Consider the following 57,671-nt stretch of genomic DNA (forward strand, 5'->3'; position numbering starts at 1 on the left):
CACCTGATCGCTTTCGGGCCGCTTTGCTGGCTTTACTTTCGGGCGGTGACGAATACTGATTTTCAGTGGCAACGCAGCTACTGGCTACATTTTCTTCCGTGGCTGTTATTGGTGCTGCCTCATCTGAGTATTACCTTTTACGACTGGGTGGTCGTGCGGCTGCTCAATGGGGAAGCATTTACTTTTTTCGGTGATACCCGCGGCCCGGCGATGGATTGGGTACACGTCCACGGCGGCTACCCGGGAGAACTTGTTTTTGCCTTCATCCGGCTGGCCCTCATCGTTTATCTGCTGTTTACGGTACGGGATTACCGCCGGTACCGTCGTTACCTTGAGGAGGAGTTTTCCAATACGGACCAGCTCACGCTTTCCGGGCACGGCTACCTGCTCGGCCTGTTACTTCTGGGGGTTTCACTTACCATATTTATTGAAGCCATTAACCTTTTTTCCACACAAGCTGACTACACCGATGCCTGGTTCAGTTATTTTACCATGTCGGTGCTGCTACTTTTTGCCGGGGTACAATTTTATGCCGTTGATACACGGCTTACGCGATCTTTACGGTTTCAGGGCGCGGCCGCAGGTGCAATGAGGGAACAAAAGGAGCAAGGAAGGGTACCTAAAGCAATGGCCGCCGCGCCTGCCTCCGCTCAAGTTTCCAGTCCGCCAGACACCTCCGCAGAGGACATCGCCTGGTCGGAAAAGCTAAATCACTACCTGGAAGAATACCCCGCCCACCTCAATCCGGAGCTTAAACTGGGTGATCTGGCGAAGGAACTTGGCACTAACGCCTCCGTACTCAGCCGGGTGATCAATACCAGCTACCAACAAAACTTCAACGACTTCATCAACGCGCGCCGCTGCGCGGCGTTCCTCGAAAGGGTCAGGGCCGGAGAGCACCATCGCCATACCCTACTTTCTTTGGCCCTGGACTCGGGCTTCAACTCCAAATCAACCTTTAACCGGGCATTCCGGAAGCATTACGGCAAGAGCCCTAAGGCTGCGGTGGAGGAGAGTGAGCGTTAAGCAGCCGTAGCGAAAGTAGGATGCTGGCAATGGAGATAGACATTGCGGTCAGCCGTAGATTCAGGTTTGACGGACTATTAGGCGCAGCAAGACGTCCCAGATCACAATTCGGGACGTCCCAAATACTGATTTGAAGCGCACAGCGCAGCGTTTTCCCGCTCCTTTGTGGCTCACCAAATCAATAACGATATGCGTTTCATTATTTCTTTCCTACTTCTTCCTTTCTTCGCCCTTACGGCATGTGCCCAGGGCACATCGGGCGTAAACATCCCCGCCGGACAAACCTTCGTGCTCGGCGAGTACCGTACTGACGGCTACCGCGCAACCCTGCGTAATGAAGGTAGCCAGGCGGTAACTGCGATGATCGTGGATCAACAAAGTGGTAAGGCCGTCTCCACAGTTGATCTCCCCGTCGGAGACCGCAAGTCCTTAACCATTGCCGATGGCCAGGAGGTACACCTCAAAAACGAAGGCGACCAAAAGGCATTGGTGAAGGTTAAGTCTCCCGTAAAGGGGAGCCAGGGAATGCGTTACATTGATCCCGCTTCAAACGGCAAGTCCAACCGTGTTTTCATCCCTCGCCCTGCACCTGCGACCGCGCCCACATCTGCCACCACTACGGAAGCGGATGATGCCACCGGAGAAACATCCGCCAGCGTTACCCTGCTGCCCGGACAGGCCCTCATCATCGGGGAGAACAGCAGCATGAACTACAGCGTAACCATTCGAAATGCTGGCGCGCAGATCGACGTTGCGGGCCGCGATAAGAAGACCGGAAAGCAAATGCAGGGCTTTGGCCTGGGGAAAATGGGCCGCGAGACGGTCAACGTCCGTCCCAACGAGGACCTCTATCTCATCAACACCTCTGAAAAACCGACAAAGGTGAAAGTTAAGATGGACAAGCCGGTGCGTGGCGTACGTGTGGGAAAGTAAGTTCGTGAGTGAGTGATTTACTAAGTAGCTGCCGCAAGTACTACTCACTTTGCTGTGCTCATTCGCCTAAGGTGAGTAAGCGCAGCACTGCGAATGGGAACAGCGGTAGCTACTCAGTGACCCTCCAACTCACTTAGGTGAGTAAGTAAAGCGCAGCGAAGGGAACCTGTGGCAGCCCATTCTTTCCTTCCCCATTCACTCCCCCAGCGCCCGAAGGCTCTTAGCAGCGTAATCGTCCAGGTACACCTCCAAACTCTTCCGTTTGTACTGCATCACGAACCTGGGATGGGAGAGGGGAATGACTTCCCCGAACCATCCCTGTTCCTCGTTGAGGGCTTTTAGGAATTTGTAGTTCTTGCCTTCCCCCAGGCAGAGTAAGAAATCTCTGCGACTGCCGAAGGCCAGCTGTGTCTCAAAGTTTTCGATGATGCGGGGACGAATGGCCTTCTCGAGTTTTTTGTCGTCGTAATAGTTGTAGTTCTTTCCGTTCTTGGTAAAGCCCAGCGGACAGGCGGAGGTAATGTAAAAGTCCTGGTAAAAAGCTTCGGGACCACCCATGACGTTGATCCACCGGTAGATGAAATCTGCGCTCAATTCCGGACGGGAGGTGAACGGGTGCTCAATACCGCAGACCTCCCGCAGCATCTTAGGTCCGGTAAACGGCACGCCGGTGACGCCGGCACCGAAACGACCGGGGTTGATACCCGCCACAAAGATGCGTTCGCGGTTATCGTCAAAGTATTTTTCGTAGAAGGCCGTCATGCAGGCCTGGGTATCCTCTCCATCGAAGGGGTAGATCAGGTCTACACCTTTGGGAAGCTTCCAATTGGGGCTAAGGGTTTGGAAGTGGTAGTTTAGGACGTTTTGGGCGAAGGTCATGCTCATCAGGGGAGATATTCTTCAAAGAAAAGGGGGGGCGATTTTTATGTGGTATATCCGAACTACGGTTATCGTTCCAATGATTTAAATGATGCCATAAATTAGAGTGTAATTCTTCGCTATGATGCGACGGTACTCTCTTCCTGATTTGCTAATAAATTTGCCATCCAGGGGATATGCTGTGGGCATCTTTGCCGCTTTTTTCAGCGCATCCAAAAATACATTTTGAATAGCAATGGCTAAATCTAAAGAATGCTTTTCAAGGTAATAATCTAAAATCTCGTCAATCTGAGCTTGGGCGTCAGGGGTGTAGCTTGTTTGGTACGTTGCCGCCATGCTTCAAATTTTGCTTCCATTTTTTCCTTATCTTCTTCAAGAGTAATGGCTTTTACATCACCATTGAGTATCCCTTCTATCGCACGATCCGCTTTTTCGGCCTCTCCACCTCCGTATCGTGGAGTGCCATCAAAATCATAACCAGGAAAATCACCCTTTAATTCAAAACCAGCAATGTCTTCAGCTGTATGATGATCAAGTGGATTATTTAGGAATTCCAACTGATTGCTCCGTCAGCTCCTGTGCTTGCAGATAAGCATCAAGAATGGCTTCGCCTTTAATAAGGCGAACTCTTTTTAAGATGCCAGCGGTTTTTTCAGCGATCATAAGCAGAAGCTTTTGTCTTGTCTAAAGATAACGCTTGCAATATAAATTCAGTTGCTGCTACTTTTTTCTAAAGAAAATTGAGATCGGCACCCCCGTAAAGTCAAAATGCTGGCGAATCTGGTTCTCCAGGTAGTGCTTGTACGGATCCTTGATATGCTGCGGGTGGTTGCAGTAAAAGGCGAAAGCGGGGTAGGCAATGGGTAGTTGGGTAACGTACTTGATGCTGATCTCCCGGCCCCGGTAGCTGGGCGGCGCGTAGCGCTGCATCGACTTTTGCATCACGTCATTGAGCTGGCTCGTTGGGATGCGGCGGTTTCTGTTTTCGTAGACCTGCATGGTGGCGTCAACAACCTTCATGATACGTTGCTTCTCAAGCACACTCATGAAGATGACGGGGAGATCGTTGAACGGCGCAAATTTCTCCCGAACCGTCTGTTCGAAATCGCGTGCCGTATTCGTCTCTTTATTTTCGATCAGGTCCCACTTATTGACGGCGATCACGATGCCTTTATTACGCTTCTGGGCGATGCGGAAGATGGCGAGATCCTGGCTTTCTACGCCGTCGGTAGCGTCGATCATCAGCACAACTACGTCCGATTTTTCGATGGCCTTGATGGCCCGCATTACGGAGTAAAACTCGAGATTTTCGTAGACCTTAGCTTTCTTACGGATACCGGCGGTATCGATCAGGTTGAATTCCCTGTCGAATTTATTGTAGTAGCTGTTGATGCTGTCGCGGGTGGTGCCAGCCACATCGGTAACGATGTTCCGTTCCTCGCCGAGTAGTGCATTGATGAAGCTGGACTTGCCAGCGTTCGGTTGACCTACGATGGTGATCTGCGGAATGGTCGTCACTTCCTCTTCCCGGTTTTCGACGAACTCCACCAGGGCATCCAGCAGCTCGCCGGTACCGGAGCCGGTGACCGAACTGAGGAAGTAGGTGTGCTCAAAGCCGAGGCTCCAGAACTCGTTGGCTTCCAGCAGGCGGCTGTGATTGTCGACTTTGTTGACTACCAGGAAAACGGTCTTTTTGGTCTTGCGCAGCATTCTGGCCACCTGTTCGTCGAGGTCGGTAAGTCCGGTGGCCACGTCAACCATGAAAATGATTACGTGGGCTTCGTCAATGGCAATCTCCACCTGGTCGCGGATCGCGGCCTCGAAGACGTCATCGCTGTTGCGGACAAACCCGCCGGTGTCAACCACCGCGAATTCTTTTCCGTTCCAGTTGCTGGTGCCGTACTGCCGGTCGCGCGTTACGCCACTCTGGTCATCGACAATGCTCTGCTTTTCGCCAATGAGGCGATTAAACAGGGTTGATTTTCCGACGTTCGGCCGGCCGACGATGGCAACAATATCCATGATGGTAACTAGTTAAGGGGCGCAAAGATACGGCGCAAATCTAGGAACTGGGAGCTAGTAACTAATGGGTTGGTTTTTAGTTGCTGGTCCCCAGAGTAGGGCGCGATCGCAGGTGCAAGAACAGGTTTTAATGGCAAGGCGGAGGCGCTTGGCTACAATCGGCGCAGCCAACATATAAATGCAATTATAAACTATTTGTTTGTTTTTAATTTAAACACTATCTTTAGGATCTTAGTGCATGGTAAACCTTTATTCAAACAATTGAATGCGTACGCATTCAACCACCAATCAAACAACACCATGAAAAACTTCAGCTTAGAAATCAAATGGGGCCTCATCTTCACCGGCATGATGCTGCTCTGGATGATTGGTGAGCGTTTGGCCGGCCTTCACGGAGCGCGCATTGCCCAACACGCCATATGGACGAACGCCGTGATGGTGCCCGCCCTGACCATCTACTGGCTGGCCCTTAGGGATAAAAGAGAAAACTTCTTCGGCGGTAAGATGACCTGGGCCGAGGGCTTCAAGGCTGGTGCGATCATCACCGCCGTTGTCGCTTTACTTACGCCTTTGACCCAGTGGTTGATCTCAGCCGTTATTTCACCCGATTACTTCGCGAACGCCATTGAATACGGCGTTAGTTCCGGCCAAACTACCCAGGCGGATGCTGAGGCTTTCTTTAACATGAAGAGCTTCATTATCATGAGTTTCTTCGGCTCCATCGTGATGGGGCTGATTTCAGCGGCCATCATCGCCTTGTTCGTGCGGAAGAAGTAGGGGCTTCGGGGTAGCGTATTAAGATTCTGATGTTTCACCCGTTTGACATCCTACCGTCGAAGGTGTCGGCCACAGCGATTGCAAATTCTGACACGCTAAGCTCAAAGGTTTTGTTATCTTACCAACTCCATAGGGGAGCAATTTATTCATCTCCCTCCACGACAACATAACCCCTCCCACCTTGTCTACTTTTACTTTTCTCCTGGAAGGTCTACGTAACCTCCGAACCACTGGTACGCTGACCCGGAGCAGTACCGCCCTTTGCCTCGCAGCCCTTGACCGGATTGATTTTTCTACCGCCAGAACCATCGTTGAACTAGGGGCCGGTGATGGGGTCATCACCGAACACATCCTTAAGCGGTTACACCCTGATGGTAAAGTGATCGCCTTCGAGGTGAGCCCTGAACTATGTGACGACATGCGGGCCATTGGTGACCCACGCCTGGTGGTCGCGCAAGACAGTGCAGAGAATATCCGGGAATGGTTGGATAGAATAGGTGCTGACAAGGCGGACCACATCGTCTCGGCCATCCCCTTCGCAGCCCTGCCCAAAGACCTGGGGAGAGCTATTGTCAAAGCAGCAAAAGACAATCTCCGTTCCGGTGGCTGTTACAATCAGGTACATTATAGTTTGAAGACTAAAGGGTACTACGAGGAAGCCTTCGGAAAGGTCGAGACCACCAGGGTATGGAAAAACTTGCCGCCGGCCTGGGTTTTGTACTGTAATAAGTAGCTTTAGCATTAGCCGTCAGGCAAACTTTGGTCCGGCTTCAACTGCGCATGTTTAAAGGACGGCCGAACCGCTTGTCCGACGGAAAAGCAACAATGGAAAAGTCCGTTTTTCGAGTCCAGGGGCTTTACCAATAACTTGCTGGAGGTACTCACAAATACCCACCGCGCATAAATTTACTTTTGGGGCAAAACATTGAATAATATTATCCCGACTATTCGGTTCAATAAAACACATAGAAAAACACAACCCACCCATGGCATTTACCCGAAAAGACAGGATCAACGGCATTGACTTACACTACGCCCGTACCCTGGCCCACCCATACGGCACCAGAGGAAAAAAAACGAAGTTCTCCTTTGAAAAAAACTTCTGTAAGTCACTTGAAAAGTGCTTCAAAGAAATGTTCAGCCATTGTCCACTCGGCAAACCCGAAGTGATCACCACCGCTGGCGTTTTTGTTAACCGGGCAGGTAGCCAGCACCGTCACGGAACGGCCTTTGATTTCGACGGTGCCTTCTGGGGTGATTATACGATGATGACGTCGAATTTTATGATCGATTTCGAATTGTACCTCGGGATGGAATCCTTCCTTCGGCGGCATTTCGGTATTGTCCTCAATTACGTTTACAATGACCAGCATAAGGACCACTGGCATATAGATAACAGCGTCGGTGTGGCCTTTTCGAAGAACTCCCGTTCCAAAATGTTGTACCTGCAAGCAACCCTGTCTTACCTCTATCAGGAAGAAGTCGTAGTGGATGGTCTCTATGGCCCCCAGACCCAGGGCGCCTTCAATCGGGTAGCCAATAAACTTGGCCTGAGAACCGGCAACCCGGCAAATAGCTGGATGGATTATCTTGAACTTACCGGCAAGATCGCCTTTCGCCTCTTCGAAACAAATAAAGCCCCGGTACGGCTGCTCAACAACGTCTACGAACTGATCGGCGACCTTCCGATGGAAAGACGCGTGGCCTTAGCTGAAGCCTTAAATTCATTTCGTTATCATCCGGTAACGGACAGCTGGCTGGCCAGCCTTGAAGATAATGAGGATCGGCTGAAGGCAGCGATTGCGGCGGTGGTTTAGCGCTAAGTATTCAGGACTCAGGTTATTTCAATATTAGCTCTGTTCTTTGACCGGAGGGAAAGGCTGCGTATTACCGGGCCTCAATCGTAGGTGAAGGCACTTATGCTGTGGTGCACCGCTGACTACTGATCTCTGAAGCCTATGTTCCGAAAACTGCACACTGATAGCTAAAACCTGAATGCTGACCCCTGATTCCTGAATACAAACTCCTGAATACTAACTCCTATCTTTCGGGCTAAAGCCAAGCTTCCCGTATGTCCGTCACCCCCCTGCTTCTCAAAACCTGCTACTGCACCCGCGGCCTCGCCCTGATTATTCTGCTCTTCTTGCTGCTCTCTCCCGGGCTTAACGCACAGATAGGTCTGCATCCCCCCTCCGTCGATTATCAGCAGTTAGTCACGCCCAACGTCCGAATCATATTCCCTAAAGGCTATGAAAGCCGGGCCAACCGGGTTGCTTCAATGGTCGACGAGCTACGCGCGGACCACACCCGCAGCATCGGAGAAAAGCATTTCATGTTTGACCTTGTCCTGCAGACACCAAATACGGAGGTAAACGGCTATGTTGGTCTTGGCCCCTTCGTCTCCGAGTTCTATGTGACCCCTCCCCAGCAAATGAACCTGTTGAGTGGAAACGATTGGGTGGACCTGCTGACGATTCACGAATTCCGGCACGTACAGCAAAACAGCAATGAACGGCGGGGGATCACCAAGCTGGCCTCTTACCTACAGGGACAATACGGCTGGGCGGTCATGTCAGGTATTTCCACACCCAACTGGTTCAGTGAGGGCGATGCGGTGATCTACGAAACGGCGCTGACGCGCCTGGGCCGTGGTCGCACGCCAGCCTTCAGCAATACCCTGCGCAGCCTGTTGAACGAAGGCATCAATTACCCCTACGCCAAAGCCCGCAACGGCAGTTTCCGCAGCCTCGTGCCCGATCACTATCGCTACGGCTATGGTATGCTTACCTACGCACGGGAACGTTTCGGCAACGACGTCTGGCGCTCGGTGCTGCACGACGGGGCCAGCTACAAAGGCCTGATCTACCCCTTCAGCCGGGCGTTGAAAAAGAAGACCGGTTACTCGACCAAAGAATTATATGAGGCAACGATGGCGGACCTCGCCGCCCTGCAAGACAGTGCCCTCGCCGCCCGACCTGCCCTGGTTGAAGGCACCCCTTTTGGCTACGCCGATACAAGGATCACCAACTACCGCTTTCCCTTCCCCGGCGGCGACGGCAGGCCATTAGCCCTTCGTTCGGGCTACGACGTAACCCCGGCCCTGGTGTCCGTTTCACCCTCCGGAGCAAGAGACCGGGTACTCACCGCCGTTGGAATCCAGCGGGAGCCCTACCTTTTTGTCCGCGACGACCTGGCCGTCTGGATGGAAAACCGACAGCATTCCCGCTATACCAACCTGCGTTATTCCGACATCATCCTTTATGAACTGAGGAATGGCCGTAAGCGGCAGTTGACGGATAAGGGGAAATATTTTTCTCCCGCACTCAGTTTTGACCGCCGCCAGATTGTTGCCGTTGAGCAGGATCCTCTGGCCGGCTCACCTGCGATTGTTTTGTTGGAATCCAGTACCGGCAGCGTACTGAGCCGTTACCCCCAGAGTACCCAGGCCATCTCCTTTCCACGGTTCTCGCCAGACGGGAAAACGGTCTATTTCTACGATCGGAGCTACGGAGGTATTGCGATTAATGCTTTAGAGCTCGCCTCAAAAAAGATTACCACCATCCGGGAGCGTGCGGCCGAATCACTGGATTATTTACAAGTTACGGCTGAGGGGAAATTGGTTTTTACCAGTGGACGTGATGGCATCAACAACGTCTACCAGTTGGATCCGGAAACGGGCGTTACCCGCCAGCTGACCAACGTTGGTATTGGTGCGCAGCTGCCGTACTTGTCGGACTCCGGAGACTTATTCTACACGGAAGCCACCCCGCTGGGGCAGCGCCTGCGGCGGATGAGTTTGCCAGCTGAAAAGATGGACGCAGGTCTTTTCGCAGGTCTGCCGGGCGGTATGCTGCCGGCCGGGCCGTCCATTTTTGAACGACCGGCGGCCTTTGCCGCCGAAGCCTACGATTTGCCGGGTAAGGTGAAGACCAGGTCGTATCCAACGGTCAATTTTAATGACAAATTAGGCGGGATTCATCTGCACAGCTGGTCGTTTAACGGCAGTTACCTGGCCCCTGGCGTAACGGTGCAGGCACGCAATGCGCTCAATACCGTCCAGATCGAAGCAAATACGGAGTATAACATTAATGAAGAACGAACTACCAGCGGCGTGAGCATCGATTATGGTGGGTTTTACCCGGTTTTGGGGCTTAATCTCAATACCCGTGGCAGGTCCTATGCCGCTTTGCAGCCGCGTACGGACACCGTTTTGTTTAACATTTTTCGGTTTAACCAGCTTCGTGCGAGCATCGGAGGCTCCATTCCCTGGCAATGGGTCAATGGAGATTACCAATCGGAATTGGTGCCGGGAATTTCCTACACCTGGAATAAACTTACCAATAAAGAGGAAGACCTGCTGCCGGATACTTTTGGTGAGGTGGGCTTCCGGCTTCGGGGGGCTGTCTTGCGCCGCCTGGCTTTCCGGCAGGTGCAGTCTCGTTTAGGGTTGTCCTTTTCGCTGGCCTACGATCAGGGGTTGGGAGAAGACATCGGTAACCGGTTTTTATGGCGAAGCTCTTTCTATTTACCGGGCCTGTTGTCCACGCACGGCCTGCGGTTGGATGCTGATTTCCAGGCGGAGAACACGGGCAATAATTACCAGTATCCCGATCAGTTCTTCTATGCCCGGGGCTATGGTGCGGTGCTCAGCGACCAGATCACCCGACTGGGGGTGAACTACCAGCTACCGGTGGCTTATCCTGATTTCGGCATTGCGGGAATCACTTATTTCAAGCGCGTCCGGCTGAATGCCTTTTATGACTATAGCCGCCGGACGGTGGATCAGTTTAACTTCACACAGTCGTTGAGTTCTGTCGGCGGACAGGTCTTCTTCGATAACCGATGGCTGAATGCGCAGGACATCACCATCGGGGTGGAAGCAGCCTATTTGCTGGATGCCGGGAAGGTGGGCATTGAGCAAGAAGTGGAATTTCGGGTGTTGGTTTCGGGCGGGTTTTAGGGCGGGGACGCGGGTGCCGGGGAAGGGGTTAAGGGAGCAAAGGGGAAGGGGGCGGTCGCTGCACTGCTGCCCGGTCCGCTCATCGGATGCATCTTCCAGCCTGGCGTAGCCGGATGGAAGTTCATCCGATGTGTCTGATCGAATTACCAACTTAATCTCGTGAAGTAACTATGAAAAATTCGTGTCTCATCCTGGTTTTAATGCTCTGCAGCCTACCTGTTTTGAGCCAGCGATACAACTATGATTCTTTAAGTCTGGAAGTCTTGGAAAAGCAGAGTACCGATTTTCTTATGCTTCCGGTGTATGATAGAATTGACGCGGACTTTCACTACGAGGAATTTGATTTGACAGGCTACAAGGTGAAGAATCGGGAAGGAACTTTCAACATAGAAGTTACCATATGTAGCCAGAAAGTAATATTCCCAAAGTATCATGACCTTGGTGGGACGAGGCAGCACAACAGTTCTCTAATGTTGGAAAATGGAAATATTCTGGTGGTTACTGGTTGGATTCGCACCCTAGTTGTCGGACATGAGAGATATAATAACATCATAACAACCTACGATAGAGGCATCAAAGTAAGTAGCGTACTTCTACAGAATGATGTAATTGTAGAGGCAGAACGTTCTGAGTTCGATCTGTCTAAGTGTAGATGAGGATTTTACTCCCCCTTAACCCAGGCACCAACCACCTCCCGCTGCATCTTGCCCACCGGCAACGCTTGGCCGTTCTTCATGACCAGCTGGTTCCCTTCCAGGTAGTCTACGTTGGATTTTTGGACGACGAAGCTCTTGTGAATCTTTATGAAATCCTCAGCGGGTAACTCCTGGATCAGGCTGTGGAGGGTGCGGGTGGTGAGCAGGAATTCCGGTCCGGTCCAGACTTTGACGTAATTGCCGTAGCTCTCGAGGTAAAGGATGTCGGCCAGTTCTACGCGACGATACTGGCGATCAACTTTAATGAAGAGGTAATTTTCGTCACCAGTGCTCTTATCTGTTCCTTGCTGCGTTGTCCCGGATGTTGCACCTGCGTCCGCGCCTAATTCTCCCCGCACTTTGTTGACCGCTCTTAAAAATCGTGCGAACCGGAAGGGCTTTAATAAGTAGTCGCTCACCTGAAGTTCGAAGCTTTCGATGGCGTATTCCTCGAAGGCGGAGGTGATAATGACCCGGGGTTGGTGGGTAAGGGTCCGCAGGAAATCCAGGCCCATAAGTTCGGGCATGTTGATGTCGAGAAAAATCAGGTCGACACGTTGTTTTTCCAGTAGTGCGTACGCTTCCGTTGCCCGGTGGCAACTCCCGACAATGTCCAGAAAGTCAAGGTTCCTGGCATAAGTCTGGATGATCTGATGCGCCAAAGGCTCATCATCGATGATCAGTGCGGAAATATTAGTAGCGGAAACGGCCAAGAGAAGCTTTATTAAAGGATATGTTCGTTGAATTCAGGGACGAGCTCTTCCAGGGCCAGAGCAGGTTTGGACATTGGAGCAGCCTCCCACAAATTAAGCATTACCCGATAATCTTCGGCCCTTGCGTCAACGACGATTTCAAAACGGTCGGGATAAAGCAGCTCCAACCTTCTTTGCAGGTTCTGCAAGCCGACCCCTCCGGGGCGTACTTTTTTCTTCATGGCGGGGTCCAGTGAGTTGTGGCAAACAAAGCTTATGTGGCCATTCTTTTCCGTGAGTTCCATCTGTAAAAAACACTCCCCTACGGATGGCTCGATGCCGTGTTTGAACGCGTTTTCCACGAGAATAATAAACAGTAAAGGAGGAACGGCCAATTCAGGATTGCTGAGGTTGACGGTAAGGTCGATGTCCGCATCCTGATAAAGCCGGATGCGCTGCAGGTCGAGGTAGTCCTGCAAGTACTTTACTTCTTCCTGCAGCTGAACCCTTTCATCTTTGGCTTTATAAATCACGTATCGCATCAACTCGGAGAGTTGAAGGACGGTCTCTGGTGTTTCCGGTGCCTGTCGCAGGCTTAACGCGTAGAGGTTGTTGAGGGTATTGAAGAAAAAGTGTGGGTTGACCTGCTGCTTGAGGAGATCAAGTTCGGTGGCGGTCTTTTCTTTTTCGAGCAGGGTGATCGTTCGGGTTTTACGAAACCATTCCAGGAGAAGAATAACCGGTAGCGACATGATCATGAAACCTGCTGCTAGTGCGTGGTTTTCGGGACCCATAACCCCGCCGACGAACCCGGCGGTGTGCATTCCCCATTCTGCTGTAATCGGAAAGATCAGCGCGTAGGCTGCGTGGATTGGTGCGTAGACGAGGATCGTTGCGCCTACGCCCAACAGGTAGTAGCCGATGCCACGGGTAGCCAGCAGCTTCCGGTACAGAAAATGATGGTGGAAATAGAACAGCGCCAGATAAGGCAGGTAGATCATTAGGGTCTGCCAAACTGAACTTAAGAAAACGAACACAGTTTTGAGGTCGTCGGTGTTACTAACGGCATCGTCAAAACCACGCTGGTTACCAACGGCAATGAAAGCCGCGAAAAGGGCAAACAAGCCGATGATCTTAGGTGCACTGGCCGGCCCGAAGTATTTTCGGAAATCCGGAATCCATTTCTTGTTGAAGATGACGAACAGCGCAGTTGCCGCAGCGAAAAACAGCCCGCCCACCATTTGCAGCCCTTCGGTGTTTTCTGCATAATGGTTAGGGAAAATTGGCCCGAAAATGGTCAGATCGTTGAGGGCTATTCCGGTTGGTAAAAGCAACAAGGGATAACCACAGAAAATGAGGCCCCATAGCAACCGGTAGGTCCAACGCCCCATTCGTTCCTTCAGTTGTGGGCGGAGGGAGACAAACCAGAGCACTGGTGCATAGATCAGGGATAGGCCAAATACCAGGCTGAGGTAATTGCCCATACCAACAATCTCCTCTCGCTCCGTTACTAAAACGAGCGCGAAAAACATGATGATGCCGATGAAGATCCAGGTATGCCCTTTGAGAATGATCGCTTCCAGGCGGCTAACGATTTTATGCATTGGTTGAATCATAGCGAGCGAGGATGTTTTCTGTCAATGTCATTTGTGGTGAAATACTCTATTACAAATGACGCTAACCGGCCTGACGTTATGAAATTTTGCTGATGAACGTCTGCTGAGTGCTGATGAACAACCGCTTTAGTCTATACCCAAACCGTGAAGGTTTGGGATACAGTTGACCTGAGATCAATAGCGTTTGCCGGCGCTCAGCGCCACGTAATTTCCCAAACCACTTCGTGAGGAGTATAATCGGCTTCAATTAACAAACTGACACAAATGCAAATAGCTCTGCACCAGGGCTGCCTTTCGTAGCTCAAGTGCTCCTTCGAAAGTCCGGTCTTCCACTTCCACGCAAACTGCCCCGTCGTACCCGGTTTCCCGGAGGTAGCCGATGAAGCGGCCCCAATCCACGTCGCCCAGCCCGGGGATCTTCGGCGTGTGCCAAAGGTTGGGATGACTGAAAATGCCGTGGTGATTTCTTTTATCGATATCGATGCGGGCATCTTTTGCGTGCACGTGGATCATCCGTTCCGGGTAGTTGCGAAAGGGGAGGGTATAGTCCATATGCTGCAGGATAAAGTGACTGGGGTCATAGTTGAGTCCCCAGTTGGCGTTGGGAATGTCTGCCCACATCTGCTCCCATATGGCCGGACTGACAGCCAGGTTCGTCCCTCCCGGCCATTCGTCTTTAGTGAACCGCATCGGGCAATTCTCGATGCCGATCCGTACACCCCGCTCTTCGGCATAACTGACGATCGGTCGCCAGGTGGCTAAAAATCGTGGCCACTGCGCTTCGATGGTTTGGTCCTTGTCTCTCCCTACGAAGGTTGTTACGCAATTGATACCCAAAACTACCGAAGCATCGATTAGGGCAAGGAGGTGATCTGTGTAGACTTTTGCCTCCGCTTCATCCGCCGTCAGCGGATTAGGATAATACCCAAGGGCGCTGATGCTTACGCCGTACTTTTTCTGTAAGGCCTTGATCCGGTCTGTTTCTTCGGTATCCAGCTTGCTGATGTCAATATGTGTGACGCCAGCGTATCTGCGTTCTGCTTTGCCGGGGGGCCAGCACATGACCTCTAGGCAGTCGTAGCCAGTTTGGGCGGCGAAGGAGAGGTTTTCTTCGAGGGTTAGTTCGGGGAGGATGGCGGTGACATAACCTAGTAACATAGTGGGTAGATTGATAGACAGTGCTGCGCACCTTGGTAGACGAAAACTCGCTGCGCTCATTTTCTTGGTAGACGGGCTTCGCCCTTGTATTGGGTAGAGTAGACTACCGCCGGAGGCAGCTCACTTCGTTCGTGGGGCTGCTGCGCAGCTTGTTTCTGACAGAGGGTTGCACGGAGGGAGGGCAGAGGAGGCACGGAGGAATACCCTCGGAGCGTAAGGAAGCTTCACCTCTCGGAGAGAGGTGAAGCTTGACCAGGAAAGTCTCGACCGATATTGCTAAACGAGCGGAAGCGAGCACAGCGAGCTTCCCCGTGCGGTACCTACCTACTACCCTCTACCGAGCGCGTAGCGCGTCTACCGAGGTCGCGTAGCGACCGTCTATCCTCTCAGCTCCGCTGAGAGGAACGGCTGATCATAAACCCGCTCACCAGTAGCCTGGTACATAGCGTTTGCCAGCGCGCCCATGATGGGCGGCAGCGATGGTTCCCCCAGTCCGGTAGGCGCAATGCCATTGTCGACGAAGAACGTCTCAATCTGGCGCGGTGCTTCCGAGTGGCGGATGAGTCGATAAGTATCGAAATTGCTCTGGTCGGGCTTTCCGTCGGTGAAGGTCAGTTGGCCGTAGAGGGCGTGGCCGATACCATCGACGATACCACCTTCAATCTGATTACGGGCACCTTCGGGGTTGACGACAATGCCACAGTCAACGGCACAAAATACTTTTTCTACCTGGGGCTTGTTGTCGGTGCCGAGGGATAAGTCGAGTACCTGCGCAACGTAAGAGTTGTGACAGTAGTAGGCGGCCACTCCCCGGGCTTCGCCCGAGTCACCGTCCCAGCCAGATTTCTCCCGGACTAGTTTCAGCACACCAGCGTAGCGTTCTGCATCGTAGTCGTTACTTTCTCCTACCGGGTTGCTGATGGCTCTGTCGAAGAGTTCAAGTCGGAAGTCGATCGGGTCTTTGCCGGCCGCTTCGGCTACTTCGTCAAGGAAAGCTTGTTCTGCTCCGGCGATGAAGTTAGAGCGCGGTGCCCGCCAGGCACCGGTGGTAATATTGGAGTCCATGCCGATGTTCTCGGCCAGGTAGTTGTCAACGGTACCAGCCGGGAAGCGATTGGCGAATACGGGGCTTCCGTCGGTACCCGTTCCACGAACGTGGAAGGCAATCATGTTGCCGTCGGCATCGAGGCCGGCACGATACTTCACGAGGTAATCGGGGCGGTAGGTGCCCTGGGTCATGTCGTCTTCACGGGTGTACACCAGTTTGATGGGGGCACCAACGGCCTTACTGATCAGTGCTGCTTCCACGGCAAAACTGCCGTAGAGCCGGCGACCGAAGCCACCGCCCATGCGGGTCATGCCAACTTCGATGTTGGCTGGGTCCATGTCGAAGAGCGTGGCGATGGATTTTTCCAGAAATTCCGGCGTCTGAACGGGGCCGAGCAAATCAGCTCTTTCGTCCGTAACGTGGGCGAAGAAATTCATCGGCTCCATCGTATTGTGGGCCAGGAAGGGGGCAGAGTAAGTAGCTTCCACAATTTTGGCCGCACTGGCGAAAGCGGCTTCGGGGTCACCGTCGCGGCGGGCCTCCTCGGCTTCGCCGTTGGCAATCAGATCGGCCATTTTGGCGGCGTGTCCAGCGGTACTTTCTGCATCGCTGGCGCGTTCCCACTCTACTTTTACGGCCTTTTTGGCCTGCATGACGGCCCAGGTCGATTTGCCGACTACGGCTACCTGCTTGCGCACAGTAGGTCCGTCAGACCATTGCATCTCCTTGCCCTCGGGGGCACAGTCGATGGAAACAACGTCAGAAATGCCGGGCATTGCCAGCGCTGCATCTGCATTGAAAGATTTCAGGGTCATACCAAAGGCTGGCGGGTGAATGATGCCGGCAATGAGCATGCCTTCTTTCATGACGTCGAGACCGAAAAGGGGCTTGCCCGTCACGATCTTGCGCGCGTCTACATTCTTGGTGTCCTGACCGATGATCTTAAAATCCTTCGGGTCTTTCAGCTCCACTTCTTCGGGGACATCCAGCGTAGCGGCCAGGGCGGCGACTTCGCCGTAACTGACGCTTTTGCCGGAGCCGTCGTGGTGGATCACTCCCTTCTCCGTGCGTAGTTCCGACGCAGGAACCTCCAGCTGTTGGGCAGCGGCGGCAACCAGCATGGCGCGGGCCGTGGCCCCGGTTTTGCGCAGCGGTTCCCAACCCTGGCGAATAGACTGGCTACCTCCGGCGATCTGCCGGCTAAAGTTCTCGGTGTCCAGTTTGCCTTGCTCCACGATGACGTCGTTCCAGTCTACGTCGAGTTCTTCGGCGATGATCATCGGCATCGACGTTTTTACGTTCTGCCCGATCTCCGGATTTGGATTGATGATGGTGGTTATACCATTCTCCCCGATCTTCAGGTACCCATTCAGTTGGGTCCATTGGTCGGGCATTTTAAGTTCTGGGGCCATCATGACGACGGCCGGTTTTTGCTCGCAGGACGTCAGGAAGCTGAAGCCGAGCATGAAGCCACCACCGGCGGCGGCGGAGACTTTTAGGAAGGAACGACGGTTGGTATTTTGTAACATTAGTTTTTGTTCTGATGGTTGGATATGGGCGCGGACGCAGGTGCAAAGTGACTCGCCAACTCAGCGACTCACTAACTCAGCTTCGAGGCAGCAGTCTTCACGGCAGCATGGATGCGGAGGTACGTGCCACAGCGGCAGATGTTGCCGGCCATTCCCGCATTTATGTCTTCGTCGGTGGGGTTAGGGATGTTATTGAGCAACGAAGCCGCACTCATCATCTGCCCCGCCTGGCAGTAGCCACATTGGGGCACGTCGTGCTCGAGCCATGCCTGCTGAACCGGGTGTTCGCCGTTTTCAGACAAGCCCTCGATGGTGGTTATTTTATTGCCTTTTTCGCCGATATTGCTGATGGGCTGCTGGCAGGAGCGCATCGCCACGCCATCGATGTGTACGGTACAGGCACCGCACTGACCGATGCCGCAACCGAACTTAGTACCCACGTAGCCGAGTTCATCGCGGATTACCCACAGTAGTGGAGTGTCGGGGGCAGCGTCTACCTGATGGTCTTTGCCGTTTACGGAAATGGTATAGTTAGCCATGAATATTTGGTGTAATGTTTGGTGTAATGATCCACACTTAAAGTGAACCCTAAAGTTAGGGATTGAACGTGAAAGAATGAATTTAAATTACAGTTGTAGTAGTTGATTGGAAGAAAAACGATGCTCCTGGACAACTCTGGGCTGGAGAAAAGTTTGCTTACGCCATCATTAGAAAGTTACGAACCATTCCGATCTTTACCCCCTAAACCCCCATCCACCATGCTAACCACCACCACCGACCAAATACAGGCTACACAAGTAAAGTCATTCATCGGTATGGTGTCCGGTACCAGCATTATCGGCGGCGAAGACCGGGAACTGCTGCTGACCGCTTTGGCTGCGGCTGCCGACGGCATCCCCATAGCCTACGAGCGCCTGGAACGGGAAGCACGCCTGCAGGCGCTCGACCGGATGCGGGATCACGCCAAAGAAGTGGGCGGTCATGCGGTGATCGGCGTACGGGTAAAGCACGAAGTGATGGATGCTGAGCAACATATTACCATGGTCTTTGCTATGGGGACTGCCGTGGAACTGAGGTATCCTTAGTGGTCTGTCAGGCCCAATCTCTGTATACCATCTGCCTCGTTTGCCACTAAACCCACCATCAGCTGATGTGCAGGAATTGACCTGACAGACCATTAGCTGAATCCGTTCCTATGCTCTTTTATCCTTTTTCCTGCACCTGCGGCCCCGCCCTGCACAATTGCCACAAAAAAAACACCCGAACACCGGCAAAGCCGCTGACCGGGTGGAAAATAGGGTGTTTGCTTGTTGGTTTTTATTGGACCGCCAGCTTACCCGTAAAGCGCGCTTTAATCGCGGGGCGCGTGGTCACGATCACGGTGAAGGCGATGGTCATTACCCGGAAGACATTAGCCCAGATTCCTCCGGCAGCGTTTTCGGCCATGTCGAAGCCACCCCACCAGAAATTCATGAAAAAGTGGAGGAAAATGGGTACCCAAAGGTTCCAGTTCCATTCCTTGAACAACCAGCTGAACCAGACCGCACCGGCGCCGGTAGCCACAAAGACCATTGCCGCCTCCAGCATGGTATCTCCCTGGTAAACGTGAATGGCGCCAAAGACCAGGCCATCGAACAACGTGGCGGGTACGAGACCCCAGCCTGCTTTACGGTAGAGCAGGCCGAAAAGGAAAGCCCGGAAGATGATCTCCTCGGTGAAACCCGCCTGTACACAACCGTACATGAACTCGGGGAGGTTCATGCTCCAGTTAAAGCCGGAAACTACTGCGTAGCCAACGGCCATGGGTAAGGTTGCGAGCAGCGCAAAACCTAATCCTTTGCCGAAACCACGGTTCAGGCCCAGCTCCTGCGGCAGGTTTTTCCAACCGTATAAGGCCGCCGTTACCAGCACCGGAATGATTAAAAAGAAAGTGAGTTGGACGGAAGAATTACGCAGGTATCGATCATCGGAGAACAGGTCTGGCAGGAAGTAAGCCTTAATATCCCAGCCGTAGGAACAGAGCAGGTAAACGGAGAGAATGAAAATGGATAAGAGGACTTTGTTCTTAGTAATTGACATCGGCTAGTTGTTTTTGATGATTGCGATGTCCTAAAAGTGAGGCCCGGGGATTTTAGTGGACGAATGGCGGGATGTTTGGCACGAAAACGGGACAAACAGCATGATTAGGGACGAATGACAAGCCCTATTCGGTTAAATAAGTCCCTTCATCGGTGGCGCTACTGCTGAATGTACCCCAGAATGCCAGCGGATTTTCCCCTGGAGACGGGGACCGGTACTTCCGGAAAATCCGGATGATGAAGCTGGTAGCCCTGGGCGTTGCCGGACACCGTAGCGACGCCCTCAGCATTGACGACATAGGAACGGTGACAGCGCAGGAAGCCCGCAGGCAGCTCTTCACTGAGTTTGGCCAGGGTATTGCGGATGGTGGTCTTCTTTACCTCGTTTTGACGGTCGAGATGAATAATGTCCACATAGTTGCGGTCACTGCGCAGGCACCATATCTGATCAGTAGAGAGCGTTAGGAGGGGGCGGTCCTGTTCATCACGCACGATGAATTCCTGTACGGTATGCGCCGTGGCCTCCTGGATGGTTGAGAGAGGTGTCCGGGGGGGTCTTTCGGTGTTGAAATGCCGTGCCCCTTTTTCGTACTTCCGGTATTTGATCAGGTAGTCCATCACGGTAAAGCCGGTGATGGGGAAGACTGCCAGCGTCATTGCGTTGCCCACAAATATTCCGTAGGTGTACCACGAAGGTGATCCGCCCAACAGCAGCAGGTAGAAATAAGAGGCGGTGATGCCCACCAGAGCACAGCCGGAAACCATGATCAGTTGCTTGCCGACGGTCCAGTGTTCGACGTTGAAAAAACGGACGGGAATTAAGCTGGCGAGCCAGAAAACTACCGCTACGATTGCGCCATAGCCAGCCAGGAAGAGGTTCTTATTGGGGAAACTGACGGTATCGGTACCGAAGGGCTGGAAGATGATCAGAAACAGCACGATGAATACGCCCGCCGCCAAACCGGTAAGCAGAATGAAGAGAGGAGATTTTTCAGTTACCGGATAGGGCTGGTGGAGCATGTGGAAGTAATTCGGAAATTAAAAATGGGCATATGCTGGGGGTAAAGGTAAAGGTCGAGCGAACACTGTGCTGGTAGACCTGGCAATTGCCCTACGGCCAGATTTAATTATCCTGCTCTTTATTCTTCTTCTTTTTTCGTCGTTTTATTGTCCGACCCACTAAGCATTTTGCGTAGCCCCAGGATGTAACGCTGAGGATGTTGGGCATAATTGCCTGGTACCCTCCCCACTGCACCTGCGGCCGCGCCCAGCCAAACAATTAACGTACAGCTTGTGTAATAGCCATAAAACCCAATTATTATGCCAAACTTTGATAACAAAAGAGTATTGATCACCGGTGGTTCCGGCGGAATAGGAACTGAGACTGCCCGCCAGTTTCTGGAGGAAGGTGCCCACGTAATGCTGGTGGACATCGACGAAAAGGACCTGGTCGCCACTAAGAAATCGCTTGATTCCGATCGTCTGTTTATTCATACTGCCGACGTATCCAAAGCGGAGGAAGTGGCAGCTTATGTCAAAAAAGCTTTGGCAGCGATGGGAGGCATCGATGTTTTCTTCAATAATGCCGGGATCGAAGGTGTGGTAAAACCAATTGTTGATTATCCGGAAGACGAGTTCCATAAAGTTATCCACGTCAATATCCTTGGTGTCTGGCTGGGGCTTAAGCACGTGATGCGTGCCATGGCCGATGATGGTGGAAGCATCATCATCACCAGTTCCGTTGCCGGACAAAGCGGAACCCCGAACGTAAGCGCTTACGTCACGAGTAAACACGCAGTAGTGGGGATGATGAAAGTTGCTGCGCTGGAAGGGGCTGCGAATAATATCCGGGTTAATACCGTACACCCCAGCCCGGTAGATAACCGTATGATGCGTAGCCTGGAAGATGGGTTCAGTGGCGGCAAGGGCGCGGAGGCCAAAGAACAGTTTGAAGCGCAAATCCCCCTGAAACGCTACGCGCAGGAAGCGGACGTTGCTAACCTCGTACTGTTTCTTGCCAAAGACGAATCTTCGTTTCTGACCGGTGGGCAGTACAGCGTAGACGGCGGTATGTCTGCTATGTAAATCCACCCGGCGATAGTCTTTGGAGCTCCTTACCTTTGCGATCCCTTACGAACCAATCTTTAAGTATCAAGCAATTTATCCCAATGAGTACCACCCGCCAGGAAAAAGACAGCATCGGCTACGTAGACGTCCCCGCCACCCGTTACTGGGGCGCGCAAACCCAACGTAGTTTCACCAATTTCGAGATCGGAGGACAGCTAATGCCCGTGGAGATCATCCGTGCTTTTGCCATTCTCAAGAAGGCTGCCGCCCGCACCAATACCGCACTGGGGGTGCTTGATGAAGGTAAATCTAACTTGATCGGTAAGGTCGCTGACGAAATTCTGGACGGCCAGCTGGACGACGAATTCCCGCTGGTCGTTTGGCAAACGGGCTCCGGTACGCAGTCGAACATGAACGTAAATGAAGTGATCGCTAACCGGGGGCACGTCCTTGTTGGTGGCAGTCTGACCGACGAAAAGAAGACACTGCACCCCAATGACGATGTGAACAAGAGCCAGTCGTCCAACGACACTTTTCCAACGGCTATGCACATTGCCGCCTATAAGATCCTGGTGGAAAGCACCATTCCTGGCATTGAGCAACTACGCGATACCCTTGCGGCTAAGAGTAAGGCTATGATGGATGTGGTAAAGATTGGCCGCACCCACTTCATGGACGCTACACCACTGACGCTGGGCCAGGAGTTCAGCGGCTACGTCAGCCAGCTGAACCATGGCCTGAAGGCCATCCGTAATACCTTGGACCACCTCAGCGAACTGGCCCTGGGCGGCACCGCCGTCGGCACCGGGCTGAACACGCCCGAAGGCTACGATGTCCACGTTGCCGGAGAGATCGCAGGCCTCACCGGCCTGCCCTTCCGGACTGCTGAGAATAAGTTCGAAGCCCTCGCTGCTCACGACGCGATCGTGGAGGCCCACGGTGCACTCAAGACGGTGGCCGTCAGCCTGATGAAGATCGGTAACGACGTACGTATGCTCTCCAGCGGACCCCGTTCCGGCATTGGTGAAATCATTATTCCGGCCAACGAACCCGGAAGCTCCATCATGCCCGGTAAGGTAAACCCCACGCAAAGTGAAGCCCTCACCATGGCCATGGCCCAGGTGGTTGGCAACGACGTAGCGATCAACGTAGGCGGTATGACCGGCCACTTCGAGTTGAACGTTTTCAAGCCAATGATGATCTTCAATTTCCTGATGTCGGCCCGCCTGATCGGGGATGCTTGCCGGAGCTTCGAAAGAAACTGTGCTGTTGGCATCGAACCCAATGCTAAGAAGATCAAAGAGCACCTTGAAAACAGCCTCATGCTGGTGACTGCCCTGAACACGAAGATCGGGTACGATAAGGCTGGTAAAATTGCTAAAAAGGCTTATGCCGAGGACACCACTTTGAAAGCCGCTGCGCTTGAGCTGGGGTACCTTACCAGTGAGGAATTTGATGCCTGGGTGCGGCCGGAGGATATGATCGGTAGTTGAATAATTGATTAAGTGAATGATTGAATGGCTATCGCAGGCACCGTCCGCAGCGCTGCGCTTGCTCACTTTGGGCGAATGAGCGTAGCGAAATGAGTGGTTACAGCGGTAGCTTATTCAATCATTCACCTATTCTATCATTCAATCCTTGGGCGCAAGCTCATCCGGCGTAAACACCTTCCCCACCGCCGAGCTCGTCATTCCCGCCACCACGGATTTCCAGTAAAGGTTAAAGAATGATTTGGTCGGTTCGTGTTCTGCGTATACGGAGCCTACCACCAAATCACCGTCATTGCGAGGATTGGAATCGCGAACTGCGATGTCTTCAATCAGGTTAGTGAACCACGCACCTTTGCCCGTCATCTTTAATTCAAGGTGATCGTACTTCAGCACCATTTCGCCTTCAGAGACGTCGTTTCGAACGTTGAAATCATGGGTCATGTGGCTGATGTAACCTTTTTCTATGTCAGCGTTCGCGGCTACTTCCATCAATGGGTTTACTTTTGGAAGATCATAATTTTTAAGGTCTCCGGTGGCCCTGAAATCACGTCCCTCGCTGGCCTGGCCGAGCTCGAAACGAATGGTCAATGGAGAGGTTTCATCGAAGGTGAAGTCCCCCTGTACAAAGGCAGGATCGTCTTGCTTCCAGGTGCTGAAATTGCCGGCTTTGATGGTGCCGGCGAAAGTGATGTCGGGCTTATCGGTTCCATTTTTGTGGGCGCCGTAGGAAATATTGGCGCGGTCTACCGTGAGGGATTGCAGGAGGATTGATTTGCCGAGCTTGCGGAAGTTTTCTACGGGAAAATTCTTGTAGGGCTCTGAGGGGTCACGTTCCAGACTCGGGTTTTCATAAATGGCGAAATTGAGGTCGCTGATGTTAACGTCGGGAATGACGGACCGGCCACCGGCCATCAGGCTATCGAAGGGGATGCCGACAATTTCGATGTTGTCCACCCGGAGCGCCTGCCACGGTCGCTTGTATTTTATGGAAGTCAGGAATGCCTTGGTCGTCTGTTTGGGGCTTAGCCGGAACGTGCCGACGTTGAGGTTTTTTTTACCGGTGTCGACCCTTAAACCGCTGATGGTTTCGTTGGTGTCGTCTGTGGCGGGGAAGAATATACTGTCGGCGGTAATGTTCATTTTTGGCGGGGACGCAGGTGCAAGGGGAAGGTCGATGGAGCCGGAAGTTGACAGGCCGAGTACCTCAGCTTTAAGCACGCTATCCTTGTCAAAGACCAGGACATGACCATTTGCCAGGCGAAGGTTTTTTATGTTCACTCCCTTCTTCTTTGTCTTCAATTCGGTGGAAGCATCGGTGGAGTCTGGTATTGCGTAGTGGACCTCCAGAGCGGCACCGTCCACCAGTAAGTCGTTGATGCTGACGTCACCACTAATAACTTTCATTGCGCTCAAACCATTGAGGTTGAGATGGCGGATGGTACCGAAAACGCGTCTGCTTCCGACGGCCTGGTCCAAGCGGACACTGTCCAACTTAAGTCCGAGGTTTAGAAAGCTAAAGGAGAGGTTGCGTGCGCCGACGGTAAAGGTATTGCCGTTTTGGTTTGATTTTTCAATCAGGTCGTTAAGCTTACCGTTGGCGAAGGCTTTGCCGCCAAAATAGATGGCGAGGAGCAGAACGAGCAGGCTTCCTGCAGAGTAAATGAATTTTTTCACGTAAAAGAGGGGCTTTGACTTATAACTATATACAGGGGTATACTTGTTCGACCTTTTATGCTTCCTGACGCGCCTCTTCACTTCCCCTGAATGGCTGAGCATTTTGATGCCTGAGTTTAGGTCAGACGATGGATAGTGATCCCGCACATCACTTTCTTTACTTATTCGTCTTTAACCTTAGAGCGAGACGACCGAGGGTCGTTGAGTAGTATGCAGAGCTACCCACTACGAACTACCGACTACCCACTAATTAAGCTTCTTCCAAAACACCACCTTATCATCCCCCTCCTGGTAATAATCCCGGATTCGGGCCTCCACGGCATAGCCGTGCTGGTCATAGAACTTGCGCGTCAGCTCAAAGCCTTCGAGGCCGGAGGTTTCAATGATCAGGATGCGCTGACCCTGGCCGATTAACTCCTGCTCAACGTAATTCAGTATGGCGGAGCCGTGGCCTTTGCCTTGTTGATCGGCAAGAACACCGATGAAGTAGAGGTTCCATACACCGTCAGCAAAGGTCTCAGGCGCGTAGTAGGCAGCAGCCTTTATTTGGTCGCCCGCCCGTAAAGCGATCCATTGGTGGCCCTCCAACTCGCCGGAGAGGAAGGCGTCGATCATGCCGCCCAGTTCGCCTAGCTCCTCTGGTTGGAAAAGGCCACAGGATTCAGCGACTTGGAGCAGGGAGGGTTTGTCGGCTACGGTGGCTGTCGAAATATTCATCAGGCAAAAGTACGCAGATGAAAAGACGACCTCCGGTATATTGCTTTTTAAAAGCTTACTTTTTGCACCTGCGACCCCGCCTGGAAATCTTACTAAAACCGTGGGTCCTGCATCAATTCCCAGTCTGTTAACGTCTCCAGGAAAGCGATCACGTCGGCCATCTCTTCGTTTGACATCGTAATGGCGTTGTCAAGACTTGGATCAAGACTTGTGGAAGCGCGAATGCCCGATCGGTAATGCTCCAGCACGGCTTCGAGGGAGGCAAATCGGCCGTCGTGCATGTACGGCCCGGTCCGCGCAACGTTGCGAAGGGAAGGTACCCTGAATTTTCCCCGGTCCGACTCAGTTTCGGTAATGAGGCTACGCCCCGCATCCTGTGTTTCGGCAACGTCGAGACCATTATTACGGTAGCTCTTGTCCGTAAATAGTACGCCGGTATGGCAACTGCTGCAGTTGGTGTTGAAAAATGCGGCACCTCTTTCTTCGGCCGGCGTGAAAGTGGCATTGTTCCGTTTCAGGACAACGTCGTCGTATTTGCTGCGGTCGGAGACCAGCATCAATTGATATTGGCTAAGCGCCTGGAGGAGTAACCCGGAGGTGATGGTGTCTTGGCCGAAGGCCCGTTGGAAATCATTCCGGTAGCCGTTGTCTGCCCTGAGTTTGGCGACTACCCCCTCCAGTGTCTCGTCCATTTCAAACGGACTGGTGATGGCGTTGATCGGTACGAAATCAAGGTGGGTAATACCCCCATCCAGCATGAATTCCTGCGTGAAGGCCAGGTTAAAAAGCCCGGGGGCATTGCGTATACCTTCCCGTTCGTCGACACCGAGGCTGAGCCGGTGCTGGGGATCGGCAAAAGCAACTGCCTGTTGGTGGCAGGTGGAACAGCTTACCGAGTTGTTGCTAGAGAGCCGGACATCTTCAAACAAGCGTTTACCAAGTAGAAACCCGGCTTCAGTAACGGGGTTACGTTCAAAGTCGTAGGTCGGCGGTGGGAAGTGCTCCGGTACTAAGAACGAGTAGGTAGTATCCGGTGAAACTTCGTTAGGCTGACAACTCAGTAAAAGGAAAACTGGCAGGAGGGAGATCAGAAGACGCATGGAAGCAGTTTTTAAGGCTAAGAAGGCAATTTTGGGTTTCAGCGGCCAGCATTCAGCGATCAGTATGCAGAGGACAGGGTGTTGAATCCTGCCTGCTGAATACTGAGCACTGCTTGCTGAAACCTGACCGCTGAAACCCAGAGGCTACTGATGAATATGGTCGTAACGGAAAGCTGCTGCGGCGTTCTTGGCCATTGCTGCGCCGTCCGTCGGGCGATGTATGTTCACGTTGTCGGTGGCGAAATTGACGGTCGCTTCGGGGCCTTCAAACAGGGCTTTTACGTCCAGTTCCAAGTGAGCGGTAGGACTGAGGTCGGCCGCTACGCGGGCGTTCGTGTCGAAGTCCAGTTCAACGCGTTGGTTGTTATACACGAAAGGCGTATTAGCGATGTTCTTCCAACCGCCGAGGTGAAAAACGATGCCAGCTTCGTTGTCAGAGACTATGGAGTTACCGGAAGCACCACCGGGGCTGGCGGGGCTTTGGCCCTCCACTTTCAAGGCGACGTAGCCGGAGTTCCAGTTCCAGAACATGCCGCTGGTGGCGGGGTCTAGCGAGCCACCAGCCGCGCCTTCCAGTACGCCGGTACTGTCCACTCCCAATAAGAAACTGATCTTATTGTACTGCCCGGCGGGCACGTCTTTGAGGTCGAAAATGCGGCTGGAAGCATCAGCGGCATCAATGAGGTAGTAGCCTTTTGCGTCAATAGCCGTTACGCTCATCGGGTCTTCGAACCGCTCACCGTTCGGGCCTTCCAATACGACTTCGCTGATGTAGTAGCGGAGGAAGGTAAGGTTGTAATTGTGGCCCATTCCGTTGACGTAGGGGTACTCGGTGGCACCTACCGCAGCGAGACTGAAACTGCTTTGATTGTCTTGTGGGCCCATTACGTTTTCGAATTCTACTTCGAAGGTGCCGAAGGTTGCGTTGCCGGGACCGTCGTCATCATCTTCACAGGAAGAGAAGGCGAAGAGAGCAAAAGCAAGAAGAAGGTAAAGTGGAAAAGATTTCATGGTTTGGATGGTTGTTTGAGTTAATATTTTGCGGCCACGGGATGATTTTTTGGCGCGGCCGTAGGTGCAGTGATTAGGCGCCAGGAGCTAGAGCGCCGGGAACTGGCCGCTAGCGCCTGGTTGTTAGAAATTGTAGAGGATTTGAACGTTGGTACTTAGCCCGGCCTCTGCCATTCCATCGGAGTAATCCTGCTGGAAAGGTTGATTGACACGCAGGCCGAGCGTTATGTCATCGTAGCGGACGTTGACGCCGGCAGCGGCCAGCCAGGCCTGGCCGCCGGTAGCGTGTACTGGCTGATTGTCCACCGTTTGGTTAGAGGCTGTATGTTCATAACTGAGGCCGGCGAAGGGGATGAATTTCCAGTGCGGATCGTGGCTGAACTGGCCGAATACCTGCGCGCCAGTGGCAGTTTCTGCGCCGAAGCGGTAATAGGTGCCGCTTTTGGTATAGCTTTGGTGGCGGGCATTGAGGGCGAGACCGTATTGACCGGTGCTTAAAACCAGAGCGGTTTGCAAACCGAAGCCGAAAGCACCTTTACCAAGATTAAAATTGTCTGGCAGGAAACGATTGTCCAGCAAGTCGTCGTCGTAACTGCCAGTGGGTAGTCTGATTAGCGGACCAGCCTCCCAGTACCAGCTCCCACCGTTGGTGCCGAGCGGACGGTTATCGGCCAGGACACGTGCAATTCCAAGGCGAGCGTCCCCCATTCCGCTCAGGGTTTCGTCACCGTCGGGACTATGGCGTACGTTGTTTCGGTAAGGGAGGAAGGCGTCCACTCGCCAGCCGGGTAACAATTCGTACCGCAGCTGGAGTTCGAACTGGTGGAAGACGTCTTCCGTTCCAGTATATTCTCCGCTGCTGAGGCGGCTCTTAAAGGGGAGTATCCCATAGTTGAACCCTACGAAATTATTGCGGTAAACGGATAGTAGGCCAAAGCCGCCACCGCCGATGCCGCATCCGCAGGCGTCGCAGGCAAATAAGGAAAGGGGAAACAGGATGGCTAGTGCCACCAGAGAGAGGGTGCGTTTAAGCATTGGGGGGACAGAATTGGAAGGTGAAATCGCAGATCAGGGCGATAAATGGTAGGAAGGGAATGAGGATGCCGGGCATTCGCCAGAAGCGGCAAATGGCGTATTCTCCCCCGTTAATGGTGATTTCTGGAGATGACGAAGCAAAAGAAAGTGCTCGTCGGCCAACCAACGAAGGGAATCGTAAAGCGAAACCTACGGAGGAGTTGGCTCGTCGACCTATATAATCGGGTCTTTACACGATACGCGACCTCTTAGCTTATGAACTAAGCCACTAGTGGCCGTAACGATGGACGAGTGGTCTACAGGGGAATCTCTGATTTACCCTAATGTCGGTGGTTCAAAAACATAACCGACATAGCTACGCGGCGCAAAAAGCGGTATGGTTGCGGGCTTGGTTAATTTGGCAACTGTTGGTAGTGGTGGTAAACCCACGGCATTAGGTGTTGGCAGTTGACAATATGGAGAAGTAGCGTAGGGAAGGGAGGATGATATCTGATCGCCAGGCTCATCTGTTTCCATGCTCTGAAACAGGTCGGTAAGCTGACAAGCGCCATAGCACATTGGCGCATCTTCCCATGCCTTGTTTACACAAAACAACTCGGTAAAACTCTCGTTGGCCAACTGTTGCCACTGTAGCAATAGGGATGTCCTGCCCGCTTGAGCGAACAATAGGATAGAGAGGAGTATGCCGGTGAGACAGGCTTTCATTTGATAACCGTGAAGGTACTGTGACGGTGCATTGAAAGCCTAATGGCAGATGGTTAAAATTAATTTACTAAAGAGATTTGACTTTCTGGTGATGTGGATCCCTTCGCTTATCCCAGAAAATAATTCTGTCAGAAACGGTTTGGAACACCAGTACCTGGTTTCATGGCGGTGCCTGACAAATATTGCTCCCTGGAGTATTTTACACGGCACCTGCGGCCGCGCCCACCAGGTGCTAAAAGCCTAATAGATAAAAATACCTACTACCTTTGTCGTTTAGCGCAAAACATTCCCCCGCCCTAGTTCGTCTTTTAACCTGACTATGCAATTTCTATACCCCAATTTCCTCTGGGCCCTGGCCGCGCTCGCCATCCCGATCATCATTCATCTGTTTTACTTCCGCCGCTTCAAAAAGGTAGCTTTCAGTAACGTGAAGTTCCTCAAGGAGGTGAAGGAAGAAACGAGCATGCGCAGCCGCCTGCGCAACCTGCTGGTGCTCCTGGCCCGTTGTTTGGCGGTCGCTGCGCTGGTATTTGCTTTCGCCCAGCCATTTATCCCTTCCGCGCGGGAGGTGTTGACCGGGCGTAAGGCCGTCAGCTTATTCGTAGACAACAGCTTCAGCATGGGCGCAGAAAGTGACCGGGCTCCCTTGCTGCAAATAGCGAAAGACCGCGCGCGCGACATCGTGAATGCCTATGGCGTGGAAGACCGTTTTCAGGTACTCGACAATAATTTCAGCGGCCGGAACCAACGACTGGTTGGCCAGGAAGAAGCGCTTGAGTTCATCGATCAGGTAAAAGTGGCCCCCGCTTCGCGGCGGCTTTCCGTGGTGGCTGCCCGCCAGCGCTCCGCGCTGGGTACCGAAAACATCGATAACCGGATCAGCTACCTCGTCTCCGATTTTCAACGGAATATTGCCGATCTGTCTGCCGATCAATTGGATACTTCAATACAGACCAACCTCGTCCCGCTTACCGCCGTACGAGAACGGAACGTCGGGATCGATTCCGCCTGGTTTGAAGCCCCGGTACCACAGTTGAATCAGAACAACCTGTTGCTCGTCCGGGTCCGTAACTACGGATCAGAAGACCTCGATAACGTCCGCCTTAGCCTCAATTATCTCGGCCAGAATAAGCCTGAGGGCACTTTGGTGATCCCGGCGAGCAGTTACGTCATCGATAGTGTGTACCTCAACATCACTGAGCCGGGGATCGGGAAAGCGGAGCTTCGGATTACGGACTTTCCGGTACAGTTTGATGATAAGTATTTCCTTACGTTCCGCACCGCCGACAAGGTCAAAGTCCTGAATATTGACGATGACGGCCAGCCGAACCGCAACCTGCGGGCAGCCCTTGGCGGCCTGTCCGTTTTTGCCGCCAACTACGTTGGTAGCCGGAACATCGATTATGGTAGCCTCGGCACCAACGACCTGATCGTGATAACGGACCAACAATCGGTCGGCTCAGGTTTAGCCGAGCAATTACGTCTGTACGTGGAGAACGGTGGCAACTTACTGATTTTTCCTCCCCGAAACGCTGATGTAGCGAGCTACAATACCTTCCTTACCCGTATTTCGGCCGACCGGCTGGAGCCCTTCGCCGAGCAAGCCCGGGAAGTGAGTGGCCTTAACCGCCGCGAGTTCATCTTCAAGGATGTATTCCGTAACCGGTCATCGGCACTGCGCCTGCCGGCTACCACGGGTAACTTCCCCATCGGTAAGCTGGGGAGCCGGCGCCAGGAGGCACTGCTGACTTACCGGGACGGTTCCGCCGCCCTGGCAAAGTATACCCTGGGCGAGGGCAACATTTATCTCTCCAGTGCGCCTTTGGACAATGAAATCAATAACCTGGCCCTGAACGCCGAGATCTTTATTCCGATGCTGTACAAGATGGGCATCAGTAGTGGTCGCCGCCGGCAGGCAGCGTATACCATCGGCCAGGATGAAGTGATCCAGACTAGCCGTCGGGGGGCGACGGGAGACCTGGTGTTTAAACTCCGGGGCAAAAACGGTGAGTTCATTCCCGAACAACGGACGGTAGATAACCGCGTAGTACTCACCCTCAACAATCAGGTGCCGGAGGCGGGTGTTTATGATCTGATCCTTGGAGAAGAGACCGTTGATGCTTTTGCCTTTAACTACGACCGGAAAGAATCCGACCTGGACTACCTCAATGGAACGGAATTAGCCGAATTGACCGCAATACCCAACGTAGCCCTATTAGATGCGGAGAACCAGGCGAGTCTCATCGGAGACATCCGGGAAAGAAACGAAGGGACGCCGCTGTGGCGCTACTTCATCTGGATCGCGCTGGCGGCTTTGCTGGTGGAGGTGTTGTTGTTGCGGTTCTGGAAGGGGTAGGGGGAGTCAAATAGTCAGATAGTCTGGGAGACCGGGCTATTTGGAGGTTTGCGGAGATTAAACGCCTTAACCTCCGCAACTGCCACCATGAAGTATATTCACCAAAGAGATAACTGGCCTAAATTTTACTGGGATACAGCTTTGATTCAACCCTTATTGAGTGAAGTACGTCATCAACAAGGCAGGTTATTAGGGCGAGTAGAAGATTGGGGGTCCAGGCTCCGCGAGGAAGCAAGTATGGACGCCATTGTTTCCGACGTAATTACCAGTAGCGAAATTGAAGGGGAAACACTACCAACGGATCAAGTCCGCTCTTCTGTGGCGAGGAAACTTGGCTTGGAAACGGGAGGGGTAGTAGCTGTAAGCCGGAACGTTGAGGGTATCGTAGAGATGATATTGGACGCAACCCAAGATTATGAGAAGAAACGCTCACATGAGCGTTTCTATTCCTGGCAGGCATCGTTATCCCCTCAAATGGGCCAAAATGACTAAGGTGAGTCAGGATACCGCAACTCGCGACATAAAAGACCTGATCGATAAAGATGTCTTACGGCAGGCGGAGAGTGGCGGAAGAAGTACGCACTACTTGTTAGTATAGCTGATAAAACCGGGCAAAGGAAAAATTGACACATAACCGGGATAAATTTGTGAGGATTGGCCTTGATTGTCGCCCCATCTTTGCATTGTCAATAAAAATAGCAACCTCTAAATTTTTCTAAAATGTTCAAACCGTTCTTCACCTTCGCCCTCGGCTTATTTTTCACCGCCAGTGTTTTTGCTGCGGGGACCCCCGCCCAGTTTATTGCGAAAACGGACGCATTGCTCAAGGCCAACGTCAAAAACGGCCGAATCGATTATACGGGCCTGAAGGGTTCAGCTGATTTGGGTGCGCTCATTACCGATATCGCGGAAACTAATCTATCGACGCTGGAAGGTGATGACCGCAAAGCTTTCCTGATCAATGCATATAACCTGCTGGTGATCAACCAGGCTCTGGAAAATTACCCCTTGCAGTCTGTTTTGAAAGTCAGTGGTTTCTTCGACGGGAACAAGCAGAACGTTGGTGGCCGAAAACTGACCCTGAACCAATTGGAGAAAGACCTCCTGTTGAAAGAGTTTCCCGATGCCCGCCTGCATTTTGTGCTGGTCTGTGGTGCGCTCGGTTGTCCCCCCATCACCAACTTCGCTTACCAGCCCGCTAAACTGGAAGCTCAGTTGAATAAGCAGACAAAACTTGCCCTCGACGATCCCACCTTTATTCGGGTAAATGGGGGGAATGCCGGGTTGTCGAAGATCTTCGAATGGTACGCCAAAGATTTTGGTGGCAGCAAAGCCAATGTCCTAGGCTTTATCAACAAGTACCGCACCGAGGCCATCTCTGCCGATGCTAAGGTGTCGTACTACGAGTACGACTGGAGCCTGAACAATACTGCTGGCCGCGCCGGCGCAGAAGTAAAGATGGAGAAGATGAAGGCCATTGAAGCCATGGAAAAAGAGGCCGTGGCCTCGGCGGACAACCCGGCTGCCCGGGGGAAAGAGGATATGAACCAGGGAAAAGAAGTCATGCTTGCCAGTGAGAGCATCGGTGCGACAACCGGAGGGGGAAACAATGCCGCCCGATACGTGGTCTCTTCAACGATTCGAAAAGGCACCTTCGAAATAAAGATATTCAACAACCTTTACAGTCAGGAGGCCGCCGGAGAGCGGTCTTCTTTCTTTACCACCAGCACGAGTGTGCTGTTTGGTGCTACTGACCGCGTAAACGTTGGGTTCGACCTGCGCTACCGCCGGGTTCGCTACGATGAGGCTGGTGCCGCCTCCAACTTCGATGTGCTGGGCAGCGGCGGCACCTTTAGCCGGACGGCCATCTCCGGATTCGGACCGAAGGTCCGGATCGCTCCATTCAACAACCTGCCGAATTTCTCTATTCAGTCTGCGCTTTGGATTCCGTTGGCAGATAACCTCGAAGGTTCCGAAGGTGGCCGGTTTACTGACTGGGACAGCCCAACGTGGTTCACACAGGTGTTTAATGACTTTTCGATCGGAAATAACTTCAGCGTTTTTACGGAGATTGACTTAGTGCTGGAGGATTTTGGTAGTAACGAAAATGGCAGCATCAACCGGTTCTCTACACCGGTCACCGGTATTTTGAGCTACTTCCCTAACCCAAAAACTACGCTCTACGGCCTGGCCAGCTATTCTCCTTTCTGGCAGGAAAGTTACGACTACTTCTACCAGCTCGGTGTAGGGGCTAAGTACCAATTCACCCCTAAATTTGAATTGGAATTGCTGGCAACAGCCTTTGATAACCAGTTTCTTAGCTCAGTCAATGGCAACGCAGGGACGGTCAATTTGGGGCTGCGGTTTAATTTGTGATCCGAGCCGTTATTTTTGAAGTTGATAACTTTTTAAAAGTTGTACTTACGTTCAAACATGCATTAGGCCGGCTCCCCAAAATTGCCAGGTCTTACGACAACAGGTATATTGTGCCGCCTACGCTTCCTTTATGCCATCCCTCCATTTATTTCGTGCCTTTTCGCTTATTCTTGCCTTCATGGTTGGCGGTTTAGCCCACGCACAATTGCCCCAATATTTTTCAGGTCTGGCGCGCACGCAGGTGCAATACCTGGTTGATCAACGCATCGGTTTACAACCCGGAACGACCGACGGAAACCTCACCTTAGCCATTGATCCGGATACCCCATTGGAGCAGACATTGGTCAGCCTGCGGCAAGATCTGGTAAATCTGCCCGCCATAACTCAGGCAATGTATCAGATCGATTCTTCGGCCGGGAAGCCAACTTCCGTCAGCTGGGAAATCGAGGAAAGTCGTACCGTATTTCCGCTACTGAATCTTGGCGGGGTAAAGGATAACTTTTTCTACCTTCTCGGCATCAACGATATCCACTTTCGTGGGCGGGCGCAACAACTGACCGCCTTTTACCAAAACATCGACGGTGAACACAATTACTACCTGGGCCTGACCAACGCCGCCTTTCGTGGCTCCCCGTGGGGCTACCAGCTGGAAAGCCGCAGGTACGCCGCCATTGAGCCAATATTCTTCCCCTCAGTTACGATTAATTATCGATACAGTAACCTCAGTTTCGGTGCCGGACTAAGCTACACTACTTCCAACCGACATGTTTTCAGGGTCGGGGTAAGTAACTTCTACGAACACTACCGAAAGGTTAACGCCGGGGCTGGTACGCCTGGTCCTGATGACCTTGGACTGAATAAAGCCCTGTTGAGATTTAACCACGGCATCACCCGTGTAGATCAGTTCGGCGCGCGCCGATCAGGTACCGCTCACCAGTCGGTCGCCCAGGTCGTTTTCAACCTGGAGCAGGACCAACCTACTTTTGTCATTGCCTGGCACGACTTCAGGCTGTACCAGCTTCTGGGCCAGCATGGTAACCTTGCGGGGCGTTTGCGCGCCGGGATTTCCTCCAACGAAAATTCCCCCTTTGCCCCCTTCGTGCTCGATAGTCAGGTGAACATCAGAGGCTCCGGTAACCGCATCGACCGGGGCACCGCCCAACTTGTCCTTAACCTCGAGTATCGCCATACGGTATGGCAAGATAACCGCGATCGCTTCGCCGCGCAGCTCGTCGGCTTTTCTGACTTTGGCTCCTGGCGGAACCCGGGTGGCAGCCTTGAAGATGTATTTGATGCCGATAATTTTCGCCATTTCTTAGGCGGCGGCTTGCGGCTCATCAGCCTGAAGGCTTTTGATGCTATGATTCGTGTCGATTACGGCATCGACGTACGCAATGTCCGGGAACGGGGCGTGGTGCTTGGGTTTGGGCAGTATTTTTAAGCCAGCGATTACTAACCTTTGATATGCCTGTAACAGACATTTACGACGAGCAATACGTCGCATCCCTTTTTGACCGTATGTCCTCCACCTACGGTGTCGCGAATTACCTCACCTCTTTCGGTTTCACGGAACGCTGGCGCAAACGCTGTGTTGCCATGATCAACTGGCGGGCGGAGAACATTTGCTGTTATGACCTGATGTCAGGTATGGGCGAGATCTGGGTTTCGGTAATGGCAGCATCTCCCCAGAGTACAAAAATTATCGGCATCGACATTTCCACGGAAATGAACGCCCGGGCCATGGATCAGATCATCGATAATCCTGACCGCAAATTATCAATCCTTACTGCCAACGCGCTCGACAGCGACATTCCCGACGGAGTTGCCGACGTGATCGTTTCCAGTTTTGGTCTTAAGACGTTCTCTGACCCGCAACTCAAAATATTGGCTGCAGAAGTTGCCCGGATATTGCGGCCCGGCGGCCAGTTTTCCTTTATCGAAATTTCTAAACCACCCAACCCTGTGCTGAGGACACTTTTAATGTTTTACCTAAAGTACATCGTGCCCTTAATCGGCTACTTTTTCATGAAGGACGCGACTTCCTACCGAATGCTGGGGGTGTACACCGTCAGCTACGGCAATTCGGAAGGCTTTTGTACTTACCTTAGAGAAGCAGGGCTGACAACCACCTATGTTTCCGATTTTTTTGGCTGTGCTACGGGTGCTCGGGGGCATAAGCCGAAGGTATAGGCGATGTGCCACGCCCCGAAAACATTATATTGTACCTGCGACCGCGCCTATAAAACAGCCTTTTTCGGATGGCTAATATTAGGTGTACTAAACTCCTAAGTGACCCCAACAAAGCTCGGAATTGTGCTTCTAATGAGATTGCGTTTTTCTTAGTGTAGAACTTACTGTCTTAGCGCCTTAGTGGTTGTTTCGAACTACTCCGCAGCAGCAGTCTGCCGCTCCAACCATTCCCCCATAATCGCATTAAACTCCACCGGCCTTTCCATCATCGGTGCGTGGGCGCACAGGTCGATGAAGTAGAGTTCCGAGTTGGCGATGTGTTGCTGAAATTGTTCTCCGACAAAAGGCGGAGTGATGGTGTCCTGGTTCCCCCAAATGAGAAGGGTAGGGGCTTTGATTTGGTCCAGCTTATGCCCCAGATTATGGCGCACGGCAGATTTTGCCGTCATGATGATCCGTAACCCTTTATTCCGATCGTTTACGGTGCTGAAAACTTCGTCTACCAATTCCTTGGAGCTAACGGCAGGATCATAAAAAGTACTCTCCGTTTTCGCCTTGATGAATTCGTAGTTCTTCCGGGGGGGCAGGGTATTTCCCATCGCACTCTCGAATAAGCCACTGCTGCCCGAAAGGGTGATGGTCGAAATGTTTTCGGGATGCGCCAAGGCATATAAAATGGCCACGTGGCCACCAAGGCTATTTCCCATGATGTGTATGGGAGGAAATTCTTTATAGTTCACGAAGTCTTCCAGGTAATCTACCAGTCCGGCCAAAGAGACCTTCCTCAGAGGCAGGGTCATGATTGGTAGGGTAGGAATGATGACGTTGAACTTGTCCTTAAAGTATTCGATCTGGGCGCCGAAATTACTAAGGCCACCGAACAGGCCGTGCAGTAACACGAGGGGTTCGCCCGTTCCTCCCGTTTCCAGGTATTCGAACTTACCTTCTTGTTTCATCTGTAATGCCATGGGGCTGATTGAATGATCGTGGGGGGTAAAATAACGTAAAAAATTCTTGGCAACCCACCAGGTGGCGCTGTCTGGTGCAAATACTGGATTTGTTTGTCAGATCAGACGGACCGTACCGGTGCTTACGAAGCCGCCAGCTAGGTGACGCCAACCAGTTCCTCGTCAACGAAGTACATGTCGATAAGGCCCTTGTTCTTAGCTTCGACCTTACCACGATAGGTACAGCGAAACTTGTATTTAATCAGGTGATAGGTAGATTCGGAGATGTTTACCTGCCCGGGTTCGCTTTTGCCTTCGATTCGGCTGGCTACGTTAACGGTATCTCCCCATATGTCGTACGCAAATTTACGGTCCCCCACCACTCCTGCCACTACCGGGCCGGTATGCAAGCCAATGCGGGCGGTAAAAAACGGCAGGCCAAGTTGCTCCCGCTTGGTTCGCTCCTCTTGCAGGAAACGTTGCATGTCCAGCGCAGCGCGGGTGATGTCGTTGGGCAGGCTCTTTCGATCAGACAGGCCGCTGGCGGCCATATAAGCATCACCGATGGTCTTGATTTTTTCCACGCCGTCGTACCGGTCCATGATTTTGTCGAAAGCCTTGAAACAGACATCGAGTTCCTGCACCAGGGCCTCCGCCCCCAGGCGTTCGGCCGTTTTGGTGAAGTTGACAAAATCACAAAATAATACCGTCGCTTCAGCGAACCGACGGGCCTTGGCTTTGCCGGTATTTTTCAGTTCTTCGGCAATGTGAACGGGTAAAATGTTCTTCAGCAGATCGTCAGACTGTTGGCGGGCATCTTCCAACTGGTCATTGGCAAGGGCCAGTTTTTTGGCTGAGCGTTGCTTGACCCGGAATCGTGAGAAGAAGGTCAGCGCCAGTAACAAGAGTGCGGCCCCGGCACCCAGGGCAGCATAGAGCTGTGTCGTTTGCCGTTCCGCTTTCAGTTCGGCGGCTTGTTTCACCAGTTCGGCTTCCATGAGTTGCTCCCGGGCGTCGTTGGCAATGGCTTTTTGTTCCAGGGCTTCCCGGCTCAGGCTTTGGATCTCCTTTTTCGTTTCGAGCACCCGGCGCTCTATCGCCGCTTTTTCCTCCTGGGTTTGGGTAAGTTCCAGGTTGCGGGCCTCCAGCTCATCGGCGCTCTCGGCCAGCTGTTTATTGCGAACCTGGTTTTCCTGCGCCAGTTGGCGGTTGGTGCCCTGCAGCTGTTGGTTGGAGCCGCTGAGCTTGTCTTTCTCCGTTTCCAGGCGATTGACTTCGTTGGCCAGGTCACGGGTCTCGCGCTCTACTTCGCGTTTGCGCCGTTGCAGGGCGGCCTGTTCCCGTTCGAGCTGCGCGCGCAGCGCGCTCAGGCTGCGATCGTCCCCGTTTTGGGTAAAGTAATCGAGTGCCCGCTGACTGATGGCCGCAGCCTCACGGTAGTTCCGGTTCTTAGTCGCCAGGCGGTTGCGCTCCGCAACGGCCAGCATGATGAGGTCGGCAGCGCCGGCCTTCATGCCGTAGTCGACGGCTTCGGCCATGAATTTATCGGTATTTCGCTCGTCACGGACGTTCCGGTACGCCAGCGCCAGCGTGTAGGCGGCGGGGCCGATCAATTGATTGTCGCCAAGACGTTTGGCGGTCGTGATCAATTGCTTGCTGAAGGTGAGGGCCAGGTCGCGATCTTCCTTCCGGGTGCTTTCCAGCAACTCGCCGGTCAGGTCGTATAGTATCCCGTAGCGCTCCCCGTCCGTATCGGCATCATCGAGGGCTTCAATGAGCTCCACACTGTTTTGGGCCGTCAGGAAGGGGGTAAGGGTGAAAAGGAAAAAGGGAAGGAGCAACATTGGTCGCCACGGACTCCCTGTCCTCCTTTCTTCCTTTCCTCCCTTTCTCAGGGCGCGGACGCAGGTGCAAAGAAGGGGGGCAAAAAAGCAGACAAAGTAGGCTCGCATGGGGCGCAATATACGGTTTGCTGATTACGATGGTTTTTTGAAGCCTGGAAGTTAAATCAGGACGGATGATCTAACTCCTGCAGGCTCAATACTTACAAGGTCGGTAATAATCCTAAATTTATAATAATCGGGCCACCCAGACGATGAGGCTAATGAAGGCAACCGTAGCAAATATTTTGAGTAGCCAGTGCCACTCTTTAAACAAAAAAGTTTTTACAACCCGCCGGGGGCGGAAGGTGAGTTGAACGATCGTACCCCCAAGCCCACGCTCAGCTTGGGTAAAGTCGCGTAGAAAATTAGACAAGAGCGCTTTTAAGGTTATCCTTTCAGGAGGTGCCATGAAGGCAAATGTATCTCATTGTCCGAAAACCACCACCGCTTTTCGACGTTACTAGTCCCACATGCCATCAATCACAACAGTCACGCTACTACGATACGACAGTATCCAGCACAAAGCCTGGGCCTTCACCCAAATGGGGCGCATGCTGGGCTGGCCGCTGGCCAACCCCCTGGCCGGCACCCCCGGCCTCCGCTTCGGCCGGCTGATGGGGAGCGGTGCGGGTAACGGCTTTGGCCTGCGGCCAAATTTCAGCGTTTATGCCTTTGTGGGGCACTGGGATGATCGGGCTTCGGCAGACCGCTTCTTCGCGGACCATCCCTGGTTCCAAAAAACCGTTGCCCGCACCTGCGGCCGCGCCACCTTCTTCCTGCAAGCCACCATGACCCACGGCGAATGGGGTGGCGAAAATCCTTTCACCGCCAACCGGGAAGCCTACGATCCCGCTCAACCAGTAGCCGTTATCACCCGGGCCACCATCCGTACCCGCAAGCTGCCGGATTTTTGGCGCTACGTCCCCCAAACCAGCGCCTCGGTCTACGACCATCCCGCCAGAATCCTGAGCATCGGGGTAGGGGAATACCCGGTATTTATGCAAGCCACCTTCAGTCTTTGGACGTCCGGCAAGGCCATGCAGGAATTCGCCTACCGATCCGATCACCACAAAGAAGTAGTCAGGCTTACCCGCGAACGGGATTGGTATAAAGAAGAGATGTTTACCCGTTTCGCCGTGCTGGAATACACCGGAGACTGGGAAGGCTTAGTCGACTTTCCGATACCGTAAAAGAACTTCACCGGACTTGTTCATTAATTCAAGTTTCAAGCCTGTGATCCGATAGGTCGCTACCATTTTCAAGGCTTTCGTCACTCGATCCGGCGTCTTTAAGTCAGGGCAGGCCATGAGGGTGCTCAGCAGCGGCCCCAAGCTAAGGTTCGACTGGTCAATGGAGGTGATTTCGCCAGAGAACCCATTACAGCCGTCGGTGCCCATCGCCTGCATCTTTGTTAGGTTAAACTCAATAGTGGGATGTTCTAAACCCAGCGTCTGGTCCGAAAAGTCCCGCTCTTCACTACCAATGGCTTCCAGTGCCCAGATGTCGTGCAGACGTAGCTTGGCATCAGGTATTTTATCCACCACTTTTACCAACGTATATAGGATCGAGGAAGCATCGGCCGGGGTGGTGCCGGCCTCACGTTTAGTTTCCTTTACCAACAGTTGGTAAACGTAGCCTGGTTCGTAATCAAAGCCTTCAATCGGGCTAAAGAAATTGCCCCAGTCAGTGGCGGCAAAGTCAGGCCCCTTTTTAACCTGCAGGCAATTTTTCGGAGCCATCCCGGAACAAGGAACTTTTGCGCTATCAACCCAATAAGTCTCCATATTTGCAGAAGCGGTCGTACCCATTTTGGGGGAGCAGGCAGTAAAAATCAGGCCCAGCAGGACAAGCACTAAAGTTTTCATATTGGTGATTTTAGGGACAAACTAACGGGCCAATCCGATGTTTTTCACTTTGTCGGCTAATGGCGATGCCCACTCTTCAGGTGTTAAATTTTTTTTCAAAACAACTATTCTTCCTACCTTTTGCTTTGAATAGCAGCACGTTGGCTCATTCCTTCAACGCGCTCACTACCCCACAATAGCATCTCCACATGCCACAACAAGCCTGGAGCATTACGGGCCATTATGGAAAAACCTATAAGCTAGGCATTTTCCACGGCGAGGACACCCATCATGTGGTCGTTCATTGTAACAATAGTGTGGTTGCTATCGATTTTTCGGTAAAGGAATCAAAAACTTACAGCCTCTTCCTCGATCAGCAACTGTGTGAAGTGTCCATCGATCATACCGGCGGAAACAACTTTACCTACGACTGCCGGATCAATCACGACGTGGAGACACCTCTTAACCGGCAGCGGAAAGCGCAGCGGGCGCAAGAAAAACGCTCCGAAAGGATTCGTCTCATTGCGGCAGTTGCGGTGATGCTGGTGGTGTTGGCGTGTTTGCTGGGGTAAGTTATTGAACTACTAAGGCACTATTAAGGGGCCAATAAGAATTCTTAGTGCAGTACTTAATGCCTTAGTAGTTACTTTCTACTTCACCATAAGTTTCACAATACCTTCCCCTTCAACCGAAGCATAGAGGTATCCATCAGGGCCCATGCGCACATCGCGCACCCGGCCCATATTATTGATGAGCTTCTGCTCCCCCACCACATTGTTACTATCGTCTAGCTGAACGTGCTGTAGCCGCATGAACTTGAGGCTGCCGACCACCAGGTCGCCTTCCCAACCGGGGTATTTGTCGCCGGTAATGAAGGCCATGCCACTTGGCGCAATGCTGGGTACCCAATAGTGTAGCGGCTGCTCCATGCCATCTTTTGAGTTCAACTGAGTAAACTGTGTACCATTATAGTTGATGCCGTAGCTGATAACGGGCCAACCATAGTTTTTACCAGCTTCGATGATGTTGATCTCGTCGCCGCCACGAGGGCCGTGTTCTGTTTCCCAGATAGCACCGGTCTCGGGATGAATGGTTAGGCTTTGAGGGTTCCGGTGACCAAACGAGTAAATGGCCTCTTTAGCATTTTTGATCCCAACGAAAGGATTATCTGCCGGAATGGAACCATCGGCCGCAATACGGTAAACTTTACCGTGGTCACGGGTACTGTCCTGCGGGTTTTCGTCGCGGTTACCACGGTCACCGATGGTAAAATAGAGGTGGCCATCGTTTGGGCCCCATACTAATCGGCTGCCATAATGTACGGGCTTGCCTGTTTTGGGGCCGGCTTCGTAGAGGGTTTCCACGTTTTCCAGGTTGGTGTTGTCTGCACTGAGTTTACCACGGGCTATCGCCGTGCTGGCGTCAGCTTTGTCTGCATCATCAGGGTTCGCAGGCTTACTGTAGCTGAAATAAACGAGTCGGTCGGTGGCAAAATCCTGGCTGGGAAGTACATCAAGGAGGCCGCCCTGACCAACGTTTTTTACCGTCGGCACGCCATTGGCTACCTCAGTGCTGTTTCCGTCACCGTCAATCAGTAAGAATTTGCCGCTCTTATCGGTAGCGATCATGGTGCCGTCGGGCAGCCAGTTGAAACCCCAGAGGATGTCTTCGTATTCGAAAACAACTTCGGGTTCGATGGCGGCGGGCGTGAGGGCCATGTGGCCTTCTGCTGCCGTCGCTGCGCGGTCAGGCACAGCTGTTGTGTTGGAGGTGGTTTCTGACGGTCCGTTGCAGGCCAGAAAGAAGATGGTCAGAAAAGTAAAGACAAAGAAGCGCATGCGTATGGTATGTTTTCTTTGGTGGATACGTTAAAGGAAGCGTTTGGTTCGTTTTTGGTGTTTTTTTAGGCGCGCGCGCAGGTGCCGGAAACGGGACAAAAAAGCAAGGGGAGAAAGGGAGAGACCGATTTGTTACCCCGTTCTTCCTTACCTGAATACTCTTTTTCTGGTACCCGCACTACGGCTACGCTCAGAATAAACGCTACCAGTGGCGGCTGCGCATTGATACCATGATCGCATAAAACAATAAATAGTTTGGCCTTTGGGAAAAGCTACCAGCTTGCATCAATAAGCGCTTGCGCTTTCTGATAAATGCTCCCCCCGTCTGTTTCTCTGATTTTTTGCAGCTCTTCCAACCCGGCTTTGGTATTGCCTGAAGAGAGGAGGCTAAGACCGAGATAATAGCGTGCTTCCGTAGTGAAATTGCCGGGCGGGTCAATAAGCCCGGTGAAGTACTGACTGGCCTGAGCGTAATTCCCCGCACGGAGGTGGGCAACCCCCAGGTTTAATTGGTCTTCTGTGGATGCACTGGGTAGGGAGAGCAAACGTTCTCCCGTGGTCGCTGCAGTGGAGAAATCACCAGCTAAATAAGTCGTCCTCACCTGATCACGCAGGCTATCCACAGTAGTTGTTGACTCACTGCGGACGCCTTCAATGCTGATCTCAGACAAATTGGCGGCAAGCATTTGTTCGCCGTTTTTTGCCATTAAATCGGGTAAAAAGACTAAGAGTAACAACAAAGTGGCGGCAATTGCTAATACTGGAAGGAAGAGTTTCCGGAGGGTAGCAGAACGCTTTGGTGGCGTGGCCTTGCGGGATACCTGGTGCTTTTCTTTAAGCAGGGTTTCCCAGTGCTTCCGGAGCCGTTCGTTTTCCTGATGGCGTACAAAGGCACCGACGATGGCGTCTTTGTCTTCCTCACTCAGGTTGGGATCTTCCAGTTTTTCAGTCATAGTAGCTGTAGCTGCATCAAGTCTAGCTGATTTGGTTAAAGATAAGGGTTCGAAAAGCTTAGCAATGGAGCCTGAACGTGATTCCCGAAGCTGTGGTGGTGATTACTTTACCAATACAACGCCCCTCAATTGGTCAACGCATCGCTGCTTTTGCTTACGCAATGCGTCGGGCTTACGATTTGTCCGAGCAGCAATACTTTTCAGCGGTTGGCCGAGGTAATAAAAGGAATGAAGCAGGTGCTTGCATTTTTCCCCTAAAGTACTCCAGCCACGCTGCAGCAATTCCATCACATCGGCGTTATTGGTGAAATCTTCATCAGCAACCTGATGTTGAATCAAATCCAGGTCAAGGGTGTTTTCCTTTTTCGCTCGTTTGTAATAATGCTGACGCGCCATGCGTGTAAGCAGGAAACGAAGGTTTCCGTAATTGACCTTACCCTGAACGAGCTTCATTCTGAAGGAGAGAAAGGCATCCATGGTTGCATCATAGGCAACGTCATCTTCTGCTTTGTCTTCCCGGATTACGTAATCCATGCATTTTTGAAAATGCTGAAGGAAGATGTGTTCGAAGAGGTGCTGATCTCCGTTAACAAGCTTGTCGCGTAATTCGTTAAATTCAATCTCGCTGAGATTGAAGTTTTTTTGTTCAAAAGTCACCACGCGCCAAAGATAGCGCACACGAGTAACTGATGAAACCTTTTAATCCCATTTCGCCTCTAATAACTTCTGCGCCTTCGCGTGCAAAGTAAGCCCATCTGTTTCTTTAATCCGCTTCAGTTCACTCAGCCCGGCAGCCGTTTCACCATGAACGAGAAGACTGATGCCCAGGTAGTAATGAGCTTCTGTTTTGAAGTCCGTCGGATGCTCCAATAGCTCGCGGAAGATGGCAGTTGCCTGGGCCGTATTATTGTTACGTAAAAATGTGAGGCCGACAGAATAGCGATCTTCATCAGTTGCTCCGGGCATTAACATCAAGCCCTTTCCAGCGGATACCGCTGCCTCGAAATTACCTGAATTGAAATTTTCGATCAGTTGAGCACGCGCTTGTTCCAGTTCGGTCTTCGGCTCGCTTCGGCTATTGTCGATGGTCACTTCCGTTAGGTAACTTGCCATCAGGGCTTCGCCATCAGTTTGCAAGAAACCCGGCAGGAATGCCAGAAGGAACAGCAAAGACGCCGCTATCGCTAAAATCGGTAAAATAATTTTTCTAATGGCGGTCCGGGGAATTCCTGTTGCAGGGCGATATACCTGATGGTCCGTGCTTAGTTTGTGACTCCACCGTTTCCGTAAGCGTTCGTTTTCGTACCTGCGTACAAAGGTGCCAATGATGGCTTCTTGTTCGACTTCACTTAGGTTGGGGTTGCTGAGTTTGTTATTGGTCGTAGACATGGGTGTGGATTCTAACTGAGTTGATTAAAGTAACGCTTCAAAGTGGCAATGCAACGGCTCTTCTGCTTGCGGACGGCGGGAGCTCCCCGGGCTTCTTCGTGGGCAATTTCTTTCAGGCTACGACGAGCGTAATAAAATGCCTTGAGTAACTCCCGACAGTCACTGCCAAGAGATTGGAAGGCTCGGGACAGTAGGTCGTAGTCTTCGGTTGATATGTCCGCTTCTTCTTCTCCAAGATCTCCTGCAAAGTCGGGTAATTCGGTGAAAATCTGTCCACGTTTTTGTCTCCGTTGAAAATGCTGCCGGGCCATTCTGGTCAACAGGTAACGAAGGTTCCCATAATTGATTTTTTTCGCAACTAATAGGCTGCGGAAATGTAAATAGGCGTCCATCGTAGCGTCATAAGCATCTTCATGGCTGGCACGGTCTTTCCTTTTTAGGTAACTCATGCAGTCCTCAAAGTGAACGAAGAAAACTTTCTCAAACAGGCGTTGGTCTCCATCCTGCAAACAGGCCAACAGTTTTTTAAACTCCGGCTCAGATAAACCGAAGTTTTTTTCCTGCGCTGAGGTAGCGGATAAGGAGAGTTGTCTGTTGTTTTTTAGGCTTAATGCTGACATGCTGGTTGATTCAGTAACTGACAGTAGAAGCAGCAGATGGCTGAATTGTGACAAAAAAACTGCATTTTTGTCTTCGCTAATTCTCATCTAACAGAATTTGAGATACTGTTACCATTATTTTGAGCGGTCAGGGGGAGCTTTACTCCTCCTCTTTCTTTTACATACCCGATTAACAAGTCTCCTGTTTTTAGAGATTTTTTCAACACCATGTCACGTTTGGCCAATTCTATGCTTATAGGGCCAAATACAACGCAAAATGACCGTTTTTATGAAACAGAATTATTTCTTCCTTCTTTTTGTAATCTGCTTAGGGCTTAACACGATCAGCCTCCAGGCACAAGTACTAGTCACAACTGACAACCCCCGATCCCAAGAAGAACGCATACAGATGGGGGTAAGCCTCACTCCTGGTGACCATGTTTCAGAGGAAGTCATCATCCGATTTGATGTAGCTCCCACTTCCAGAAGGGCAGTTACGTCTGACCTCAAAGACCAAAGCATCTACGTCCAGGAATGGAGCCCCTCCGGGAAATTCCTGCGGGCAGTTGCGCCTAAGCTGGAATCGTGTGACTATGATGGGGTTGGGAATCCGAATAGTGGCACAGTCGGAGGAGGTGACCAAATCAGCCTGAATTATTACGCCAATACCAGAGGCTGGCGAAATCTTGATCGGTTTTACTTTCAATGTGTTTCTCCGAGAATTTCGTCGGCACCAGTTATTGGTCAAGACGGAAACATTACCTACCCCTATGACTATAACCCTGCTTTCGAGTGCTCTGATGACGTTAACTTAATTCCCCGGACAGGGGAGCAAAAAGTAAAAATGGTCATAATCGATTCCGGGCTCAAATCACTGCCGGGCCAAGGAGTTAGGAATGGCGTTGCCTATCAGCAGACCATTATCCCTACGAACTGTTCCATTTCGAGATGTGAGCCTATTCTAAATAACATCGAGGAGTATAGTGATGATTTTCATCCTCATGGCTCCTATATCTTTGAATTGATCAGCAACTGGTTTGATTCCGAAGGGCTTGCCTCACAGCTCAGCGTCAGTTCTTATAAGGTATTGGATGAAGATTTAAAAACGACCATCTTTCAAGTAATTAAAGCGATTGAGTTAGCAACGATGGAAAAAGTAAAGCCGCAGGTTATTTCTTTATCCTTGGGCTTTCGTCCACTTAAGTGCGGTAATAGTAGCGACCCTATAGCTGGTCCTAGAGATGATTATGGGTTAGATCCCGATCTGGGACCAACCGATGAGCCTCAAATTAGAGTGAAGCATTCTCCTCTTTACTATGCTATTAAGGACGCTGAAGAACAGAATATTATCGTTGTTACTTCAGCGGGAAATGATGGTCGTAGCCTTGATGCCACCCCCCAGTATCCTGCTGCAGAAACTGGCCTTAATAACCTGGTAACGGTGGGCAGTCTTCAATGCGGCAACGGGATGCGATCAGAATGGTCAAACTATAGCGACAACTATGTAGACCTTTTTGCTCCAGGATCAAAGGTTAAGTCGATCTCCGGTAGCTGCTATATCTCTATTAGTGGCACCTCATTCTCCTGTCCAATCGTTGCTGCTAAGGCCGCTTTTCATGTGACCGCACAGGAAGTTTACAACGATGATGACGTATTGTGCCTCCTACGTTCTCAGGTTACGCCCTTAGCCGGGGCCAAGTACGGAATGGTTAATGTAGTGGGGAGCCCGGAATATTGTGATAAGGGTGGCAAAAGGTTGATTGGGAAGTCACGATCTGTTGAAACTTCAACTACTATAAGCCCGAATCCCTTTGCCAACCAACTGACCATTGGTCAATTGCTTACACCAAGCGGATCTTCCACAGTTCTTACCCTGTTTGATGGTCAGGGACGTGAGGTTATTCGGCGAGAGACAAAAGAATTAACAACTACATTAGACGTGCAAGACCTTATTCCTGGCGTGTATTGGCTCAGTATTCGTTCTGCATCAGGCGTTGAAACTCGAAAGGTTATCAAGCAATAATTTACGAATTACGATGGCGTTCTAACATCAACTTGCCCTCCAGGATCCTTGATCTTGGAGGGCATTTATATATACTTATTATGCAAAGAGTACTTATTCTTTTTTTCCTCATCTCTTGCCTAATGTCTTCCGTGGAGGGGCAGCAGGATACCTCCTACTGGGAGCAATATGACGCCACTGCATTTGAGGAAGCAGATAATACGGCCAATTCAGAAGCAGAGTACTTTGACCTGCTAGCCTCCGTTTTATCAAATCGCCGACGCCAGGGTCCTCTTACCCGTTCGCTAGCATACAATTACCATACGTTTGCCCGGCAACTAAGAATTCCCAGACCCGAACTTGCCCTGACTTACATCGATACGGCCCTAGCCATGAAGACTGAAATTGGGGACATCAAAAGGGACATTGCCCAATCATATTACGCCAAGGGGCGAATATTGACCCGATTGGGGAATCACCAACGTGCCTTGAGAACCTATAACCTGGCCTTACGACTGATGGACGAGGCCTTTACTGAGCAGGATTCGATACCTGACCTAGCCCGTAGATTGGCATATTTTTATGTAGAGGCTGCGAGATCAGCGCGGGAAAATGGTAATTATGCTCTGGCAAATCTGCGTTTGAAACAGATTCCGCCGCTCTCTGAAATTTATGATAATCCACAAACGACTTATAGCGCCGAACTTATTCAAGCGGATGTTTATAGTGATCTTGGTGCACATCAGGCTGCCGTTACAGCTTGTCAGAGATTGGAGGCTATGCCTTATTACTCAACGGCCTATATTGACGATCAAGCGGCGCTGCATCATAATAAAGGTATTTTTTACAACAGAATGAATAGAGCCAGTGAGGCTGAAGTAAGTCTTCGCAAAGCCATTGCTCTAAACAGTGAGGCAAACAACAAACAGAACCTTTCTTTCACTCAATCCAGCCTGGTCCGCTCCCTGAACCTCCAGGGCCGTTATGCCGAAGCCGAAGCCGAATTCCTGGCCTGCCTTTCCACCCTTGAAGGGGTTTATGCTAATGGGAAAGCCCCGGTCTGGGGCGAAATTTACGCCCGCGCTGCTATCACCCAATCCCTCCAAAATAACTTTACCCGTGCCGATTCATTGCTCCGTCTCTCCGTCATCGGGCTAATGGCAGAACCCGCCTTCCAGGGACCGGCCGACCTGCCCGTCATCGAAGGCGCTACGATTTACGGCCAGGAAGATATGTGGGAGATGCTCACTTCCAAACGGGATATGCTCATCCGGGCTTACGAGCAAAACGCGCGGCCGGATGGCCTGGAACTGGCCCTTGCGACCTGCCATACCATCGACACCCTGCTGCGGTACAACCGCAGCCAGTTGAGCCTGACCTCTTCTCTGGGGCAACTCATCCGCCTGGAGGCAGGAGAATATACCCAGGCCGTTGACCTGGCTTTACGGTTGTACCGGACGACAGGAGAGCAGCGCTACCTGGAAGAAGCGTACCAGTTCGTCTCTGGCCAAAAAAGTAACCTCTTGCAGCGTTATCTGATTAGTCCGAACCTGGCGGAAAACATGGGCGTCCCCAAGGAATTAATTGAAAAAAAATCAGACCTGGAAATCAAGGTGTTGATGATGGAAGAGGCTTTGGCGGAGGCGGGTGCAGCGGATAAGCCGGCGCTGCGGGACAGCTTATTACGACTAAATGCAATCGCAGATGATTTGCGGAGGCAACTGGAAGTGGAGTACCCGGCTTTTACAAGGGCCTTACGGGGCTTTCCACCCATTGCTGCGGCAGAGGCAGCCGCGACGATGGAAGAGAATCAACTGATTATAGAATATTTCCTCTCAGCAGATTCAATTTATACCTTCACCCTCAGTAAACGAGATGGGGTGAGCGTCATCATCGTCCCCCGACCAGATAACCTGACGGAGTTGATCGGCACGGTTGTGAACCAGGGGGCCGGCGCTACAGCATTGTACGAATTGTTGGTGGCTCCGCTCCTGGCCGGTAAGCCGGCAATTACCCGCCTCCAGTTCATCCCGGACGGTGATTTGTGGAAAATACCCTTTGCCGCCCTGAAAAGGGGCGAAGATTTCCTGATCCAGGACTATGCCATCAGCTTTGCCTACGCCGCCCCCCTTTTATTTGATCGCCAACTGGCGGACCGGGCTCGCGCACGAGAGCTGGAATACCTGGGCTACGGCATCTCTTACGAAAACCTGCAGCGTGGCCTGACGGGGAGTGGCTTGCGCTCCGCCGACTACCGGGACCTGCGGGCCATGGGCCAGTTGCCCTTCGCCAGCAAGGAGGTGCAACGGGCTGCCGAGTTGATGGGTGGGTTGCCCCGCCTGGACCACGAAGCTTCCCTGACTAATTTTTTACGGGAATCCGCCGGTGCCAACATCCTCCACCTATCCATGCACGGCCTGCTGCGCCCCAATCCGATGGAATCAGCCCTGGTCTTTACCGGGGACGGAGAAGAAGAATTTGCCTTACTGGAAATGAAGGACGTGCTGGGGGGCAACTATCCTTCGGAGTTGACCGTGTTAAGTGCCTGCCATACGGGCGGCGGCACGCTGCAAACGAGTGAGGGCATGCAGAGTATTGGCCGGGCGTTCACGGCAGCTGGCAGCCGGTCGACGATCACGAGCACTTGGGCGGCGCGGGACGAATCGACTCACGACATACTGGGCCGGTTCTTCGAAGAACTTAAGGGCGGCGCGGCAAAAGACATCGCCTTGCAACGGGCGATCAAGGAGTACCTGGCTGCGGGAACGGCCGCGGATCGCCGGCCCGATCATTGGGCAAATTTGACGCTCACGGGGGTGGTAACGCCGATTGATGAAAAGATGCCCTGGTGGCCTATTGGAGTAGCGGGAGTGGCTTTTTTGGTAGGGTGCGCGTTTGGCATGCGCAGGTTAACGACTAACACATAAAGTCACTAAGAGCTAAATTAAGAGAAATATGGCAGCAGCTTAGGGAGTATCTACAATAAGCTAATATGGCGGGGTCGCAGGTGCAAGGGGAAATCGGAAGGAGCAATACAAGGGCGCGCGTCCTCAACCGGGTCATCCCTTGCTCCTCTACCCCTTGTCAGGCACCTGCGTCCGCGCCCAAAGTCGATAAATTACAAGTATCAATCCTTACAGGGAGGTCCTCTATCCTGTGGACAATAAATTCCGGCTTACGCGCCTTACATTTGTCTCCTAACGAATTACGCCCCATGTCAAATCTAGCTAAAGCCTTCAACACTATGTCTCAGGATGATGACCGCTTCGCCAACGTATTGATGAAAGCCCTGGAGGATAAGAACCTCGAAGGCTTCGATTACCTCGAATTCAAGCAATCCGTTGCCAAAATGGAAGAGATCGGGATGGACCACGATACGGCCATCCGCGCTGCCTTCGGTACCGGTTCCACCGTTGGCCTGACGCTTGAAAAATTAGTAAAAACCGCCAAGTATTATACTGAGGTGCTACAGGACGAAAAGTCCAAGTTCATGAACAGCATGGAGAAGCACCTCATGAGCAACGTGGAAGGAAAAGCCAAGGAGACCGGCGAACTGAAAAAGAAGATTGCTAACTGGGAAGCCAAAATCGAGCAACTACAGGCAGAAGTGGCCAAGGCAAAAGCCAAGATTGAATCTTCCGATGCACTAATCAACAACGCCAAGGAAAAAGCAACCATGAACCAACAAGGCTTTGATGATGCCCTGAAGGTGATCACTGCCGCTATCCAGGAAGACGTGGTGGATATTACCCGGGTGCTGGGGTAAGGGAGAGTCGCTACGCTCCCGTTGCAAGCGTTGCAGCCCGCAGTTCTCTGCAACCCCTGTAACCCTGCAACGTGAGCGCAGCGAACCCCCGGACTTTCCGTAACTTTGCACTCCGCAAATTGCATTTCCCAACCATGGCTCAATTCCCCCCCGACGTAACCCCTAAGAAATCCTTCTGGAAACGCCCGGAAGGCGTGACCGGCCTCGTTTTTCTAATCGCCTTACTGGCGGGTGGTGCTTTTCTGGTGTCTAGTTTCTGGACACTCATATCGGGCTTTATCGCCACCACCGTCGGACTGGTCGTTTCTCTGGCAGTGTTAGGGGCTATTCTTTTTGCTGTAGTGGACCCTCGCACCAGAGCGTTGCTGGGCTACATGTATAAAAGTGCCATGCGGGGGCTAACGAGCATGTTCGTGAACATTGACCCAATCGGCATCCTGAAAAGCTACGTTGAGGAGCTGCAGAATAACCTGCAGGAAATGCGCAAGCAGATCGGTAAGCTACGTGGCCAGATCCGCCACCTGAAAACGCTGGTGGAGACGAATGAAACGGAGATCAAAAAACAACTCCAACTGGCAAAATTGGCGAAGAAGACCGGTAAGAACCAGCAGATGATTCTGAGCAGTCGTCGCGCCGCCCGCCTGCGTGAGAGTAACCAGAAATATGGTACACTACTCACGAAAATGGATGTGCTGAGTCGCGTACTCAATAAGATGCACGACAACTCAGAGGTACTGCTGGAGGACACAAAAGATCAGGTGTCCCTACGGATCGAAGAACGAAAAGCCATCCGGGCCAGCCACGGCGCGATGAAGTCGGCCATGTCCGTTATCAATGGTGATCCCGACCAGCGCGCCATGTTTGACGCTGCTATGGAAGGCATTGCTGAAGACGTTGCCAACAAAGTTGGCGAAATGGAACGGATGATGGAGCTCTCCAATGAATTCATGTCTTCGGTTGACCTGCAAAACGGTGTCTTTGCAGATGAAGGTCTGCGCATGCTGGAAGAGTGGGAACAAAAGAGTGACCTGATGCTGACCGGTGGTCACCTGGATATGGATAACCTGAAAAAGCGCTCGGGGGCGGAAGAGGCTTTGGATCTGGACGCCATTCCCCGCCGGGAAAAGGACGCGCAAAAACGTGGCGGTAACACCGGATACGACTCGTTCTTTGAGTAACTGTTTGCACCGCCTTTAGGCTGTGTATTTACCCGCCTTCCCAAGGTCAATATCGTTTCTTCAGCCACGCTCCAATCGTCTCTAAAGCCGAAGGGTCAAACGTCGTCTCAATAGTCCCGTACTCCGTAGGTGCGCCAGTATCAGCTGGCTGGAAAAGGTGGTTGAGACCAAGCATTGGCACGACCGTTACGTCTTTATTTCCGCTGATCGCCATCGCCTGAGAAATAGCGTTTAGGTTCATCAAACCATCTACCTGGGTGTCTTTAAGGCCGTTGATGGCGAGCACTGGAATGGTGAGGCTTTGGAGAAAATCCTGAGGTTCGAAGGCGATGAAACGACGCATCCAGGGATCGGACAGCGGTATTACGTATTGTGCGTTAAAAGCTTTGGGATCAACGATACTTTTTTGCAAAGCTGCGGGTAAGTGCTTAAGCTGGGCTTCGAATACTTCATAGAGGCCAGCTACGTAGTCTTCCTGACTAAGTTCCGGGTTGTCCTTAATCCAGGCGTAGGCGGCGCGTAGCGCCGGCTCATCCCGTCGGATCAATACCTCCGGCTGGCCCATGGCAAGGCCTACCTGCCTGCGTTGCTCGAGCATCAGGCTGTCGATAGAAACGGCGGGCGCTGCCAACAGAATTACAAAATCAAGTGCTTCATCTCTTGACGCAACGACGGGTGCGATCATGCCTCCTTCGCTGTGACCAGCTACGCCGATGGCCACGCCTTTCAGCTCTTCGCGGGTCCGCAGGTACTGAACGGCTGCGAGTGCATCAAGCGCAAAGTCATCGGAGGTAGCCGTACGGAACTCGCCCGTACTTTCGGCTACGCCGCGGTCATCATAGCGCAAAACTCCGTAACCCTGTCGGGTAAGATAATCGCTCAGTATCAGGAAAGGGCTGTGGTTGATCTGGGATCCCAGGTAAGCATTCCGGTCCTGCGGCCCCGATCCGGAGACCAGTACGATGAGTGCTTTGGGTTTGCCCTTGCTCGGGAGGGTCAACTCGCCAGCCATCGTTACGCCTTCTGCTCCGCCGGGGTAATTGACGGCAATGCGTTCGTAGGGGAAATCCGTCGGTTCCTGTTGCCGGCGGGTAATGGTGATCGGGCCCTCCTGAATAGGGTAGCCCTCGGGCCGGTGGCGGTGGAAGGTCATGGGGAAATCCTGGCCCGCCTGGGAAAATATGCCCTTCATCTGCTTACCGTCCAGTACGCCGTCGAAGGTTGCGCCTACCATGGTTATTTTCAGAGAAATCTTCTGACCATCGAAGGTAACCGTGGCCGGAATCTTAGTGTTTGTCTGGCTCGGACTGGTCATAATGGCCGAAAAACCGCCGTCGGTATTACTGATCTCCAAACCGGTTGGGATCTTGGTTTCCATGGCATTCAGGATGGCGTACCAGTTGCCTTCAATTTGGGCTGAGGTGGTAAGGGAGGAAAGGAGGAAGGTGAAAAGGAACAGCGTAGGGAGGAATCGCATAGAAGGAGCATTTGGGTGCGCGAACGCAGGAGGCAAAGATGGTTTTAAAGAGCAGGGATAAATACGGGTATATAGTATCGTCGGTAACTTAAGCTGATTTTGCGTTCGCGAAGCGAATGCGGCCTTCTTCAGAAGCAGCCAGTAGGGGCGATCCCTTGCGGTCGCCCGCTATTGGTTATTTTTTTACATCAAGTGCCCGAGGAAAGTATAGTTTTAAGAACACCGTATATTATTGACGGTCGGGATCAGACATAGTCACCGTCATTATCGTCCGGCAGCCGGTAAGCGTAAACTATGGGGATAATACTGATGATGGCAATGATGGCCAGCATGAATACCGTGATGGCGCCGCCATTCAGCAATAAACCATTTAAGACCAATAGTACGCCACCTAAAAGGAATAGCGGACCGGCAAAACGGTGGGTCTTCCGCCATTTTTCTTTACTTTTCAGGGTAGGAGGGACGCGTAGGCCAACGTAGGCATTCTGTCTTAAAACCGGAAAATAATTGCCTAATGCGGCAAAAAAGAGCCCGAAGAGGATGGATAGTCCACCCAGCCCGGCGTAGCTGCCAGCTTCGGCACCATAAATGATGTAGCAGATCATCAGGGAGGTGAAAGCGAGGGTGATGATGCCTATCCTTCGTTGCTTGGGCTGGTCTTCTGCTTCAGGCATTTGTTTGGTAATCGCCGACATGACGAGCAATACCAGCGGAATGCCGACAGTAGGTAAGAACCAGAGGATGTACTTAGGCCCCCAGCCGTCCGGGTTCCCCTTCCAGTCGAAGTGAATGGGGATTTGGTCGGGCAGCCCGCCGTATACCGAAGCAAGGTACAGGAAGGGTAGGAGGACAAACAGCAGGGAGATCAGCAAAATGCTATTTTTCATGGTCCGTTTTTTTGAGGTCGATGACCCACCGCAGCAGGTCTTCCACCACGGTGGTATTGAGGGTGTAGTGAAGGAATTGGCCTTGGCGCTCAACGGCGACGAGGTCGGCGCGCCTGAGGAGGTCCAGGTGATGAGAAATGCTGGGTTTCGTCATAGCGAATTCCTGGGCGATCTCGCCGGCGGTCATCGTACCGTTGCGCAGCAGTTGCAAAATTTGGCGGCGCGTGGGGTCGCGGAGGGCTTTGAAAATATCATCCATTTAGATAATTAGACGAATATCTAAATAAAAAGTTCGATTTGCGACTGACTTTTTTTTGGCCGAAGGGCGCTCCGTGACTGAGCGACACTTACTTCGGCTGGTTCCCCGGCACTTGAGCCGGTTAATAGTGGGGGGCAGAATGACCGCTCCGAGGCGACGTAGTCCCGCCGCACCGTCAGAGGCCGCCGCTTCCGCTCGGGCGCGGAGCGCCCTTCATCTTTTGCCAGGTGCTACTTCAACACCCGCGTATCATAAGTCCCAATCCCCTGTTCCTTCAGCCACACCTGCTGTGCTTTCAGCCGCCGCAGAAAATCGGAGTAATTCCGCTTGTTCTGTTGTGTCCAGCCCACTTCGGCCAGCGCCAGCAGGCGCGGGAAGGTCAGGTAATCAATGTCTTCGATGGAGCGGATGGTCTCGCCCCAAAGCGGTGCTTCGATGCCCAGGATGTCCTCATTGGTAATGCCGTCGACCAGCTTCACGGGATCCCAGAGGTAGGCAGAATCAACCTCGATGTAGGCCGCCCAGTGCAGGCCGATCCGGCTCAGGCTGTCGTACTGCATGTCTAGGTAAGTCCGGGTGGCGGGGCTGATCAAGACCTTGTTGCCAAGTTTTTGCGCCATCAGGGCGTATTCGGTATGGTTCCAGAGTTGAGCTACGGTGCCTTCGGCGAGTCCGGCGATGGCGACTTCGTCCCAACCCATGGCCAATTTGCCATGGTTGATGATGATCTGCTGGACCTCCCGGACGAACTTCACGTAGTCGTCGTGCGGCGTTACGGCGCTTTCGTCTCCGCCCAGGTGGATGTATGGGCCGGGGGTAATGGCCGCCAGCTCGCGGATTACGTCGTCCACAAACTGATAGGTAACCTCCTTGTTTGCGTCCAGCGTACTGAATCCTACCTCGGTGCCGGTGTAGGGGTCGCGGGCCTGGCCGTCGAGGTTCAGTTCGGCGTAGGCGGAGAGGGCCGCGTTAGTGTGTCCCGGCATATCGATTTCGGGAACCACCGTCATGCCCCGGCTGGCGGCGTAGGCGACGATCTCCTTGTATTGTTCCTGGGTAAAATACCCGCCGGGGGTCCCGTCCACTTCGAACTGACCGCCGATCGTGGCCAAATTGGGCCAGGATTTGATTTCGATGCGCCAGCCCTGGTCGTCGCTCAGGTGCAGGTGCAGGTGGTTGATCTTATAGGGCGCAATGCGGTCGATGACGGCTTTGACGGTATCTACCCCGAAGAAAGTACGGGCGACGTCAAGCATATACCCCCGGTAGGCAAAGCGGGGCATATCGGTGATGGTGCCGGCGGGCAAAAAGCGGCCACGTTCGGTATTGGGGCTGAAGGCCAGAACCTGCTCCAGGGTAGTCGTACCATTGAAGATGCCGGCGGCATCCCTGGCACTGATGGTGATGCCTTCGGGTGTGATCTCCAGCAGGTAAGCGCCTTCCGGGAGGGTGAGGCTTTCCTCCACTGCGGTAGCCAGCGGCAGGCTCATGATTCCCTTGCTTTTTAAATAGTCCACGGCACCTGCGTCCGCGCCCGAATGGTCATACTCCTTTTCATGGTCGAGGTGGAGGTATCCTTCAGTATTTGACATTTCTACGGGGAGGGGCACCAATGGCAGGTCACTTAGTGGTGGCATGGCCGGTGGTGGCGGGGTGTCATTGCCGCAAGCAAAAAGCAGAACGGTCAGGCAAAGAAGCAGGATATGGCGCATAATCATCGGTTTGTGGCGGGGAAGATACGTTTGGGCAGGGATTTTTTTGGGGCGCGGCCGCTGGTGCAAGGGGAGGTTGAAGGGCAATGGTTACCCGGCTTGCTCCAGACCATCTCCTAAAAAGTAATATTCTTCAACTTGTCCATATATCCCCGGCTAACCCGCACAACATGGCCGCTTTCCATCGTCACGTCGTAGCTTTTTCCGTAACGCCTCGCCTCACTTACCCGCTGCAGGTTAATGATACTGGAGCGATGAACACGCATAAATACCCCAGGGTCGAGTTTCTCTTCTACCACGGAAATACCGTAATTACTCAAAAGACTATCCGTAGTAGTATGGAGGCGGGAGTAGTCGCCGTCGGCCTCGACCCAAATGATGTTGGCCACGGGAAGGGTGACGAGCTTTCGCCCCTTATTCACCAGGATGCGTTCGGGATACTGCGCACCACTGGCCAGCAGGCTTTCGGCGAGGGGAGCGGCGCTGTTGGCCTTGCCGTCGAAATTGAGGCGGACCATGGATTTACGAAACCGGTCGAGGGTATAAGGTTTGAGCAGGTAGTCTACAGCATGGACTTCAAAGGCCTCCAGGGCATAAGCATCATAAGCGGTGGAGAAAATAACGCGGGGTAATTCATTAAGCAGAGGGAGCACCTCGAAGCCATTAAGTCCGGGCATTTTGACGTCGAGGAAAATGAGGTCCGGTAAAAACTCATTGCATAGTTTTACCGCATCTACGCCATTATTGGCTTCGCCGAGAATGATGAAATCGGGATAGTCCGCGAGGTATTCCCGGATGAGCTT

Annotated in this window: 53 protein-coding genes (2 of these 53 cut by a window edge); 21 read left to right on the top strand and 32 right to left on the bottom strand. The window is 52.4% G+C overall.

The window, feature by feature from the left end:
- Together B036_RS0114880 and B036_RS0114885 are read left to right on the top strand one after the other, a co-directional pair.
- Positions 1–1,026, top strand: the 3' portion of a protein-coding gene (locus tag B036_RS0114880; RefSeq protein WP_020569525.1) for a helix-turn-helix domain-containing protein. Its footprint begins 234 nt before the window's first position; only the last 1,026 of its 1,260 coding nucleotides appear in the window; its start codon lies beyond the left edge, outside the window; it ends in the stop codon at positions 1,024–1,026.
- A 189-nt stretch (positions 1,027–1,215) separates the two neighbouring features.
- Positions 1,216–1,959, top strand: coding sequence for a hypothetical protein (locus B036_RS0114885; RefSeq protein ID WP_020569526.1), 744 nt, complete (start codon positions 1,216–1,218; stop codon positions 1,957–1,959).
- A 195-nt stretch (positions 1,960–2,154) separates the two neighbouring features.
- Here B036_RS0114885 and B036_RS0114890 read toward each other — a convergent pair whose 3' ends face one another.
- The 5 genes from B036_RS0114890 to der form a co-directional block, all read right to left on the bottom strand.
- Complete coding sequence (locus tag B036_RS0114890; RefSeq protein ID WP_020569527.1) at positions 2,155–2,844, bottom strand: uracil-DNA glycosylase family protein; 690 nt, start codon at positions 2,842–2,844, stop codon at positions 2,155–2,157.
- 78 nt (positions 2,845–2,922) lie between these two features.
- Positions 2,923–3,174 (bottom strand): type II toxin-antitoxin system RelE/ParE family toxin, encoded by a 252-nt coding sequence (locus B036_RS34570; protein WP_020569528.1) that lies wholly within the window; start codon positions 3,172–3,174, stop codon positions 2,923–2,925.
- The gene (locus B036_RS33585; protein WP_157472168.1) at positions 3,111–3,395 is read right to left on the bottom strand and encodes a hypothetical protein; all 285 of its coding nucleotides are present in this window, start codon (positions 3,393–3,395) and stop codon (positions 3,111–3,113) included. The genes B036_RS34570 and B036_RS33585 overlap by 64 nt, the downstream gene beginning before the upstream one ends.
- Positions 3,379–3,501 (bottom strand): hypothetical protein, encoded by a 123-nt coding sequence (locus tag B036_RS34460; protein WP_020569530.1) that lies wholly within the window; start codon positions 3,499–3,501, stop codon positions 3,379–3,381. The genes B036_RS33585 and B036_RS34460 overlap by 17 nt, the downstream gene beginning before the upstream one ends.
- A 57-nt stretch (positions 3,502–3,558) precedes the next feature.
- Positions 3,559–4,860 carry a ribosome biogenesis GTPase Der gene (gene der / locus B036_RS0114905; RefSeq protein ID WP_020569531.1) on the bottom strand — a complete coding sequence of 434 codons (1,302 nt, stop codon included), beginning with the start codon at positions 4,858–4,860 and terminating at the stop codon, positions 3,559–3,561.
- A 300-nt stretch (positions 4,861–5,160) separates the two neighbouring features.
- Here der and B036_RS0114910 point away from each other — a divergent pair, with 300 nt between their 5' ends.
- The 4 genes from B036_RS0114910 to B036_RS0114925 all read left to right on the top strand — a co-directional run bounded on the left by B036_RS0114910 (position 5,161) and on the right by B036_RS0114925 (position 10,597).
- Positions 5,161–5,637 (top strand): DUF4199 domain-containing protein, encoded by a 477-nt coding sequence (locus B036_RS0114910; RefSeq protein ID WP_026232010.1) that lies wholly within the window; start codon positions 5,161–5,163, stop codon positions 5,635–5,637.
- A 181-nt stretch (positions 5,638–5,818) separates the two neighbouring features.
- Positions 5,819–6,370: a class I SAM-dependent methyltransferase gene (locus B036_RS0114915; RefSeq protein WP_020569533.1), complete on the top strand. Its 552-nt coding sequence runs from the start codon at positions 5,819–5,821 to the stop codon at positions 6,368–6,370.
- A 253-nt stretch (positions 6,371–6,623) separates the two neighbouring features.
- Entirely contained in the window at positions 6,624–7,454 is an 831-nt protein-coding gene (locus B036_RS0114920) for a hypothetical protein (protein ID WP_020569534.1), read from the top strand.
- A gap of 254 nt (positions 7,455–7,708) precedes the next feature.
- A complete protein-coding gene (locus B036_RS0114925; RefSeq protein ID WP_020569535.1) occupies positions 7,709–10,597 on the top strand; it encodes a TolB family protein in 2,889 nt (962 codons plus the stop codon).
- Positions 10,598–11,258: 661 nt separating this feature from the next.
- Here the strand turns inward: B036_RS0114925 and B036_RS0114935 are convergent.
- The 5 genes from B036_RS0114935 to B036_RS0114955 all read right to left on the bottom strand — a co-directional run bounded on the left by B036_RS0114935 (position 11,259) and on the right by B036_RS0114955 (position 17,874).
- Positions 11,259–12,005 carry a LytR/AlgR family response regulator transcription factor gene (locus B036_RS0114935; protein ID WP_020569537.1) on the bottom strand — a complete coding sequence of 249 codons (747 nt, stop codon included), beginning with the start codon at positions 12,003–12,005 and terminating at the stop codon, positions 11,259–11,261.
- A gap of 11 nt (positions 12,006–12,016) precedes the next feature.
- A complete protein-coding gene (locus tag B036_RS32165) occupies positions 12,017–13,588 on the bottom strand; it encodes a sensor histidine kinase (protein ID WP_169435067.1) in 1,572 nt (523 codons plus the stop codon).
- A gap of 255 nt (positions 13,589–13,843) precedes the next feature.
- Positions 13,844–14,758 carry a sugar phosphate isomerase/epimerase family protein gene (locus B036_RS0114945; RefSeq protein ID WP_020569539.1) on the bottom strand — a complete coding sequence of 305 codons (915 nt, stop codon included), beginning with the start codon at positions 14,756–14,758 and terminating at the stop codon, positions 13,844–13,846.
- A gap of 378 nt (positions 14,759–15,136) precedes the next feature.
- A complete protein-coding gene (locus B036_RS0114950; RefSeq protein ID WP_020569540.1) occupies positions 15,137–17,335 on the bottom strand; it encodes a xanthine dehydrogenase family protein molybdopterin-binding subunit in 2,199 nt (732 codons plus the stop codon).
- A gap of 71 nt (positions 17,336–17,406) precedes the next feature.
- Positions 17,407–17,874: a (2Fe-2S)-binding protein gene (locus B036_RS0114955; RefSeq protein WP_020569541.1), complete on the bottom strand. Its 468-nt coding sequence runs from the start codon at positions 17,872–17,874 to the stop codon at positions 17,407–17,409.
- Between the two features lie 219 nt (positions 17,875–18,093).
- On the opposite strand from B036_RS0114955, the gene B036_RS29505 reads away from it, so the two are divergent.
- The gene (locus B036_RS29505) at positions 18,094–18,420 is read left to right on the top strand and encodes a heavy metal-binding domain-containing protein (protein ID WP_020569542.1); all 327 of its coding nucleotides are present in this window, start codon (positions 18,094–18,096) and stop codon (positions 18,418–18,420) included.
- Between the two features lie 232 nt (positions 18,421–18,652).
- On the opposite strand, the gene B036_RS29510 is transcribed toward B036_RS29505, so the two are convergent.
- Together B036_RS29510 and B036_RS0114970 are read right to left on the bottom strand one after the other, a co-directional pair.
- Positions 18,653–19,414, bottom strand: a complete 762-nt coding sequence (locus B036_RS29510) for a CPBP family intramembrane glutamic endopeptidase (RefSeq protein ID WP_020569543.1) — start codon at positions 19,412–19,414, stop codon at positions 18,653–18,655.
- A gap of 158 nt (positions 19,415–19,572) precedes the next feature.
- Complete coding sequence (locus B036_RS0114970; RefSeq protein WP_020569544.1) at positions 19,573–20,433, bottom strand: LytTR family DNA-binding domain-containing protein; 861 nt, start codon at positions 20,431–20,433, stop codon at positions 19,573–19,575.
- Positions 20,434–20,733: 300 nt separating this feature from the next.
- Between B036_RS0114970 and B036_RS0114975 the strand changes: the two genes are divergently transcribed.
- A complete protein-coding gene (locus B036_RS0114975; RefSeq protein ID WP_020569545.1) occupies positions 20,734–21,498 on the top strand; it encodes an SDR family NAD(P)-dependent oxidoreductase in 765 nt (254 codons plus the stop codon).
- A gap of 83 nt (positions 21,499–21,581) precedes the next feature.
- A complete protein-coding gene (gene fumC / locus B036_RS0114980) occupies positions 21,582–22,973 on the top strand; it encodes a class II fumarate hydratase (RefSeq protein WP_020569546.1) in 1,392 nt (463 codons plus the stop codon).
- A 138-nt stretch (positions 22,974–23,111) separates the two neighbouring features.
- On the opposite strand, the gene B036_RS0114985 is transcribed toward fumC, so the two are convergent.
- From B036_RS0114985 to B036_RS33590, 6 genes are all read right to left on the bottom strand, one after another.
- Positions 23,112–24,644: an AsmA family protein gene (locus tag B036_RS0114985; protein ID WP_020569547.1), complete on the bottom strand. Its 1,533-nt coding sequence runs from the start codon at positions 24,642–24,644 to the stop codon at positions 23,112–23,114.
- Positions 24,645–24,890: 246 nt separating this feature from the next.
- A complete protein-coding gene (locus tag B036_RS0114990; RefSeq protein WP_020569548.1) occupies positions 24,891–25,361 on the bottom strand; it encodes a GNAT family N-acetyltransferase in 471 nt (156 codons plus the stop codon).
- A gap of 92 nt (positions 25,362–25,453) precedes the next feature.
- Positions 25,454–26,461: a cytochrome-c peroxidase gene (locus B036_RS0114995; RefSeq protein WP_020569549.1), complete on the bottom strand. Its 1,008-nt coding sequence runs from the start codon at positions 26,459–26,461 to the stop codon at positions 25,454–25,456.
- Between the two features lie 144 nt (positions 26,462–26,605).
- The gene (locus tag B036_RS29515; protein WP_020569550.1) at positions 26,606–27,472 is read right to left on the bottom strand and encodes an MbnP family protein; all 867 of its coding nucleotides are present in this window, start codon (positions 27,470–27,472) and stop codon (positions 26,606–26,608) included.
- Between the two features lie 123 nt (positions 27,473–27,595).
- A complete protein-coding gene (locus B036_RS0115005) occupies positions 27,596–28,507 on the bottom strand; it encodes a transporter family protein (RefSeq protein ID WP_020569551.1) in 912 nt (303 codons plus the stop codon).
- A gap of 315 nt (positions 28,508–28,822) precedes the next feature.
- The gene (locus B036_RS33590; protein ID WP_157472170.1) at positions 28,823–29,212 is read right to left on the bottom strand and encodes a hypothetical protein; all 390 of its coding nucleotides are present in this window, start codon (positions 29,210–29,212) and stop codon (positions 28,823–28,825) included.
- A 319-nt stretch (positions 29,213–29,531) separates the two neighbouring features.
- Here B036_RS33590 and B036_RS0115015 point away from each other — a divergent pair, with 319 nt between their 5' ends.
- The 6 genes from B036_RS0115015 to B036_RS0115035 all read left to right on the top strand — a co-directional run bounded on the left by B036_RS0115015 (position 29,532) and on the right by B036_RS0115035 (position 36,134).
- Positions 29,532–31,568, top strand: a complete 2,037-nt coding sequence (locus B036_RS0115015) for a BatA domain-containing protein (protein ID WP_020569553.1) — start codon at positions 29,532–29,534, stop codon at positions 31,566–31,568.
- An 87-nt stretch (positions 31,569–31,655) separates the two neighbouring features.
- Positions 31,656–32,060, top strand: coding sequence for a DUF4172 domain-containing protein (locus tag B036_RS34575; RefSeq protein ID WP_020569554.1), 405 nt, complete (start codon positions 31,656–31,658; stop codon positions 32,058–32,060).
- Positions 31,984–32,166 carry a hypothetical protein gene (locus B036_RS33955; RefSeq protein ID WP_169435065.1) on the top strand — a complete coding sequence of 61 codons (183 nt, stop codon included), beginning with the start codon at positions 31,984–31,986 and terminating at the stop codon, positions 32,164–32,166. Before B036_RS34575 ends, B036_RS33955 begins: the two co-directional genes overlap by 77 nt.
- A gap of 122 nt (positions 32,167–32,288) precedes the next feature.
- Positions 32,289–33,944: a DUF547 domain-containing protein gene (locus B036_RS32170; protein ID WP_020569555.1), complete on the top strand. Its 1,656-nt coding sequence runs from the start codon at positions 32,289–32,291 to the stop codon at positions 33,942–33,944.
- A gap of 130 nt (positions 33,945–34,074) precedes the next feature.
- Positions 34,075–35,385: a BamA/TamA family outer membrane protein gene (locus B036_RS32175; RefSeq protein ID WP_026232014.1), complete on the top strand. Its 1,311-nt coding sequence runs from the start codon at positions 34,075–34,077 to the stop codon at positions 35,383–35,385.
- Positions 35,386–35,408: 23 nt separating this feature from the next.
- Positions 35,409–36,134, top strand: a complete 726-nt coding sequence (locus B036_RS0115035) for a class I SAM-dependent methyltransferase (RefSeq protein ID WP_020569557.1) — start codon at positions 35,409–35,411, stop codon at positions 36,132–36,134.
- Positions 36,135–36,328: 194 nt separating this feature from the next.
- Here the strand turns inward: B036_RS0115035 and B036_RS0115040 are convergent, their stop codons facing one another.
- From B036_RS0115040 to B036_RS0115050, 3 genes are all read right to left on the bottom strand, one after another.
- On the bottom strand, positions 36,329–37,102 hold the full coding sequence (locus B036_RS0115040; RefSeq protein ID WP_020569558.1) for an alpha/beta fold hydrolase: 774 nt from the start codon (positions 37,100–37,102) through the stop codon (positions 36,329–36,331).
- A 137-nt stretch (positions 37,103–37,239) separates the two neighbouring features.
- Positions 37,240–39,033, bottom strand: a complete 1,794-nt coding sequence (locus B036_RS32180; protein ID WP_083926217.1) for an adenylate/guanylate cyclase domain-containing protein — start codon at positions 39,031–39,033, stop codon at positions 37,240–37,242.
- 118 nt (positions 39,034–39,151) lie between these two features.
- Positions 39,152–39,337, bottom strand: coding sequence for a hypothetical protein (locus B036_RS0115050; RefSeq protein WP_157472171.1), 186 nt, complete (start codon positions 39,335–39,337; stop codon positions 39,152–39,154).
- Between the two features lie 97 nt (positions 39,338–39,434).
- On the opposite strand from B036_RS0115050, the gene B036_RS0115055 reads away from it, so the two are divergent.
- Complete coding sequence (locus B036_RS0115055; protein WP_020569561.1) at positions 39,435–40,154, top strand: DUF3291 domain-containing protein; 720 nt, start codon at positions 39,435–39,437, stop codon at positions 40,152–40,154.
- Here the strand turns inward: B036_RS0115055 and B036_RS32185 are convergent.
- Complete coding sequence (locus B036_RS32185) at positions 40,131–40,829, bottom strand: DUF4377 domain-containing protein (RefSeq protein WP_020569562.1); 699 nt, start codon at positions 40,827–40,829, stop codon at positions 40,131–40,133. The genes B036_RS0115055 and B036_RS32185 overlap by 24 nt on opposite strands.
- Positions 40,830–41,017: 188 nt before the next feature.
- Here B036_RS32185 and B036_RS0115065 point away from each other — a divergent pair, with 188 nt between their 5' ends.
- The gene (locus B036_RS0115065; protein WP_020569563.1) at positions 41,018–41,380 is read left to right on the top strand and encodes a hypothetical protein; all 363 of its coding nucleotides are present in this window, start codon (positions 41,018–41,020) and stop codon (positions 41,378–41,380) included.
- A gap of 78 nt (positions 41,381–41,458) precedes the next feature.
- Here B036_RS0115065 and B036_RS0115070 read toward each other — a convergent pair whose 3' ends face one another.
- The 5 genes from B036_RS0115070 to B036_RS0115090 form a co-directional block, all read right to left on the bottom strand.
- Positions 41,459–42,646, bottom strand: a complete 1,188-nt coding sequence (locus B036_RS0115070; protein ID WP_020569564.1) for a PQQ-dependent sugar dehydrogenase — start codon at positions 42,644–42,646, stop codon at positions 41,459–41,461.
- A 272-nt stretch (positions 42,647–42,918) separates the two neighbouring features.
- On the bottom strand, positions 42,919–43,599 hold the full coding sequence (locus tag B036_RS0115075) for a tetratricopeptide repeat protein (RefSeq protein WP_020569565.1): 681 nt from the start codon (positions 43,597–43,599) through the stop codon (positions 42,919–42,921).
- A gap of 102 nt (positions 43,600–43,701) precedes the next feature.
- Positions 43,702–44,256, bottom strand: coding sequence for an RNA polymerase sigma factor (locus B036_RS0115080; protein ID WP_169435068.1), 555 nt, complete (start codon positions 44,254–44,256; stop codon positions 43,702–43,704).
- Positions 44,257–44,298: 42 nt separating this feature from the next.
- Positions 44,299–44,988: a tetratricopeptide repeat protein gene (locus B036_RS0115085; protein ID WP_020569567.1), complete on the bottom strand. Its 690-nt coding sequence runs from the start codon at positions 44,986–44,988 to the stop codon at positions 44,299–44,301.
- Between the two features lie 11 nt (positions 44,989–44,999).
- Entirely contained in the window at positions 45,000–45,608 is a 609-nt protein-coding gene (locus B036_RS0115090; RefSeq protein WP_020569568.1) for an RNA polymerase sigma factor, read from the bottom strand.
- 268 nt (positions 45,609–45,876) lie between these two features.
- On the opposite strand from B036_RS0115090, the gene B036_RS0115095 reads away from it, so the two are divergent.
- From B036_RS0115095 to B036_RS0115110, 4 genes are all read left to right on the top strand, one after another.
- Positions 45,877–47,610: a S8/S53 family peptidase gene (locus B036_RS0115095; RefSeq protein ID WP_169435069.1), complete on the top strand. Its 1,734-nt coding sequence runs from the start codon at positions 45,877–45,879 to the stop codon at positions 47,608–47,610.
- A gap of 80 nt (positions 47,611–47,690) precedes the next feature.
- Positions 47,691–50,516, top strand: coding sequence for a CHAT domain-containing protein (locus B036_RS0115100; protein ID WP_083926218.1), 2,826 nt, complete (start codon positions 47,691–47,693; stop codon positions 50,514–50,516).
- A 287-nt stretch (positions 50,517–50,803) separates the two neighbouring features.
- Positions 50,804–51,355 carry a hypothetical protein gene (locus B036_RS0115105; RefSeq protein WP_020569571.1) on the top strand — a complete coding sequence of 184 codons (552 nt, stop codon included), beginning with the start codon at positions 50,804–50,806 and terminating at the stop codon, positions 51,353–51,355.
- Positions 51,356–51,489: 134 nt separating this feature from the next.
- Complete coding sequence (locus tag B036_RS0115110) at positions 51,490–52,533, top strand: PspA/IM30 family protein (RefSeq protein ID WP_020569572.1); 1,044 nt, start codon at positions 51,490–51,492, stop codon at positions 52,531–52,533.
- 46 nt (positions 52,534–52,579) lie between these two features.
- Here B036_RS0115110 and B036_RS0115115 read toward each other — a convergent pair whose 3' ends face one another.
- From B036_RS0115115 to B036_RS0115135, 5 genes are all read right to left on the bottom strand, one after another.
- Positions 52,580–54,010, bottom strand: coding sequence for an alpha/beta hydrolase family protein (locus B036_RS0115115; protein ID WP_020569573.1), 1,431 nt, complete (start codon positions 54,008–54,010; stop codon positions 52,580–52,582).
- 245 nt (positions 54,011–54,255) lie between these two features.
- The gene (locus tag B036_RS0115120; RefSeq protein WP_020569574.1) at positions 54,256–54,897 is read right to left on the bottom strand and encodes an SdpI family protein; all 642 of its coding nucleotides are present in this window, start codon (positions 54,895–54,897) and stop codon (positions 54,256–54,258) included.
- Positions 54,887–55,156, bottom strand: a complete 270-nt coding sequence (locus B036_RS0115125; RefSeq protein ID WP_020569575.1) for an autorepressor SdpR family transcription factor — start codon at positions 55,154–55,156, stop codon at positions 54,887–54,889. Before B036_RS0115125 ends, B036_RS0115120 begins: the two co-directional genes overlap by 11 nt.
- Before the next feature lie 230 nt (positions 55,157–55,386).
- Positions 55,387–56,868, bottom strand: coding sequence for a family 20 glycosylhydrolase (locus B036_RS0115130; RefSeq protein WP_020569576.1), 1,482 nt, complete (start codon positions 56,866–56,868; stop codon positions 55,387–55,389).
- 116 nt (positions 56,869–56,984) lie between these two features.
- On the bottom strand, positions 56,985–57,671 hold the 3' portion of the coding sequence (locus B036_RS0115135; RefSeq protein WP_020569577.1) for a LytR/AlgR family response regulator transcription factor. Its footprint extends 42 nt past the window's final position; only the last 687 of its 729 coding nucleotides appear in the window; the start codon falls outside the window, past its right edge; the stop codon is at positions 56,985–56,987.

The organism is Neolewinella persica DSM 23188, from assembly GCF_000373105.1.
Lineage (GTDB): Bacteria > Bacteroidota > Bacteroidia > Chitinophagales > Saprospiraceae > Neolewinella > Neolewinella persica.

What these genes read in the sequence shown, in the direction of transcription:
- B036_RS0114885 (WP_020569526.1), top strand. Translation starts at nt 1,216, where the DNA reads ATGCGTTTCATTATTTCTTTCCTACTTCTTCCTTTCTTCGCCCTTACG.
- B036_RS0114890 (WP_020569527.1), bottom strand. Translation starts at nt 2,844, where the DNA reads ATGAGCATGACCTTCGCCCAAAACGTCCTAAACTACCACTTCCAAACC.
- B036_RS34570 (WP_020569528.1), bottom strand. Translation starts at nt 3,174, where the DNA reads ATGGCGGCAACGTACCAAACAAGCTACACCCCTGACGCCCAAGCTCAG.
- B036_RS34460 (WP_020569530.1), bottom strand. Translation starts at nt 3,501, where the DNA reads ATGATCGCTGAAAAAACCGCTGGCATCTTAAAAAGAGTTCGCCTTATT.
- der (WP_020569531.1), bottom strand. Translation starts at nt 4,860, where the DNA reads ATGGATATTGTTGCCATCGTCGGCCGGCCGAACGTCGGAAAATCAACC.
- B036_RS0114910 (WP_026232010.1), top strand. Translation starts at nt 5,161, where the DNA reads ATGAAAAACTTCAGCTTAGAAATCAAATGGGGCCTCATCTTCACCGGC.
- B036_RS0114920 (WP_020569534.1), top strand. Translation starts at nt 6,624, where the DNA reads ATGGCATTTACCCGAAAAGACAGGATCAACGGCATTGACTTACACTAC.
- B036_RS0114925 (WP_020569535.1), top strand. Translation starts at nt 7,709, where the DNA reads ATGTCCGTCACCCCCCTGCTTCTCAAAACCTGCTACTGCACCCGCGGC.
- B036_RS32165 (WP_169435067.1), bottom strand. Translation starts at nt 13,588, where the DNA reads ATGCATAAAATCGTTAGCCGCCTGGAAGCGATCATTCTCAAAGGGCAT.
- B036_RS0114945 (WP_020569539.1), bottom strand. Translation starts at nt 14,758, where the DNA reads ATGTTACTAGGTTATGTCACCGCCATCCTCCCCGAACTAACCCTCGAA.
- B036_RS0114950 (WP_020569540.1), bottom strand. Translation starts at nt 17,335, where the DNA reads ATGTTACAAAATACCAACCGTCGTTCCTTCCTAAAAGTCTCCGCCGCC.
- B036_RS0114955 (WP_020569541.1), bottom strand. Translation starts at nt 17,874, where the DNA reads ATGGCTAACTATACCATTTCCGTAAACGGCAAAGACCATCAGGTAGAC.
- B036_RS29505 (WP_020569542.1), top strand. Translation starts at nt 18,094, where the DNA reads ATGCTAACCACCACCACCGACCAAATACAGGCTACACAAGTAAAGTCA.
- B036_RS29510 (WP_020569543.1), bottom strand. Translation starts at nt 19,414, where the DNA reads ATGTCAATTACTAAGAACAAAGTCCTCTTATCCATTTTCATTCTCTCC.
- B036_RS0114970 (WP_020569544.1), bottom strand. Translation starts at nt 20,433, where the DNA reads ATGCTCCACCAGCCCTATCCGGTAACTGAAAAATCTCCTCTCTTCATT.
- B036_RS0114975 (WP_020569545.1), top strand. Translation starts at nt 20,734, where the DNA reads ATGCCAAACTTTGATAACAAAAGAGTATTGATCACCGGTGGTTCCGGC.
- fumC (WP_020569546.1), top strand. Translation starts at nt 21,582, where the DNA reads ATGAGTACCACCCGCCAGGAAAAAGACAGCATCGGCTACGTAGACGTC.
- B036_RS0114990 (WP_020569548.1), bottom strand. Translation starts at nt 25,361, where the DNA reads ATGAATATTTCGACAGCCACCGTAGCCGACAAACCCTCCCTGCTCCAA.
- B036_RS0114995 (WP_020569549.1), bottom strand. Translation starts at nt 26,461, where the DNA reads ATGCGTCTTCTGATCTCCCTCCTGCCAGTTTTCCTTTTACTGAGTTGT.
- B036_RS29515 (WP_020569550.1), bottom strand. Translation starts at nt 27,472, where the DNA reads ATGAAATCTTTTCCACTTTACCTTCTTCTTGCTTTTGCTCTCTTCGCC.
- B036_RS0115005 (WP_020569551.1), bottom strand. Translation starts at nt 28,507, where the DNA reads ATGCTTAAACGCACCCTCTCTCTGGTGGCACTAGCCATCCTGTTTCCC.
- B036_RS33590 (WP_157472170.1), bottom strand. Translation starts at nt 29,212, where the DNA reads ATGAAAGCCTGTCTCACCGGCATACTCCTCTCTATCCTATTGTTCGCT.
- B036_RS0115015 (WP_020569553.1), top strand. Translation starts at nt 29,532, where the DNA reads ATGCAATTTCTATACCCCAATTTCCTCTGGGCCCTGGCCGCGCTCGCC.
- B036_RS34575 (WP_020569554.1), top strand. Translation starts at nt 31,656, where the DNA reads ATGAAGTATATTCACCAAAGAGATAACTGGCCTAAATTTTACTGGGAT.
- B036_RS33955 (WP_169435065.1), top strand. Translation starts at nt 31,984, where the DNA reads ATGAGAAGAAACGCTCACATGAGCGTTTCTATTCCTGGCAGGCATCGT.
- B036_RS32170 (WP_020569555.1), top strand. Translation starts at nt 32,289, where the DNA reads ATGTTCAAACCGTTCTTCACCTTCGCCCTCGGCTTATTTTTCACCGCC.
- B036_RS32175 (WP_026232014.1), top strand. Translation starts at nt 34,075, where the DNA reads ATGCCATCCCTCCATTTATTTCGTGCCTTTTCGCTTATTCTTGCCTTC.
- B036_RS0115035 (WP_020569557.1), top strand. Translation starts at nt 35,409, where the DNA reads ATGCCTGTAACAGACATTTACGACGAGCAATACGTCGCATCCCTTTTT.
- B036_RS0115040 (WP_020569558.1), bottom strand. Translation starts at nt 37,102, where the DNA reads ATGGCATTACAGATGAAACAAGAAGGTAAGTTCGAATACCTGGAAACG.
- B036_RS32180 (WP_083926217.1), bottom strand. Translation starts at nt 39,033, where the DNA reads ATGCGAGCCTACTTTGTCTGCTTTTTTGCCCCCCTTCTTTGCACCTGC.
- B036_RS0115055 (WP_020569561.1), top strand. Translation starts at nt 39,435, where the DNA reads ATGCCATCAATCACAACAGTCACGCTACTACGATACGACAGTATCCAG.
- B036_RS32185 (WP_020569562.1), bottom strand. Translation starts at nt 40,829, where the DNA reads ATGAAAACTTTAGTGCTTGTCCTGCTGGGCCTGATTTTTACTGCCTGC.
- B036_RS0115065 (WP_020569563.1), top strand. Translation starts at nt 41,018, where the DNA reads ATGCCACAACAAGCCTGGAGCATTACGGGCCATTATGGAAAAACCTAT.
- B036_RS0115070 (WP_020569564.1), bottom strand. Translation starts at nt 42,646, where the DNA reads ATGCGCTTCTTTGTCTTTACTTTTCTGACCATCTTCTTTCTGGCCTGC.
- B036_RS0115075 (WP_020569565.1), bottom strand. Translation starts at nt 43,599, where the DNA reads ATGACTGAAAAACTGGAAGATCCCAACCTGAGTGAGGAAGACAAAGAC.
- B036_RS0115085 (WP_020569567.1), bottom strand. Translation starts at nt 44,988, where the DNA reads ATGTCTACGACCAATAACAAACTCAGCAACCCCAACCTAAGTGAAGTC.
- B036_RS0115090 (WP_020569568.1), bottom strand. Translation starts at nt 45,608, where the DNA reads ATGTCAGCATTAAGCCTAAAAAACAACAGACAACTCTCCTTATCCGCT.
- B036_RS0115095 (WP_169435069.1), top strand. Translation starts at nt 45,877, where the DNA reads ATGAAACAGAATTATTTCTTCCTTCTTTTTGTAATCTGCTTAGGGCTT.
- B036_RS0115100 (WP_083926218.1), top strand. Translation starts at nt 47,691, where the DNA reads ATGCAAAGAGTACTTATTCTTTTTTTCCTCATCTCTTGCCTAATGTCT.
- B036_RS0115105 (WP_020569571.1), top strand. Translation starts at nt 50,804, where the DNA reads ATGTCAAATCTAGCTAAAGCCTTCAACACTATGTCTCAGGATGATGAC.
- B036_RS0115110 (WP_020569572.1), top strand. Translation starts at nt 51,490, where the DNA reads ATGGCTCAATTCCCCCCCGACGTAACCCCTAAGAAATCCTTCTGGAAA.
- B036_RS0115115 (WP_020569573.1), bottom strand. Translation starts at nt 54,010, where the DNA reads ATGCGATTCCTCCCTACGCTGTTCCTTTTCACCTTCCTCCTTTCCTCC.
- B036_RS0115120 (WP_020569574.1), bottom strand. Translation starts at nt 54,897, where the DNA reads ATGAAAAATAGCATTTTGCTGATCTCCCTGCTGTTTGTCCTCCTACCC.
- B036_RS0115125 (WP_020569575.1), bottom strand. Translation starts at nt 55,156, where the DNA reads ATGGATGATATTTTCAAAGCCCTCCGCGACCCCACGCGCCGCCAAATT.
- B036_RS0115130 (WP_020569576.1), bottom strand. Translation starts at nt 56,868, where the DNA reads ATGCGCCATATCCTGCTTCTTTGCCTGACCGTTCTGCTTTTTGCTTGC.